The sequence below is a fragment of the Natrarchaeobius versutus genome (genome assembly GCF_041205745.1).
GTDB lineage: Archaea > Halobacteriota > Halobacteria > Halobacteriales > Natrialbaceae > Natrarchaeobius > Natrarchaeobius versutus.
Map to the genome: position 1 here is coordinate 57,262 of NZ_JBGFCC010000004.1, position 57,671 is coordinate 114,932.

General features: G+C 64.9%; 32 protein-coding genes (2 of these 32 only partly in view). 21 read left to right on the top strand and 11 right to left on the bottom strand.

The window, feature by feature from the left end; translation table 11 throughout:
* The 3 genes from AB7C87_RS10430 to AB7C87_RS10440 all read left to right on the top strand — a co-directional run.
* Positions 1–63, top strand: the 3' portion of a protein-coding gene (locus tag AB7C87_RS10430) for a hydantoinase B/oxoprolinase family protein (protein ID WP_369729383.1). 1,722 nt of this gene lie to the left of the window's left edge; only the last 63 of its 1,785 coding nucleotides appear in the window; its start codon lies off the left edge, out of view; the stop codon is at positions 61–63.
* A 195-nt stretch (positions 64–258) separates the two neighbouring features.
* Entirely contained in the window at positions 259–1,647 is a 1,389-nt protein-coding gene (locus AB7C87_RS10435; RefSeq protein ID WP_369729384.1) for an aspartate aminotransferase family protein, read from the top strand.
* Between the two features lie 225 nt (positions 1,648–1,872).
* Positions 1,873–2,121, top strand: coding sequence for an acetyl-CoA carboxylase (locus AB7C87_RS10440; protein WP_369729385.1), 249 nt, complete (start codon positions 1,873–1,875; stop codon positions 2,119–2,121).
* Positions 2,122–2,314: 193 nt separating this feature from the next.
* On the opposite strand, the gene AB7C87_RS10445 is transcribed toward AB7C87_RS10440, so the two are convergent.
* The gene (locus AB7C87_RS10445; RefSeq protein WP_369729386.1) at positions 2,315–3,415 is read right to left on the bottom strand and encodes an amidohydrolase family protein; all 1,101 of its coding nucleotides are present in this window, start codon (positions 3,413–3,415) and stop codon (positions 2,315–2,317) included.
* A gap of 223 nt (positions 3,416–3,638) precedes the next feature.
* Between AB7C87_RS10445 and AB7C87_RS10450 the strand changes: the two genes are divergently transcribed.
* The 14 genes from AB7C87_RS10450 (at position 3,639) to AB7C87_RS10515 (ending at position 38,049) form a co-directional block, all read left to right on the top strand.
* Positions 3,639–4,400: a LamB/YcsF family protein gene (locus AB7C87_RS10450; protein WP_369729387.1), complete on the top strand. Its 762-nt coding sequence runs from the start codon at positions 3,639–3,641 to the stop codon at positions 4,398–4,400.
* Between the two features lie 904 nt (positions 4,401–5,304).
* A complete protein-coding gene (locus AB7C87_RS10455) occupies positions 5,305–8,427 on the top strand; it encodes a hypothetical protein (RefSeq protein WP_369729388.1) in 3,123 nt (1,040 codons plus the stop codon).
* 70 nt (positions 8,428–8,497) lie between these two features.
* Positions 8,498–12,133, top strand: coding sequence for a DUF6603 domain-containing protein (locus AB7C87_RS10460; RefSeq protein ID WP_369729389.1), 3,636 nt, complete (start codon positions 8,498–8,500; stop codon positions 12,131–12,133).
* The gene (locus AB7C87_RS10465) at positions 12,130–16,677 is read left to right on the top strand and encodes a hypothetical protein (protein ID WP_369729390.1); all 4,548 of its coding nucleotides are present in this window, start codon (positions 12,130–12,132) and stop codon (positions 16,675–16,677) included. The genes AB7C87_RS10460 and AB7C87_RS10465 overlap by 4 nt, the downstream gene beginning before the upstream one ends.
* Positions 16,674–24,398, top strand: a complete 7,725-nt coding sequence (locus AB7C87_RS10470) for a hypothetical protein (RefSeq protein WP_369729391.1) — start codon at positions 16,674–16,676, stop codon at positions 24,396–24,398. The genes AB7C87_RS10465 and AB7C87_RS10470 overlap by 4 nt, the downstream gene beginning before the upstream one ends.
* Positions 24,395–26,674, top strand: a complete 2,280-nt coding sequence (locus tag AB7C87_RS10475; RefSeq protein ID WP_369729392.1) for a lamin tail domain-containing protein — start codon at positions 24,395–24,397, stop codon at positions 26,672–26,674. The genes AB7C87_RS10470 and AB7C87_RS10475 overlap by 4 nt, the downstream gene beginning before the upstream one ends.
* Positions 26,675–26,755: 81 nt before the next feature.
* Positions 26,756–28,516, top strand: a complete 1,761-nt coding sequence (locus AB7C87_RS10480; RefSeq protein ID WP_369729393.1) for a histidine kinase N-terminal 7TM domain-containing protein — start codon at positions 26,756–26,758, stop codon at positions 28,514–28,516.
* A gap of 317 nt (positions 28,517–28,833) precedes the next feature.
* The gene (locus AB7C87_RS10485) at positions 28,834–30,231 is read left to right on the top strand and encodes a sulfatase (protein WP_369729395.1); all 1,398 of its coding nucleotides are present in this window, start codon (positions 28,834–28,836) and stop codon (positions 30,229–30,231) included.
* Positions 30,232–30,350: 119 nt separating this feature from the next.
* A complete protein-coding gene (locus tag AB7C87_RS10490; RefSeq protein WP_369729396.1) occupies positions 30,351–31,283 on the top strand; it encodes a hypothetical protein in 933 nt (310 codons plus the stop codon).
* A gap of 222 nt (positions 31,284–31,505) precedes the next feature.
* Positions 31,506–33,191 (top strand): alkaline phosphatase family protein, encoded by a 1,686-nt coding sequence (locus AB7C87_RS10495; protein ID WP_369729397.1) that lies wholly within the window; start codon positions 31,506–31,508, stop codon positions 33,189–33,191.
* A complete protein-coding gene (locus tag AB7C87_RS10500; protein WP_369729398.1) occupies positions 33,191–34,711 on the top strand; it encodes a flippase in 1,521 nt (506 codons plus the stop codon). The genes AB7C87_RS10495 and AB7C87_RS10500 overlap by 1 nt, the downstream gene beginning before the upstream one ends.
* A gap of 125 nt (positions 34,712–34,836) precedes the next feature.
* On the top strand, positions 34,837–35,805 hold the full coding sequence (locus tag AB7C87_RS10505; protein WP_369729399.1) for a nucleotidyltransferase family protein: 969 nt from the start codon (positions 34,837–34,839) through the stop codon (positions 35,803–35,805).
* Positions 35,802–36,797: an NAD-dependent epimerase/dehydratase family protein gene (locus tag AB7C87_RS10510; RefSeq protein WP_369729400.1), complete on the top strand. Its 996-nt coding sequence runs from the start codon at positions 35,802–35,804 to the stop codon at positions 36,795–36,797. The genes AB7C87_RS10505 and AB7C87_RS10510 overlap by 4 nt, the downstream gene beginning before the upstream one ends.
* A 142-nt stretch (positions 36,798–36,939) precedes the next feature.
* On the top strand, positions 36,940–38,049 hold the full coding sequence (locus AB7C87_RS10515; RefSeq protein ID WP_369729401.1) for a glycosyltransferase family 4 protein: 1,110 nt from the start codon (positions 36,940–36,942) through the stop codon (positions 38,047–38,049).
* Between the two features lie 94 nt (positions 38,050–38,143).
* Here the strand turns inward: AB7C87_RS10515 and AB7C87_RS10520 are convergent, their stop codons facing one another.
* Complete coding sequence (locus AB7C87_RS10520) at positions 38,144–40,378, bottom strand: right-handed parallel beta-helix repeat-containing protein (protein ID WP_369729402.1); 2,235 nt, start codon at positions 40,376–40,378, stop codon at positions 38,144–38,146.
* A gap of 388 nt (positions 40,379–40,766) precedes the next feature.
* Between AB7C87_RS10520 and AB7C87_RS10525 the strand changes: the two genes are divergently transcribed.
* Complete coding sequence (locus AB7C87_RS10525; protein WP_369729403.1) at positions 40,767–41,918, top strand: beta propeller repeat protein; 1,152 nt, start codon at positions 40,767–40,769, stop codon at positions 41,916–41,918.
* 179 nt (positions 41,919–42,097) lie between these two features.
* Here the strand turns inward: AB7C87_RS10525 and AB7C87_RS10530 are convergent, their stop codons facing one another.
* The gene (locus AB7C87_RS10530; protein WP_369729404.1) at positions 42,098–43,915 is read right to left on the bottom strand and encodes an MFS transporter; all 1,818 of its coding nucleotides are present in this window, start codon (positions 43,913–43,915) and stop codon (positions 42,098–42,100) included.
* Positions 43,916–44,375: 460 nt separating this feature from the next.
* Positions 44,376–45,404: a DUF8471 domain-containing protein gene (locus AB7C87_RS10535; RefSeq protein WP_369729405.1), complete on the bottom strand. Its 1,029-nt coding sequence runs from the start codon at positions 45,402–45,404 to the stop codon at positions 44,376–44,378.
* A gap of 431 nt (positions 45,405–45,835) precedes the next feature.
* Here AB7C87_RS10535 and AB7C87_RS10540 point away from each other — a divergent pair, with 431 nt between their 5' ends.
* Entirely contained in the window at positions 45,836–46,846 is a 1,011-nt protein-coding gene (locus tag AB7C87_RS10540; protein WP_369729406.1) for a lipid II:glycine glycyltransferase FemX, read from the top strand.
* 6 nt (positions 46,847–46,852) lie between these two features.
* Here the strand turns inward: AB7C87_RS10540 and AB7C87_RS10545 are convergent, their stop codons facing one another.
* A complete protein-coding gene (locus AB7C87_RS10545) occupies positions 46,853–47,212 on the bottom strand; it encodes a DUF7344 domain-containing protein (RefSeq protein WP_369729407.1) in 360 nt (119 codons plus the stop codon).
* A gap of 81 nt (positions 47,213–47,293) precedes the next feature.
* The gene (locus tag AB7C87_RS10550; RefSeq protein WP_369729408.1) at positions 47,294–47,965 is read right to left on the bottom strand and encodes a helix-turn-helix domain-containing protein; all 672 of its coding nucleotides are present in this window, start codon (positions 47,963–47,965) and stop codon (positions 47,294–47,296) included.
* Positions 47,966–48,237: 272 nt separating this feature from the next.
* Between AB7C87_RS10550 and AB7C87_RS10555 the strand changes: the two genes are divergently transcribed.
* Both AB7C87_RS10555 and AB7C87_RS10560 read left to right on the top strand, forming a co-directional pair.
* On the top strand, positions 48,238–49,851 hold the full coding sequence (locus AB7C87_RS10555) for an alkaline phosphatase family protein (RefSeq protein WP_369729409.1): 1,614 nt from the start codon (positions 48,238–48,240) through the stop codon (positions 49,849–49,851).
* Positions 49,852–50,024: 173 nt separating this feature from the next.
* A complete protein-coding gene (locus tag AB7C87_RS10560; protein ID WP_369729410.1) occupies positions 50,025–51,164 on the top strand; it encodes a tyrosine-type recombinase/integrase in 1,140 nt (379 codons plus the stop codon).
* Positions 51,165–51,468: 304 nt separating this feature from the next.
* Here AB7C87_RS10560 and AB7C87_RS10565 read toward each other — a convergent pair whose 3' ends face one another.
* The 5 genes in view from AB7C87_RS10565 to AB7C87_RS10585 are tightly spaced (each overlapping or abutting the next) and all read right to left on the bottom strand, a layout consistent with a single transcriptional unit that may run on beyond the window.
* Entirely contained in the window at positions 51,469–53,301 is a 1,833-nt protein-coding gene (locus AB7C87_RS10565; protein WP_369729411.1) for a Na(+)/H(+) antiporter subunit D, read from the bottom strand.
* Positions 53,298–55,400 (bottom strand): proton-conducting transporter transmembrane domain-containing protein, encoded by a 2,103-nt coding sequence (locus AB7C87_RS10570; protein WP_369729412.1) that lies wholly within the window; start codon positions 55,398–55,400, stop codon positions 53,298–53,300. Before AB7C87_RS10570 ends, AB7C87_RS10565 begins: the two co-directional genes overlap by 4 nt.
* Positions 55,400–57,031, bottom strand: coding sequence for a proton-conducting transporter transmembrane domain-containing protein (locus AB7C87_RS10575; RefSeq protein WP_369729413.1), 1,632 nt, complete (start codon positions 57,029–57,031; stop codon positions 55,400–55,402). The genes AB7C87_RS10570 and AB7C87_RS10575 overlap by 1 nt, the downstream gene beginning before the upstream one ends.
* Positions 57,024–57,395 carry a cation:proton antiporter subunit C gene (locus tag AB7C87_RS10580; RefSeq protein WP_369729414.1) on the bottom strand — a complete coding sequence of 124 codons (372 nt, stop codon included), beginning with the start codon at positions 57,393–57,395 and terminating at the stop codon, positions 57,024–57,026. Before AB7C87_RS10580 ends, AB7C87_RS10575 begins: the two co-directional genes overlap by 8 nt.
* Positions 57,388–57,671: the 3' portion of an MnhB domain-containing protein gene (locus tag AB7C87_RS10585; protein WP_369729415.1), read on the bottom strand. It continues 214 nt past the right edge of the window; only the last 284 of its 498 coding nucleotides appear in the window; its start codon lies off the right edge, out of view — the gene reads right to left on this strand; its stop codon occupies positions 57,388–57,390. The genes AB7C87_RS10580 and AB7C87_RS10585 overlap by 8 nt, the downstream gene beginning before the upstream one ends.

The window sequence follows — 57,671 nt, forward strand, 5'->3', positions numbered from 1 at the left end:
GCGGCCGAGGAGTACGGCCTCGCACTCGAGGGCTCCCCATCAGAACCGTCCGAGGCCGAGTAGCCGTGTCTCCCGTTACCGAAAGACATATGATTGGTTCGGATAGACCTGAACTGACCGCTCAGTATCCGAGCCCGGTGGGTCGCTCGTTCGAACGAGAGACGACCACCGGAAGCCACAGACCACGAAATCGGATAGAAACCAGACGAAAACTGAGCACACCCGACACAATGACATTGGAGAACGCAGGTAGTCCCGATGAGTGACATACCACCGATCGAAGACGTCCACTTCGCGATGGAACCGAGCGTTGACGCGGTCCCCGGACCGCGGTCGAAACAGTTGCTACAGCGCCAGCGAGAGATCGATACGAGCGCCGTCGCCTATCCGAAGACGATTCCGATCGCCCTGGATTCCGCCCGCGGTGCGACGATCCGGGACGTAGACGGTAACGTCTTTCTCGATTTCTTCGCGGGCATCGGCGTCCTGAACGTCGGCCACGGAAATCCGTACGTAAAAGAGGCCGTCGACGAACAGATGGACTCGCTGGTCCACAGCATCGACTTCCCGACGGAGGCACGCCTCGATCTCATCGAGAAACTCGACGAGATCGCACCCGGCAACCTCTCTGGATCGAACAGGGTGGTGTTCGGCGGCCCCACCGGAAGCGACGCCATCGAGGGATCGATCAAACTGGCGAAGTACAACACCGGCGGTCGGGGATTGATCGCCTTTCGCGGCGGCTATCACGGCTCGACGTCCGGTGCGCTGACGCTCACCGCGAACAACGACTTCAAGTCGGATTACTCGCCGCTGTTATCGGATGCAGTTCACCTCCCGTATCCCTACCCGTTCCGTCAGGACAAAAGCGAACAGGCGGCGGTCGAGGACGCACTCGCCGAGGCCAGGGCGACGCTCGAGGATCCCTACAGCGGGCTCTCGAATCCGGCCGGCATCTGGGTGGAACCGATTCAGGGCGAGGGAGGCGTGGTCGACCCGCCGGAGGGATTCTTACCGGGTCTGAAAGAGATCGCCGAGGACAACGGGATTCCGTTGATCGTCGACGAGATTCAAACCGGGTTCGGTCGGACGGGCCAGTGGTTCGCAAGCGACTGGTACGACGTCACGCCGGATGCGATGACGATGGCGAAAGCGCTCGGCGGTATCGGCCTCCCGCTGTCGGGAACGATGTACCACGAGGACCTCGATACGTGGGACGCGGGCGGCCACGTCGGGACGTATCGTGGTCACGCGCCGGCGATGCGAGCGGGAACGGCCGCAATCGAGTACATCCAAGAACAGGACCTCCTCGCCCACGCCCGGGAACTCGGGGAGTACATTCGCTCGAGGTTCCGCGAGGTCGCCGAGGAGAATCCCCTGATCGGCGAGGTCCGCGGAAAGGGGTTGTTCATCGGCGTGGAGTTCGTCGAACCGGATGGCAACGGACCGAACGGGGACGCCGTCTCGGACGTCCAGACGTACTGTTACGAACACGGCGTTCTCGTCTGGAAGGCCGGACGAGAGAACTGCGTTCTCCGCCTGATCCCGCCGCTGGTTCTCACCCGCCAGCAGGCGGAAGTCGGGATGGACGTCATCGTCGACGGAATCGAGCAAACGACCGCGACACAGTTGAAACGGCCCACGTAGTCGACGGCGGTCGTTTCGGACGAATCGATCGCACGGATAGGCGGTCCGGGATCCATACTGCTCGGATTCCGCATCGCTTCGTCGTGGTTTCGGCAAACTGACTGACAGCAGTCCGTCTCTCGTCTTCGTTCGTCTCATGACGTCCGACAGCCCACTGGTACGAGCGGACGCCGAATCGCGGTCGCGCTGGTGAACAGTTAAGTGGTTCGATGCCCCACTCGAGGTATGGTAACGGAATACGTGACTGCACCCATGCCTGGCGTGTTCTACCGACGTCCCGATCCCGAGGAGCCCCGGTTCGTCGAGGTCGGTGACGACGTCAGCGACGGGGAGGTACTCGGCCTCGTCGGTGCAATGAAGAACTTCCACGAACTGACCGCACCGGGGCCCGGGACCGTAACCGACGTGCTGGTCGACAACGAGTCCGAAATCGCGGCTGGCCAGGAACTCATCGAACTGACGACGGACGAGTGATGCGGACTGCTCCGAGTCGTTACCGGTCGATCGCAGACCGTCTGCGTTGGCGACCGGCAATCAATCGCAACAGACCGTGTGAGCGGGGAATCGATCGGCTATCAGTCGTAACAGTCCGTGTGAACGGGCGACGGGTCCGATCGATACCCGTCTGTCGCGTCGAATCACCACCAGATCGTCCGTCCGCGTACTCTCACAGCCGGTAGACCCGTCGGGCGTTCTCGCGAAGCACGTTCCGAGCGATCGTTTCGGCGTACGCTTCGCGGAGAAATCCTGCCTCGATCAGGTTCTCGAGGACGTCGGCCAGGTCGGCACGGATCCGTTTGGCGGCGAGGTAGTGCCACTCGGGGACGTAGAAGCCGTCGCTGCTGTAGAGAAGCTTCGTCGACGGAGCGAGCTCGAGGACCTGTCTGATCACTCCGTGGGTTCCGTGCTGGACGAACGGGATCGTCATCCCCAGGTCGAGGTAGACGTTCTCGAGGACGGAGACGATGTAGCCCGCCGTTCGGGTGTAGGGATAGCTCGCGTGGAGGAGGACGATGTCGGTCTCGGGGTGGCGGTTCATGAACGCCCACATGTAGCCGGGGTCGACGTACCGGGGGTGTGCGTCGGCGTCGCCGAACCCGCTGTGAAACTGGATCGGGACGTCGTTTTTCCCCGCGATCTCTGCCGCGAGATGTGCCGTATAATCGAGTAACACCGGGTGTTCGATGCGCCCCGTCCAGTCGGCTTTCACTTCGTCGAAGGCAGTCGCCGCTTCGGCCCGCGACGGCTCGGAGATGTTCAGCCCAGTCCGATAGGCGACGATCGACTTCAGGCCGACACACGGACCCTGAACCGCGTCGACGAGCAGATCCCGGAGTTCGGAGACGAACGTCGAAAAGTCGTCGCTCGCCTCGATCAGCGGCTCCATCTCCGTTTCGACCCGCAGAATGGGACTGACCTCGGCGTCCGTATACCGGCGAAACGAATCCGGGGAACTGTCCGGTGGCGTCCCAGTATCTTGGAGGATGTGACTCACGTTCGCCCGCTCGAACAGGTCCCGCGAGAACGCCTCGAAGTCGACGTCGGCCCGTCGGTCGAGGACTTCTTGCTCGGAGTTGACGCCGAAGTACTCGGAGAGAACGTCGATTGCGTTTCGATAGTGGATGGTATGTCTCGCATGATACGACTCCGGCCCCTCGGTGAAGTAGCTCGCGAATCGCTCGGGTGTGAGGTCTTCGGAGAACGGCCGCACCTCGTGTGCGTGGTTGTCGACGAGTTGGATCGACTCGACGGTCTCTCGGACGGACATGCGAAAACCGTCGGACGCCGATTTATTAGTTCTTCGCCTCGAGATCCCCCATTTTGCCGCAGTCGGCCCACTCTACGCGATGGTTCGGACGACTCCACGCGATGGGGTAGTCGGCTCTCCGTGATGATGTGGTCGACCCGACGTGAGTGGTCGGTCGCTCGAGCGATGAGGGCGCGAGTCGGGACACAAACCTATATTCGATCGTGTGATAGTAGTACCCACGATGGCGACGATCGACATCAACTGCGACATGGGAGAGAGCTTCGGGAACTGGCGGATGGGAAACGACGCGGACGTCATGCCGTACGTTACGTCGGTCAACGTCGCCGGTGGCTACCACGCCGGCGATCCACACGTCATGCGCGAGACGGTGGCGCTGGCCGCAGAACACGACGTCGGAATCGGCGTTCATCCCGGATTTCCCGACAAGATGGGATTCGGGCGTCGCGGCATGGACGTAAGTCCGGACGAAGTACGCGATTACGTCGTCTACCAGCTCGGCGCGCTCACGGCGTTCGCTCGCCGCCACGGAACGACCGTCCAGCACGTCAAACCCCACGGCGCGATGTACTCGATGCTTTCCGAGAGCCCCGAACACGCACGGGCGGTCATGGACGCCCTCCTCGAGGTCGACGACGATCTCATCTACGTCGCGACCGACACGAACATCTACGACGTCGCAAAGGAGGTCGACGGATTGCGGGCCGTCTTCGAGGGGTACGTCGACCTCGACTATCGTGCCGATCGCTCGCTCATCGTCGAACAGGAGTTATCGGACCGCGATCCGGAGCTCGTCGCCGACCGCTTCGTTTCGATCGCCACAGAGGGCGTCGTCGAGGCGGCGACCGGCGAAGAGATCTCGATCCCCGCCGAAACCATCTGCATTCACGGCGACAACCCCAACGCCGTCGAGATCCTCGAGGCGATCCACGATCGAATCGAAGAACACGACGTTCGACTCGCCTCGCTATCCGACGTTGTTTGAACAGATATAGTAGCCACTGCAACTCATCGCACACCTGATCACCAGACGGTTCGGCGATCAGTGTGTACATCGTTGCAGTTGTTGCTATAGCATAGCTACCGCGAGACCACGGTCGTCAGACGGAGTAGCGTGCAAACATATAATCAAAAGTTATAGTTATTTTGCTAGTGGTATTTCGGTTTCAAGCCGTAATGGCCGCATCCGAATCCGACGCGGCGGTGATTTCTCTCGGTGAATCTCTGAATGTTGAGTAACGTGTACAGAATGGTGTCCTTGTGGCCCACACTGCTGGTATATGTCGATTCGTGACGACCGACCCACCGCTGTCGATAATCTCGAGAGTCGTCGGATCGGGACCGCTCCCTGTGGATATCGATGGAGTGCTGTAGATGGGTTGTAGACGGCCAAATGCCGACATAATTGGGGAGAAAAGAAACCGATGATAGATCCGAGACGGATGACGATCGGTATGACGCTCTCGAGTCCAACGGTGAGCGCTGACAAATGGTTCTTCTACCTATCATATTTATTGTTGGATTGGAAAATTATATTATTATTGATTGGATGGTTCGAGTCTACACGTCGCTATATTGACCACAACACCGCAAACATCGTGGAACCCGTTCGATCGGTTGTACAGCGGCAACGACGAATCGTTCGACTTGAGGACGAATGGCGTACGTTTCGCCCTTGTACAACGACGGACCGAACTCGAATTTTCGGTTCAGTTACCTTGACGTAATCTAATCAGTCACCTTCGAGTAAGAGACCATTATTAGTACTCCCAATTTCTCGTGGTAGGTGTCATGAGCCAAACGAATCAGGCGAATCGAAGGCTCGCAGTTCGGGTGAACCGTCGATCGCAAAACGGTGATATCGAGCGGATGGTACCGGTGAGAGTTCGATGAGCATTGCCAAAGCACAACGACTCCACCACAGCGGTTCGGACGCGCGTCTATTGTGGGGACCCGATGCAACCCCAGCAGGGTCGGGATACACCGAACGGCTCGGCCAGCTTCACGAGTGGCAGGCCGACCACGAACACGACGTTCGTCTGTGGAAGTTCATCCAGACGGTAATCGACGAGGTCGAGGGATCCGAAGACCACGATGCACAACCCCTTCGTGACGCCCTCGAGCTTCCGGAGCTTCCGGTCGGCGATATGACCGAGATGGCGATGGCCGCGGAAACGAACCCAGGCAAGCTCTCGACGTTCGAGTTCGACGGTGTCGACGCCATCGACGAGGATGCTGGCGAGGGACTCGAGAGCCAGGTTCGAGATTTCGTGAGCGGAAACGAGTTTCTGGACTTCCATCGGCGGATGCACCACAAGAAAGCCAACGTCGAGCAAACTGGGCGCGAGGTCGTCTCGACGATGGTACCGGACGTCCTGTTAGAGGAAACGCTTCCGGAGCCGGATGAGGTATCCATGACGACGTTTCAGAAGCAGTTCGAGCAGTACGGCTACCGGGGACAGTTACGATTCGCCGAGCAACTCACACGCGGCCTGAGCGAATCCGAAGCTGGCATGCGGTTTCTCGGACTCATTGTTCACCCCGCATATCTCGACTACGAGTTCTTTCACGCGCTTCCGTTGCTCGCGCCGCAACTGTATCAGAACCAGGAGACGATCGTCGCGACGGACGACGCCGACGACGTGATCGATACGAGCGACGAGTACGTCGTCATCACCGATCCTGAGATACAAGATCTCCACGAAAACTTGCTGTTCAACCTCCTTCCGGGACTAATCGGCTTAGCAGAGGACGACGTCCTGCCGAACTTCCAGGACGAGTGGGAGAACGGAGGGGAGACGCCGACGATGAACGCGATTCTCGAGGAGATGTTCGCGTGCTACGAGTACGCCGTCGATCCGAGTATGTTCTCGGACGTCGAGATGTCGGACATCAACGAGGAAGAGAAGATGGCCGATTTTTTGCTCGGTTCCGACGACGAGGATGGGTTCTTCCAACCGTTACTCGACGAGATCGACGACCTAGACGCGGAGATGGAGTCTTTCGACGATATGCGGGGATTTACCGTCGACGGGACCTCGTTCTACGAGGACGAGACGGTCGACCAACTCGAGCAAAACGCTCTCTCGGTCGAGGATCTGTTCAGCCCCATGATGCGGACGGCGAAAGCCGGTGCGGACTTCTCGCTGGCGACGATCTTTACGACACTCGGAAAACTCCAGCAACAACAGGCGGCGAGCAACGCCGTGCTCAGGTCGGCGACTAACGGCTACAGCATGATGGCAGCGGTCGCGACGAAGAGCAAGCTTCTCTTCCTGTTCGAGAGTGCCGTTCGCGTCGCCACGATCACTCGGCAAGCACTGGATCTGTTCGTCAACGGTTCCGTCGCGAGTACGATCGCGATCGGCAACCGCCTTCTCGGACTGACCGCACAGACCGGCAATCTGTTCGTCGCCTCGAGTAAATCGGTGGATATCCACCGGTGGATGGCTGGAAACATGAGCGGGACACCGCCCACGATCGAACCGGGCGGCAGTTGGTGGGAGAGCGGATACAACAGCCCACACCAGGGTGCCCGCCGGGTGCTCGCGTACAACGTAACGAACGTTCTGTCGTTCGCCGTCGATCTGGTCGAAGCGGCGATCAACATTCATCACGGCGTCGTCTACGGCGACACTCGAGTGTTGGTCGCCAGTAGTATCGGCGGTATCATGGTCGGTATCGCCACGTTCGCTTCGATCGGGTTCGTACCGGGGCTCATCGTCGGGCTGATCGGCGGAATTCTGATCGCCCTCTCGAGTATCTGGAAGAATCCGCCCCAAATCGAAAAACTCGTCGACTGGCTCGAGCACACGATGTTCGGACCGACCCCGCCGGAAGAACACGACGAGGAACTGATAGCCGACTACTTCGGCTTCGGCGGGATGAAAACTGGGACGATCGAATCGATCGTCCCCACGATTCGGGGTGAGACCCCGGGGGCGAACAGACAGATGGCACGAGGATATCAGCTCGTCCAGGGGCTCGAACTCGACCTCGAGTTTGCGAAACTCATCGCGCCATCGCCGACCGGGTCGGATTCCGATCGGACGACTGGTGCGTCGATCTGGTTCAAATTCGACGCCGAGAACGTCACGACGGGATCGACGTTCATCTTTCGAATCGTCCACGACGGTCTGAAGACGGGTCATTTTACTATCGATCCGGCGGACGAACCCGGGTTAGACAGTCGTGTCGCGAGTCACCTCGTATCGGAACCGCCACAGTACGCGCTCGGACCCGCGCCACGTCCCGAGGATCGTCCGGATAGTTCGATGATGACTCTGCAAACAGAGGAGATGACGAGGTTGGATCGGACGATCCACTCCAACACCTTCTCCCACTGGACTGACGACGGGACTGTCGACGCGGAGAACCCGAGTCAGTTGACGGTAGTCGGTAATCTGTACGTCGATATGTCCGACCGCGGCTCGCTCCGGACCGGGTCGTTGTCGGGGTTCGATTTCGACGAACTCGATCAGAGCATACAGGATGGAACGATCACGCCGCCGTACGCGAACAACCAGTCTTCGAGCGCGATGGGACCGTACCGAACGCACCACAACGCCTACTGGGGGTTCCACGAGGACGCGGGGACGTCACCCCGAGACGTCGAGATGGAGACGCTATACGAACCGAAACACGACGGCACACAGGCCCTGTTCGGAATCCCCTTCTCGGCAGACGACTATCGGCCGGGGCCACTACACTGGACGGACGAAGAGCACAGTCGCGTCTGGCTCGAGGTGATGCACGTAACGCCCGAAGCCGGAGAGGATATGGGCTGGATCGTCGAGGATGCCAACGATCTTCGAGTCCCGCGAACTGGAACGGCTCACGAGGAAGTGCCGTTTCCCAGGGCAGTCTGTGAGGTCGAACTCGTCTCCGAGGACGACGAGTTGTTCGACGTCTCCGAGGCCGAACAAGGAGAGACGTTCACGAGTCGAGCAGAGATCGAGGACGACCTCGAGGGACTGTCCGTCCCCGAGTGGTACGATCAGAATATTGTATGAATAATGACCTTAGTCAGAACGGTAACCGACACACGACGAACGAACCGACCAGCACCGAAGAGGGCCGACGATGAGCGGTGATGAACCCCCGGGACCGTCGACGACCGACCGGCTCCTGATCGAACTCACCCGCACGTTCGAGCCGCTGTTCGAGGTCGCCGAGGCGACCGCCGCGGGCGATCGCGTCCCGCTCTACCGGCTCTGTGAATCGCTCGGGATCGACGTCGACGACGACGCCATCGAGGACGACCTCGAGTCGATCGAAACCGCGATCGAGGCACTCGAGGACACGTACGCGACGCTCGAGGGTGTAACGAGTGCGATCGACGACGGACTCGACGACGAGTTGGACCTCGACCTGGACGACTTCGCCGCGCTCTCGGACGGAATCACCGACGTCCTCGACGCGTTTCGCGACCTCGAGGACGTGTCGGTTCCGACGCCGGCGGGGGAGATCGAGTCGATCGGGACCGCGCTGTTCGACTACTTGCTCACGGAGTATCTCGATCGACACCATCCCGAAATCGCGGACGGCCTGGAGATACTGGGCGTGCTCGAGCGCACCGATCCGGTTCCGACGGTCGACTTCTCGCGGCTTCCCGAAGCGCTCGAGGATCCCCAGGAGGCCATCGCCGCGGCCGTCCAGTGGGGGGCCGAGGAAGGGGAGCTGTTCGAACCGATGGTCTTGTTGTACTACCTGCGCTCTGTCGCCTGGGAGTTCGACCGTCCCTCACAGTTCGTCACGACCGACGACGACGTCGTCGACGTGCTGGACGACGACGATACCGGCGTCGAAGACTACGCACGGGACGACCGGTCGTCGATGCTCGACGTTCGATTGTTGACGCTGGTACTCGACGGCGGCGTTCGAACGGACGCGGGCGTCCAGTTCGTTCCGGTCCCGCGGGGAGACGACCGACTCCCCGGTATCGCGGCCCTTCCGTACGGGAATCTCGAGGCGGGGTTCGACCAGGACCTCGGGGAGGGATGGCAGTTCGGCTACGACAGTAGCGGCGCGTTCGACGAGTGGGGGGCGGTCGCGTTCCCGGACGAGGCCCCGAGAGCGATCGGCGACTCGTCCGGCGACTTCCACGGTGAGGTGGGCGTCACCCGACAGGGGGCGGATTCCGGCGACGAACTGACTCTGCTCGGCGACGACGGCGGCTCGCGGGTCGGGCTCACCTCGATCGAGGTGACGGCGCTCGTCCACTACGACGGCGACGAGATCAGCGTCGGCGTGGAGTTGCCCGTCACGGGCACGATCGCGGTCGATCCCGACGGGTTCGATGGTTTCGTCTCCTCGATCCTGCCGAGCGACGGCATCCAGTACGACTTCGCGCTCGTCGTCGGCTGGTCCTCGACGACCGGTTTTTACTTCGAGAACGGGGGCACCCTCGAGGCGGCGATTCCGCAGAACGCCGACGTCGGTCCGGTTTCGATGGACGAAATCTACGTCTCGGCGCTTCCCGAGGGCGTCACGGACGGGGACGAGGATCCGGGTGTGACGCTGTCGGCGGCGGCCTCGGCCTCCGTCGAACTCGGACCGCTCGTGGGGTCCGTCCAGCGGATGGGAATTCAGGCACAACTCTCGTTTCCGGAGGATGGCGACGGGGCGTTCGGTCCGGTCGACCTCGAGTTGGGCGTCGATCCGCCGGACGGGATCGGGCTGGCGATCGACGCCGAGGGAGTCTCCGGCGGCGGCTTCCTCGAACTCGACCACGAGAACGACCGGTACGCCGGCGCGGTGCAACTGCACGTCGGCGAGCTGACGTTCAACGCGGTCGGGCTCCTGACGACCCAGCTTCCCAACGGCGAGGACGGCTTCTCGCTTTTGATCCTGGTCACCGCCGAGTTCCCGCCGATCGAACTCGGACTCGGATTCACGCTCGAGGGCCTGGGCGGGCTCGTCGGGATCCACCGACGACAACGAACCGACCCGCTGAAGCGAGCGGTTCGGGACGGCTCGCTCGACTCGGTGTTGTTCCCCGAAGACGTCGTCGAGAACGCCCCGCGGATCGTCAGCGATCTCCGGGAGACGTTTCCGGCGACGGCCGACTACCACGTCTTCGGGCCGATGGCCCGTCTCGGCTGGGGTACCCCGACGCTGATCACGGCCGATCTCGGCGTCCTCCTCGAGTTCCCCTCCCTGCGAATCTCACTCCTCGGGCGGATCGGTGCGCTCTTGCCCGACGAGGCCGCGCCGCTCGTGGAGATCAACGCCGGCGTCTTCGGCCTGATCGATCCCGCCGTGCCCGAACTCGAGTTACACGCCTCGCTGTACGACTCGCGGGTGCTCGCGTGGGACATTTCGGGGGACTTCGGCCTCCTGATCCGGGGCGGCGACGACCCCGACTTCCTGCTCTCGGCCGGCGGCTTCCACCCGCAGTACGAGCCGCCGGGATCGTTCGCGGACATGCGACGGCTCAGGGCGTCCCTCGGGCCGCCGGGCGGGAATCCGGCACTCGAGTTGAAGGGCTATTTCGCAGTCACCTCGAACACCGTGCAGGCGGGTGCCAACTGTAGCCTGTTCGGCGAGTTCGGTCCCGCGTCGGTCGACGGCGAACTCGGTTTCGACGCGCTGGTCCAGTTCGACCCGTTCGAGTTTATCGTCGATATCATCGCCTCGCTGACGGTGAAGGCGCTCGGCACCTCGTTTTCGGTCTCCCTCGAGGGATCGCTCGCCGGCCCCGCGCCGTGGCACGTCGACGGCGAACTCGAGGTCAGCGTGGCGTTCGTCTCCGTCTCGGTTCACGTCGACGCCACGTTCGGGGAGGAAGACGACCGCGACGCGCTCCCGCCGGCCGACGTCATGTCGGAACTGACCCAGGCGCTCTCCCGTCCCGGAAACTGGCGGGCGAGCAATCCGGTCGGCGGCGAGTCACCCGTTACCCTCCGCGAACGCGAGGGAGGTGACGACGATCCGGAGGACGCGCCTGTTTCCATCCACCCGATGGGCGAGCTCGCCGTCCGCCAGACCGTCGTCCCGCTCGGCGTCGAGATCGACGCGTTCGGCAACGCCACGCCGAAGGATTCGACCAGGTTCGACGTTCTCGAGACGGCCGAGACGAACGCCGGATCGACGCTCGCCCGCGGGGACGGGACTGAAGAGCAGTTCGCCCCCGCCGAGTACTTCGACCTCTCGGACGACGACAGCCTCGACAGCCCGGCGTTCGAGCCGATGGTCGCCGGCTACCGGTTCGGCCCCGACGGGGCGTTCGCCGGCGGCGATCCCGACGGTGATCCGACCGAAGACGAGAACGCGCTCGCGGCCAACGCCCGGCGGACGGATCTCGGCTACGAGACGTCGATCCGCGACGAACTGTGTGACAACTACGGCCTCGAGCTGGCCGAGGTCGCCGGCATCGAGGTCGCCGTCGGCGCCGTTCCCGCGGGAGTGGCCCAGCAGACGACCCGCGCCGCCGTCGGTCGGGACGTCCTCGGCTGTGAGGACGGACCTGCGCCCGACGAACTCGTCGACGAGGGGACGACCCCGAGCGAGTCCTCACTCGAGGGCGCGTTCGGTGGCGCTTCGACGACGCGACGGTATCGGATCGTCCGCTCGGATACGTTCGAGCCGGTCGATCTGGCAGGGGAGGGACGAACGGAGTACACGAAGGCGGAGGCGAAACGCACGATAGACAGACACGCAGACCCGGCAACGGCGGACCGCTACCAGGTCGTCGCGGCCGAGGAGGTACACGCATGAGTCCACAGACGACGAACGAAGACGAGGCGGCAACGTACGCGTTCTACCCGATCGTTCGGACGGGTCCCCGACCCGACGCAGACGATCGATTCGACCTCGAGACGACACCCGATGCGGCAGACGTCGCCGCGGGAGGGTTCGAACTCACTCTCGAGGTGGACGGAAACGAGATCGACGACCCCGAAGCGGTCGACGTCGAGATGGAGCTGTTCGGCCCGGGCGACGTGACCGCCCTCGACGAGCGCTCGATCGTCCGCGAGGAGCCGACGCCCGGAACCGGCGCGCACCCGCCGACGCAGTTTCCGGTCCTCGAGTTCGGTCCGGCGGCGCTCCCATGGCTGTTCAGCCCACGGCGGACCGACGAGCAGGGAAGGACGTACCCGTGGCTCGCGCTGGTCGCCGTCGACCGCGATCACCGGGACGTCGGCTACGATCCGGTCGGTCCGGCGTCGCTTCCGGTGCTCGAGGCGCCGGTCGGCGAACTGCCGGACCCCGCCGACTCGTGGGCCTGGGCCCACGCACAGGTCGTCGGAAGCAAAGCGGAAACGCTCACACCCGAGGATTTCGAGGAGTCGTCTTCGCGGACGCGCTCCCGGCTGGTCTGTTCGCGAAATCTCGAGGCGAACACCCGCTATCGGGTCTGTGCGTTGCCAACGTTCGAGGCGGGCCGACGCGTCGGCCTCGATCGCGATCCGGGCGAGGCGGATCGGGCGTTCGCCTGGGATCCGGAAGACGGCGGGACGGTTCGGCTTCCGGTCTATCACTCCTGGACGTTTACCGCCGCCGAGGAGGGCGATTTCAGGACGCTCGCCGACGCGCTGGATCCGATGCCGGCGTCGGGGAGCCTCGGCGTCAGCCGGGTCGACGTGAGCGAACCGGGGCCAGCGTCGCTGTCGCGCGGGTACGATCCCGACGAGGACGTCGGCGTCGCTACCGTTTCCGGCGCGCTCAGGTCGCCGACGGCGACGACCGTCGAGTACGACGATCTGGGCGGCAAGCGACTCAGGGAGCTGTTGAACCGCGAACGAGAGATCGACCGACGGACGGATCTCGGCGTCGTCGCACCGCCGCTGTACGGCCGGTGGTACGCGGGGGCTGACGGCGTCGCGACCGACCCGAACGCGGATCCCCTCGAGGCGGATCTTCCCGCGTGGTACGACGGGCTCAACGCGACGCCTCGAAATCGCGCCGTCGCCGGACTCGGGACGGAGGTCGTCGGTGCGCTCCAAGAGGAACTGATGGACGAAGCCTGGAACCAGTTCGACGGTCTCGCCGAAGTGAACGAGTACCTCGCGCGTGCAACGCTGTTTCGGGACGCCAACGAGACGCGATTCGAACACCTCGCGGAACTCGAGGCGGACGAACTGCTCGGGCTGACGGAGTCGATCCACGGCCACGCACGCCTCGGGCGAGCCGGAACGGTGCTCGACCGCGTCGAAACCGACGCGGCCGTCAGGGGACGAACTCGGCCGTCGTTTCGCGCGATCACGAATCCGAACGGACCGATCGGCCGCCGATCCGGTCTCGACCTCGAACGGCCGTCGACGCTCTCCGAAGCCACAGACGGCGTCGGAAGCGATCGCCTCGGCGCGGCCTGGCGACCCGGGTCGGGAACCTACTGGGAGGGCGTCTACGCCGACGCGGACGAATCGCGCGAGCGCGGGCTCGAGGCCGATCCGGCGTTTCTCGGAAGCGGCGACGAGGCCTGGACGTGTTTCGCGGAGGCCGACGTCGACTTCGACGCTCGCGGTGGAACGGGCGGCGGGTCCCACGGCGACGGCGACCGGAGTGACGGTGACGGAAAAACGGATGATCGCGGGTCGGGCGGCGACCGCTTGCCGCGAGAGCTCCAGGCCATCCTCGAGCGCCTCGAGGCGATCGACGGGGACGTCGAGGAGATTCGCGACTGGGCGAGGAGGATCTCCCGAGAACTCTCCCGATCGGGACGGATCGATCCCGAGGAGGTGGAATCGACCGGTCGGAACCGTCTCGAGGACGCGGCCGGCCTCACCGAACACGCTCGTGAACTCGCGGATGCGCTCGCGAAGCTTCTCGACGAGCCGCCGGCGGCGGTCGATCCGTCGCTGACTGGAGAGCAAGCCCGCGAGTCCTGCGAGAGGATCGCCAACGGCGGCGATCGGCTGGTCGAACTGATCCGGCGTGCCGTCGACGCCACGGTTCGCGGAAATAGGGAGGCAACAGCAGTTCTCGACGAACTGCGTCGCGAGGCGGCGTCGGTTCTGGACGTCGTGAACCGTCTTCGTGAGGCACTGACGGCGGGGATCGAGGATGTTGGACCCGCCTCGAAAGCGATCGGTGAGCCCCTCGAACACCTCGAGCGACTCGAGGGCGACGTCGAAGCGGTCGCCGAGTGGACCGCGAGTATCGAAAGGGCGATCCGCGAGCGGGAACCGCTGGACGCTGGGGAGGTCCACGACCGCGGTCGGGAGCTGTTCGACGCCGCGAACGAGTTCGACGAACGAGCGAAGGAACTCGCCCAAGGGTTGTCGACGCTCCTCGGGGAGTCGCCGTCGTCGGTCGATTCGCTGACCGTCGACGAGGCCCACGAAGCCTGCGAGCGGATCGCGGCGGGGGGCAGTCGGCTCGCCGAACTGATCCGGCGTGCCGTCTTGGCCGTCGACCGAGCCGATCGCGAGACGACGATCGAAGCCCTCTCGGAACTCGACCGCCAGTCCGAAAAACTCCTCGACGTGATCGATCGACTGCGAACGGCGCTCGTCGGCGACGGGACCGGTTACGGGCCGGGCGAGGAGATCGGCACCGAGACGACGGACGAGGAACAGTCGGCCGACGACGTGACCGAGGAACGAACGGCGAACGACGACCTCGAGGACCATCCCGCTCGCGAGGAGGCGCTTTCGGCGCTCGATCGCATCGAACGCGACGTGACGCCGTCGTCGAACTACGCGGCGGCGATTCTCGAGGCGGATGCACGGAACGACGCCGAAGCCGTCGAGGACCTGGTTCTCGCCGCGATGGACGCGATCGAGCGCCTCGAGGGAATTCAGACGCATCTCAGGGAACTCTCCGGAGCGCTCGAGGCGCTGTTCGATAGAAACGGGGCGCCCGTCGTTCCGACGGTCCATCCCGCGTTGACGCTGTCGCGAGCGATGGCGAAACGAGACCGGATCGGCGACGAGAGCCACCGATTGGAGACGGAGATCCGTGAGGGTGTGTTCGGGATGGCAGACGGGTCGTACGGTCACGGAGAGCGGACTCACCTCCGCCGTGCGGTCGATCACGCGGACGAAACCGCCCGAACTATCGAACGGCTTCGATCGGCGCTCTCGGCGACGCGTCCGCGAACCGATTCGGACGACACCGCAGACTGGCTCGAGGTCGTCGAGGGAACGCTGTCGGCCGGCGCCGACTGTGGAACGATTTCGGGCGCGAGCGTCGATCCCGAACGGCTCCGGAAGGAATTGCTCGCGGAACTCGATCCTGACGAGGCGTTTACTGATCTGGCGGCGGACCGACTCGGCGTCGATCGACAGGTTCTAGAGGCCCGGCGCAAGGAGGGAGTTCGCGAGGACGACCCCCTCGAGTCCGTGCTGGCGTCGCCGACGATCACGCGACCGATGTACGAGCCCCTGGCCGAGCGCGAACCCGAGTGGTTCCTGCCGGGGCTCGACGAGATCGACCGCGACAGCGCGGTCTTGCTCGAGACGAACCCCGAGTTCGTCGAGTCGTATCTGACGGGGACGAACCACGCGTTCGCCCGCGAACTGCGCTGGCGGCAGTTCCCGACAGACCGGAAGGGGACGTACTTCCGGCGCTTCTGGGACCGGAGTGCGAACCCCGAACTCGATCCGGACGATCCCGAGGAGATGGCCGACATCGCGCCGATCCACGAGTGGCGAGCCGACTCCCCGCTGGGGGAGAACCCGCCGGCAGGAAGCGACAGCGAGGCGTCGATCGTCCTCCTCGTCCGCGGCGAACTGTTCCAGCGCTACCCCAACACGACGGTGTACGCGACGGACGCACGCGACTCGAGTGACTTGTTCGAGGATCCGGACGACGTCGGTGACGAGGCCGAGCGAATCCCCGGACTGCCGGAGACGAGCGTCGACGCGGGCGACGGCGAGGAGGGCGTCCTCGAGGGAGAAAGCGAGATTCTGTTCCCCGAGTTCCAGGGCTCGATCGGCGAGGACGTCCGATTCTTCGGCTTCGACCTCACGCTCGAGGAGGCGCTATCGGCGCCCTACCACGAGATCGAGGTCGACGACCCCAACGAACTCGAGGAGGGATGGTTCTTCGTCCTCGAGGAGGCCGCCGCCGAGCCGCGGTTCGGCCTGGTCGATCCCGAGGACGAGGACGGCCGGCTCGCCGACCCCGGAGGGTACGTCCCGGTCGAGGAGGTGGATCCGCCGTCCGATCCGGTCCACGTCGTCGAGGGCGACGAGGAACGCGACGTGAACACCGAGTGGGGGCGAAACGCGGCCCACGTCGCGGAGTACACCTGGCAACGACCGTACCGCGTGGCGATCCACGCGAGCACCATGCTCGAAGGGGGTGAACAATGACGGACCAGCAGGTGGCGACGGCGGTCGCCGACCGCGAACGTGTGAGCGACGAGATCGCTCAGGCGAGAGCGCTCGCAGACCGGTTTCGCGAACTCGCTCGTACTGCCGAACGCGGCGGCGATCTCGAGTCGGAGACGATCGCCGTCCACGAGGAGTTCGACCGATTCGGCGCGCGGACGATCGAGTACGCCGCCGAACTCGACCCCGACGACGACGGCCCCGCCGTCGTCGACGAGGAGCCCCGGCGCGAGGAACTCTCGTATCTCGATCCGTCCGTCAACGAGTTCACGGCGGCGCTCCTCGTCGATCCGAAGGCGGACAATCGCACCGACGACGTCGCGACGCTCGCGACTCTCGCCGAGACGACGTCGTTCCTGCGAGCCGTGATCGCGCTCGCTCACGGGATCGACGACGTCGGAATCGCGGCCGACCCGCTCGGAACCGACGCCGAATCGGTGCTCGAGGAGCTCGGCCAGTACGCCGCTGGAAATCGGGTCTGGGAGGACGTCCGTGAGACGCTCGCGGACGCAATCGGTGACGGGGATGGCGAAAACGGCGGAGCGCCGGAACCGTCGATGATCGCGGAGACGGCCACAAGGCTGGCTACGGCGTTCGATCTGGTAACGAAGACCTGCGTCGTCACACGGGATTACCATGCCGACCGACTCGCGACCGCGATCGACGACGCGTACGGAGCGACCGACGACGTCGAGAGCCTGTCGGCGGAGCCCGCCTGCCTGTTGCCGGTCAGACTCGAGACGCGGTTCGTCGATTCCGGCGACCTCGCGGGCTCCGGCGAGCCGGACGAGCTCCGGCTCCGGATCTACCCCGACCAGCTCCACGTCGACAGCCACGAGCCCGAACTGACCGAGGCGGAGGTCGACGCCGGAACGAAGTTCTGGGCGCGGCTGTACCTCGGCTGTTGGGGAGAGAACCTGCTCGCGGACATCGACGTCCCCGCGCTGGTCGACCCCGAGCTTCAGGAGTACGTCGAGGGGATCGACCTCGAGGCCTACGGCGACGACGAGGACGAACGGTACGAAGCGCTCAAAGAGAGCGGCTGGGACCGCCTCGTCGAACGCTTCGGCACCGGGAGAGCGGCCCACGTCGTCGACGCCGTCGTCCCGCTCGACGCCGAGGCGATTCGAAATCTCGGATCCGACGAGTTCGACGTCGACGACCTCCGGGTCGACGAGGCGTTGCTCACGCCGGGGACCGACGGCGTCCCGAGTCGGCTGACGTTCGACGGCGCGGATCGACACACGACAACCTGGGAGCGGCGGGCGACTGCCGAACTGCTTCCGGATCGGTGGGTGGCGATCCTCGAGTGGAACGACGGGGCGAGCCGTCGGCGTTTCTCGGGCGAGGTCGTCCCGCGGGGGCTCGCGCTCGATCCCGCGGTCGAACCCGGCGCGACCGGCGACGAGATGGAGTGGCTGTTCGACTACGACCGGGCGCTCGAGGTCGGGATGGCGATCTCGATCCCGCTCGCCGAACTGCCGGGCTTCGACCCGGAAACCGACGCGATCGACTCGGTGATGGCCCTCGGCGTTCGAGAATCCACCGACCCGGCGGAGACGCCGGCCGCACTCGCCGAGGTGTTCGACGACCACCGCTACACCGACGGGCTCTCGCTTGTCGAACCGGGAACGGCGACGAACCTCGAGGCCGCCCCCGACGAGCGGTCACCGCCGGCACCGACGCCGGCAGATCTCGAGGCGACGGCCGACGGCGCGTTACTCGGGAGCGCGTTCGGAATTGGCGATGGACGCGAAAATCCCTTCGCGGACCTTCGCGGGGCGGATGGGCGACGGTACGATCGTTCCGGTGTGATAAACGACGTCCTCTGGCCGGCGACGCTCGGCTACTACCTGCGACAGCTGGCCGTCCCGAACGCCATCACCGGCCCGAGTTCGCCGGTCGCTGGCGGGGTGGGCCCCTCGACGACCGTCGAGTGGCTCGAGGAGATCGAGTCGGTTCGCGATCACTTCGTCGACTACGTGCGTGCGAGCGGGCCGTTCCCGTCGATCCGTGTGGGGGAGATTCCCTACGGCGTGGTCGCGACGACGACCATCGGGTCGCTCGACGAACCGAAACCGGCGCCGGCCAACGGGGACCCGCTCGCGGAGCGGATCGCCGAAACCATTCGTCGGTTCGAACCCATCTGGTCCCACGCACTCGAGACGAGCGCCGGATCGATCGATCCGTCCCACGACGAGTGGGACGTCCTCGACGTCCTCGAGCGGTCGGGGATCAGCCACGGGGCTCGAACCGGCGACCGGCTGACGAACGCCACCGAGACGACCCAGTTCTGGGCGGATTCGTTCACCTCCGGTACGCTACCCGATACCGCAGACGAGGCGACTGCCAACGCACTCGGGCGTCTGGAGAGCCTCGAGGCGACGTTCGAAACGCCCCTCGAGGAGTTCGCGTACTCGCGAGCGGGCTATCTCGAAGCAGAAGACGCCGACGAGGTGTCGATCGCCCCTCACCAGTTCGTCGACGAGGAGTTCGGTTCGTTCGTCGACGTCCTCTGTGAGGTGCCCGTCGACGTGATCGTCGCGCTATCGGAAGTCGTCTCGCTCACTGCGGGCGAGGACTTCCTGCTCGTCGAGGAGATCCTCGAGTGGGCCGGCTTCGACCTCGAGTTTCTGGCGGAGGCGGACGAGGAGGATCGTCGCGCCGTTCTCGAAACGTTCTGGGACGGGCGGGTTCCCGACGGCATCAGACACGGGATCGTCCTCCGTGCGATCGAGAACTGGGTGGCGGCGACGGACGAGCACCCGAATCCAGCCGACTTCTTCGACGACGAGGCTGGCGTCCACGACGAGGATGCGTTTCTCGACGCGCTCACGAACGACCGATTGCGGCTCGCGGTGGACCTCGCCGAGGAGTACGGTGATACGGGTGGAGAGACGTCGCTCCTGCGGTCGCTTTCCCGCTACGCCACACTCCAGGAGTACGTCTACGGCCGCGTTCGTCTCGGCGCCGCGTTCGAGGACGCTCCGGCGAGCTACCCGGAGCAGGATCCGTCCGTTTCGGTCTCGTCCGTAGAGACGCTCTCGGACGAACTTCCGGAGCCGATCCTCGGCGCTCTCCACGGACAGGGGATCGATCCAGGCGGCACTCGGTATGCCGACCTGCTCGATGCAAGCCTGCGCGGTGAAGCCCAGGCCGGCGAGTTCGAAACCGACGCCGGTTCGGAGCTCTTCGCACTCGAGACGACGCGCCGATTCGGCGACCACCTGCGCGACCTCGGCGACCTCGAGCGGTCGACGCTCGCCGCGTTGACGGCCGAGTCGCTCGATACGACGAGTCACCGTCTCGACGCCTGGTGGACGTCGCTGGCGACGCGAGGGTTGTTCGAACGTCGGGAAATCGGCGAGGACGGCGGCGAGACCGATCTCGTCGTGGGTGGCTACGGGTACGTCGAGAACCTGCGACCCGGCACCCAACTCGACGATCGGGCGGAGCCGGAGTTCGTCCACGTTCCCTCCGGGGAACACGCGAACACCGCGGCGTTGCTCCGCGGGGGCTACCTGGCCGCCGACGACGAGGAACTCGAGAGCGCGCTCTCGGTCGACCTCTCGGCCGAGCGGGTGCGAGATGCACAGTGGTTGCTCGAGGGCGTCCGTCGGGGCACCGACGTCGGTGAACTGCTCGGTGCCCGCTTCGAGCGTCGGCTCCACGAGGTGACGATGGAGCGCGAGGACGTCAACCTGCTCCGGTGGAAACACCCGCTCAGAGAGGAGTATCCGGGAGTCAAAGATCAGATGGACGACGAGAACGACGGTGCGGACGGTACCGGTGACGGCGGAGACGACGACGGTGCCGTGGGGCCGGATGCTGGCAGTTCGGAGATCGCTCGAAGCGACGTCCTCGACGGCTACGCGCTCGTCCGGGCCCACGAGGCCGACTCGTTCGATTTCGAGGAGCTGTCGCCGACGGCCGAGGGCGCGAACCTCGATTCGCCGTCCGACGCGGAGATCGACGCGTTCGAGCGGCTGATCGCGGAACTCGCCGACGACGTCGACGCGGTAAGCGACCTGTTGCTCGCGGAGACGACCCACCAGATCGCTCGCGGCGATCCCGATCGCGGCGGCGCCTCGATCGAGGCGCTCGAGCGCGGCGAGGGCGTTCCAGAGCCCGACGTCACCACCGTCCCGAGATCCGAGACGGGCGTCACCCACCGACACCTGTTACTGTTCGATCCCGCTGACGAACCCGAGACGGAGACGCCTCGGGGGCTCGCAGAGCCGACCCTCGAGTCGTGGCTGGCGTCGGTGTTACCCGATCCGGCCGACGTCGAGTGCGTCGCGAGCTGGTGGGTTCCGATCGACGATCCGGAGGAGGAATCCGGAACCGACGGCCAGGACGACGATTCCGACGGCGAGACGCAGATAATCGACGGCGTCGCGAGCGAGCGCGCTCGGGAACCGATTTCGCTCGCGGAACTCTCGCTGTCGGCGCTGGACCTGCTTGCGCTCTCCGGCGAACACCGCCAGGGTCGGGCGGAACTCGACGCGCGAGTGCGCTATCACCTGATGCGACGCGTCGACGATCCACCGGCGGGCGACGAGACGATCGAACTCGAGTACCGCGAGACGGACGCCGACGACGCCGTCTCGTTCGCGACGGCCCTCGAGGTCGCCCGGAGTTTCTCCGCGCTCCTCGACGAGACCCGGTCGGCGAGCGGCGAGGACCTCTCGCATCCGAGCGAACCCGCCCCCGCCGGCTACACCGACGAGACCGCATCGATGCTGTCCGACCGCGCCGACGACGCCGTCGAGGCGCTCGAGTCGATCGACGACGACCTCTCGGACCCGCTCGAGTGGCTCGGAGTCGACACCGACGACGAAAGCGATGGCACGGTCGACGACGGCGAATCGCTCCCTCGTCGGATCGATTCCGCGATCGAGGCAGCGGAGACACTGGTCGAAACCGATCTCCTCGCGGAGATAGACGCCGCTCTCGAGTCGGTCGCCGCGGACGGCGACGTCGATTCGACGCTCTCCGGGATGACCGAGTCGCTGTTCGTCCTGTCGCCACCCGGCGATCCCGAGACGACCCTGGCGGAGACGCCGGAGGAGACGACCATCTCCATCGAGCCGGAGTCGCTGACGGACCGGGAGGTCCTGTATGAACTGCCCGAGCGGGACGAGGATCTCGAGGGCGAGCCGATTCAGGCGGAACCGATCCCGGAACCGCCGGAGATCCCCTGGTATCTTCCATTCTTGCGAACCTTCCAGACCGCCTACGAACGTCTCGGCGAGTTGCAATCGGCGATCGGGGCGGCGGCCGACGCGCTCGCCGAACCGGAGACGCTCGCCAACTACGAGGACGCTGCGGCGGCACTCGGAGAGGCCAGGATGACGTTTCTCGAGGCGCTCGATCACTACGAGATGGGTCTCGAGTACGTAGAGGGCGGCGCCTACGCCAACGCGGCCGCCTACGCCGAGCAGGCGACGGCGCTGACCGGTCGGGCCGATGAGGCACTCGAGGCGGTGGCCGACCACGCCGAGGAAACCGTCGACCCGATCTCCGTGGACGATCTCCTCGAGCAGGAACTCCCCGACGGCGGCCCCGAGGTGACGGTGTGGGCCACCGACGGCGACGCGTGGGTCGAAGACGACGACGCGCTCGTCGAGGCCGCGGTGAGCGAGTCCGCGACGTACGACGTGTCGGTCGATCTCGAGGGTGTCGCCGAGGGGTCGTGGACCACGGTCGTCGTCGAGGACGACGACCGGCTACTCGCGCAGGCGAGCGGCTACGTCGGTCGACCGGGGACGGCCGTCGGCGACGATCTCCGGAAACTCGCGTGGCTCGCGTGGGCCCGCGACTGGTCGACCGAAGGCGAGGGCGCTGACCTCTTCGAGACGGTCGGCGTCGCGCACTGGGACGAGGTCGCCGATCTCGCCGAGACGTGGCAAGATCGGGATTTCGACGCTGACACGGAGTTCGGCCAGGACGACCTCGAGACGCTCGAGACCGCCGCGGGACTGACCGACGAACCCGGTCTCGAGGCGTTCGCCGATGAGCCGATCGGGCAGAAACTCGAGTCGGTCGCGGCGGTCTGGGATCGATCGGTCGGCCGGGACGCAGTCGACGTCAGTGAGCCGGAAGTCGGCCCCGACGAGGCGACGTACGAACCCGATGCGAATCGACCGTCGGTCGCCGTCGCCGCCGCCGAGACGCTCGCCGACTGTACGGACGACGTCGATCTCGCCGTCGAGACGCTCGAGGCGCTGTGCTCGATCACCGGCGAGACGAGCCGAGAGATTCGCCGCGAGGAACGCGAGTGGACGCCCGACGGCGTCGATCCGAACGATCCGGCCCACCGCTTCTCGACTACCCAGCGACGACTCCTCCGGTGGCTCTACGAGCCCGGATCCGTCGACGCCTCGAAGCTGGCGACCGGCCTCGAGAGCCTCGAGAAACGACTCGATCCCGGTGGCGACGATCCGGAGACGAACGTCGACGACCTCGTCGACGAGGCGGTGCCGTCGGCGGCGACGCTCGAGTTCATCGGCGACGTACTCGACGCGCTGGCGGACGAGCTTTCCGACCCGAATTCGGGCGTTCCGACGCCTGGGGCGGAACTGGCGACCGACGCCGAGTCGGCTCGATCGACCCTGGAGACGGCACTCGACGCGCTCGCGATCGCCGAGGAGGAGTCAGTCGACGAGACGGTTCGGCTGGCGACGCTCGAACTCGCTCGTGAGCCGCTGTTCGATGCGGGTGGATTCGGGATTTACGGCGCGATTCCGGAGTCGGCTCTCGGGGCGACCGTAGCGGACGAGGAGGATCTCGCCACACAGGCGGCATCGCTCGCCTCGAAGCTCGAGAATTGCCTCGACGCGATCCCGGCGGCCTCGAACGTCGACGACCCACCGGCGGATCGCGTCGAGATCGAGCGCGAGCGCCTCGAGGTCGCGTTCGATGGCTCCGTTCCGGTGTTGGCGTCGTTCGTTCCGGCGACAGGGGCGGAACTACGAGAGACGTTCGCCGCGCAGGCGGCGGCCCTCGAGGACGACCCGCTCGCGGTCGAGACCTGGTTCCAGCGGTCGGCACAGGTCGTCGAGCGCATCGCGGACGAACGCGAGGCGCTGTCGTACGCCGAGGCGCTGTCCGGGGAGTCGATCCGGGAGTTCGGCGTCGGACAGCTTCCGTATAGACCCGACGACGAGTGGATCGGCCTCGACGGGGTCGAGCCGACGCCGGGAACGGTCTCGATCGTCGCCGGGTTCGGCCCCGCCCTCGAGCCGGAGGACGTGGACGTGACGACCCAACTCGCCGGCGTCTTCGTCGACGAGTGGGTCGAGGGCGTCGCGAGCGAGACCGAGGATACGGCGGTCGCGCTCAACTACGACGCACCGGGCTCGCGAGCGCCCCAGTCGGTGTTGCTCGCGGTTCCGCCCCAGGGCGGTGAGTGGTCACTCGAGACGCTCGCCGAGACCGTCGAACAGACGATCTCGTATGCGAAGCTCCGAACGGTCGATCCGGACGATCTCGAGGCGTTCACCGGGGACGCCACGCCGTCGCCGTGGCCGCCGTTGCCCGGCGCGTACTACGCGGAGCACGACGAGTACGGTGGATTCGATTCGGACACCGATCCGTCGATGTGGCCCGAACGGGTCGCGTGGCACGACCATCGGTCGATGGCCGCCACCCGATTGCACCTGTTTCGAGCGGCCTACGGAACGGGGGTGTGGTTGCCATGACGTGGATCGACGGCGACGGACGCTGGCGGCGACTGCGCCCCGAGACCAGAGACGACGACCTCGCGGACGGCCTCGCGGCGACGATTCACGACCCGCTGTGGACGCTCGCCCGCCAGTGGCACGTCGGCGAGTTCCGGGGTGAGGACGCCGGAACCCCGGTCGACGTCGACCTGACGATCGAGCACGATCCGATCACTCGATTCGAACGGCGGGGCGACGGCGGCGGCGAGGTCGTTGCCTACGAGGGTGGACCCCTCGAGTCCGCGATCGAACGCGAGCGCGTGCTGACGGCCGACCCGCCGGCGCGGGTCACCGTAGAGGCCGGTCGGGCGTTCCTCGAGACGCTGGCCGAGGAGGAAATCGCGCCGAACGACGGCGACGCGTACGCCGCGTCCGACTTCCCGTCGGCGTACCTGCTCGCCGAACCCGACGAGGCGATGCCCGATGCCGACAGGCGCTACTACCGGGTGATGGCCGGTCGAGCGCTCGACGGCCACGCGGTCTTCGAGGCGCTCGAGGCCGCAGGCGAGGATTGGTCGGCGGCCGCGGACGAGGACCTCCCGATCCCGGAGGGCGCGTCGGTGATCGAAGACGGCGAGGTCGACGACACGTATCGCGACGCGGCCGAACGCTACTGTTCGTGGTACGTCGACCTCTTCGACGAACCCGACGGGACGGGCGACGCCTGGCGGCCGACGCGACTCGAGTACGAGGCGGCCGTCGTCACTGGCGACGGCGACGACGAGAACGCCTTCGGAGTCGAGGGTTACCGCGGCGGCCGCCTCGAGTGGCACGACTTCTCGCCGACGGACGACGAGATCGGTGACGTTACGGCGGACGACGACGAAGGCGAGGGCGAAAGCCAACGCGACGAAGACGGTCGCGACGACGGCGACACCGGCGGCGGCGCGACACCGGTGGGCGAACTCGAGGGTATCGATCGGACCGTTCCGACGCGGGTGTCGGTTCCGGGAATGCCGTCGCCGCGGTGGTGGGAGCGCGAGGACGCCGGATTGCTGTTCGGCGACGTCGCGGTCGACGGACTCTCGCTCGTCAGGCCGCTGGTTCACGAGTTCGCGCTCACCGCGGGCACCGACTGGTTCCGACTGCCGATCGAGGACGTGCCGATCGGCTCGCTGACGCGAATTCCCGACGTCACGGTCACCGACTCCTTCGGCGTCACGGACGACGTCGACTCCGCGGAGGACGACGACTGGCGGCTGTTCTCCCACGATCTTCCGAACGACGATCACCACCAGGGGCTGTTCTTGGCGCCGACCGTCTCGGACGCCCTCGAGAGCGACCCGGTCGAGGAGGTCTTGTTCGGCAGGGATCCGATTGCGAACCTGGTTTTCTCGCTCGAGGGTCTCGTCGAGGGGACGACCGGTGATCCCGTGGACAGAACGGAGTTCACGCGTCCGCGTGCGGAGATCGTCGGCGCCGATCCACACGACGATCCCGACGAGGAGTCCCTCGAGCTATCGAATCCGGGCGACGACACGCTCGATCTCGACGGCTTCTCGCTCGCCGCGGAAGCCGACGGCGACCTCGAGAGCTACGGAACGCTCGAGTCAGTATTGCTCGGACCCGGCGAGCGACGGACCGTCTACACCGGCGTCGGCGGGGAGCGCGACGGTGTCGACCTCGAGGTGGGCGAGAGCGCCCTCGTCGATGCCGACGCGGTCGCGCTCGTCCGGCCGGCTCCCGACGCGAACGGCACCAATGGAGCGAGCGAGGAGCCCGGCGACGGTGACGATTCAGACGTCGGCGACGATCCCGACGGCGACGATTCAGACGATTCCGACGAATTGACTCCGACGCGAATCGTCGCGAAACGGCCGCTCTCGAGCGTCGACGACGCGGACGCGGCCTACCAGCTTTCGACGGTGGTTCCCGACCACTGGTTCCCGTTCACGGTCGAACGCGACGGTGCGGACGAGGACGGAATCGACGTGGAAGACGCCGCGGAGTGGGAGTACCGACTCAAACTGTCGGTGTTGCTCGACGCCGAGTCGCTCGACCGCCCGCTCGAGGAGATTCCCACGCCCGACGGCCGGATTCTCGATCCCGATCCGGCGACGCTCCCGGACGACGAGGACGCCCTGTCGCTTTACGAGGAGACGATCACGCGAAGCGGTCGTGCGGCCGATCGACGCTACCAGTACGTCCACTGGGCGGACGGCACCGTCCGATGTTGGTCCGGCCGAACGGTGCGGCCGGGCTACGGCGAACTCTCGAGTCGACTCGGATTCGACGCACTCGAGGATCGCGACTAACGACGTCTCCCTTCTTTGGCGGTCGATCGAGGCCAGACGTCTACAAACAGTTATTGCTCAGGATCACCGACAGTCGGATCGATGAGCCTGGGTCTCCCCGGAGTCGGAGTCGCCTATCTCGGGACCGGGCTCGGCATTCTCGCGTTCGCGTACAAACCGTTCGTCCGGCCGGATACGCCCGGGAGCAAAGCGTTTGCAGTCACTGTTTTCGGCTGTGCGCTGTGGCCGATCAGCCTCGGTCTCGGTATCCTCGTCGGCGGCGAAACGGCTTCTGCACTCGCCTGGAGCGGACGACTCGTTGCGCCAACCGTGCTCTCGGTCGGCTGGTTCGTCCTCGCGTTGCGAATCGGCAACGGGCGGACGCCGCCGCGGTGGCTGGTCGGCGCGCTCGCGGGATACGTCGCCGTCGAAGTGCTCTTGCTCACGACGAACCCCGTTCACTCGTTCGCGTTCGATCCCGCGGCGGTCACCACGAGCGACGGAATGGGGTCGGATCGGAACGGCTGGTTCTGGATCCAGGCGGCCGCGAACTACGCACTCATGACGACCGCGACGTCGCTTCTCGTGGTCGAAGCGATTCGATCCGTCGGCCTTCGACGTCGACAGAGTGCACTCCTGGCCGGTGCCGTCGTCCCGGCGGCGATCGCGAACGTGGTCACGATCGGCGACATCGTCTCGATCGGCCACGACCTGACGCCGTTCGGATTGGTCGGGAGCGCCGCGATCATGTCGATCGCACTCTATCGAGCCGAGTTTCTCGACGTCGTCCCGATCGCTCGCCAGACTGCCCTCGAGGAGCTTCCTCACGCGGTCGTCATCCTCGACGGCGACGGCCGCGTCGCCGACTACAACGAGGTCGCCAGTCGATACTTCGACGTCGGAGCCGGTGTCGGTGCACCGGCCCGAGAGTTCTTTACGAACGTGCCCGGGGAGGCGGTAACGGCCCTCGAGACCGGCACGGCCGGCCACGTTCAGTTCGCCCTGCGGACCGGCGACGGCGAGCGCCACTTCGACTGTACCTCCTCGAGCGTCGATCGTCGCGACGAACACACCGGGCGAGTGATCGTCCTCCGGGACGTTACCGAGCGAATCCGACGCGAGCGCCAGCTTCTCGAGCAAAACGAGACGCTCTCGGAGTTCGCCGACGTCGTCTCTCACGACATCCAGGGCCCGTTGATGGAGATTCGCGGATCGGCGAACAGGGCCGTCCGCACGGGCGAGACCGCGTACGTCGAGGACGTCCTCGACGCGGCGGATCGAATGGACCACCTCGTCGACGGCCTCCTCGATCTGGCCCGGACCGGGAGACGGATCGAAGATCCCTCACGCGTCTCCCTCGAGGCGGTCGCCGAAGGCGCTTGGCGGAGCGTGTGGGCACCCGACGTCGACCTCCGCGTCGACGGGGACGCGACGGTCGAAGCCGATCCCGACCGCCTCCAGCAACTGCTCGAAAACTGCATCCGAAACGCGGCCGAACACGGTCGGACGGACGACGTCGGTGTGGTTCGGAACCGAGAGCCGGTGGGGAGTCGAGCGACCACACCGGTCGCCGGTGGCGAGGTCCTCGTCGGCCCAGGAGGCGAGTCGACGTCGGTGACGATTCGCACGATCCCGGGCGGCTTTGCCGTCGACGACGACGGTACGGGGATTCCGCCCGAGCGCCGGGACAGGGTGTTCGATCGGGGATACACGTCCGCCGAGAACGGAACCGGTCTCGGCCTCGCGATCGTCGACCAGATCGCGACGGCCCACGGCTGGTCCGCGCGCGTCGAGGAGTCCCCGGACGGCGGCGCTCGATTCGCGTTCACCAACGTCACCGTCCTCGAGGAGCCCACAGAGTGAGCCGAACCGAGGGTCGGCGCTTCTCGTCCGCTCACTCGAGTTAGGCGTCCGCCGTCGCGGCAGTTCATCAGATCGCTCGAACCGGCCGATCGACGTTCGATAGGCGGTTGGTTCGGCAACCAACTGATTCAGCAGGTGGCTGGTTCAGTTAAAAACTGATTCGCCAAGCCAGAGGTTGGCAGGCGACTATTTCGACGGACGGTTGATTCGGTAGGTGGCGGGAAACCTGCTGACGTCCTCGAGCGGACGGGGACGGCACCGCGGGCCGACGTGGGTAGCCGGGCGGTAACAAAGTCAGTATTCTCGAAGGTACAGGTATGTCGAACAGTCCGGACGTCCTGTTTCTAGTACTGGATTCGCTTCGCATGGATCGCGTTTCGACGTACGACCACGACCGGGAGACGACCCCCGCGCTCTCGACGCTTGCGACGTACGCGACGACCTACGAGAACGCGTTTACGCCCGCGCCGTGGACGCTCCCCTCTCACGCGTCGATGTTCACGGGATCGTTTCCGTCCGAACACGGGGTGACTAACGGCTTTTCCGACGGGATGAGCCGACTCGAGCCCTCGCAGTCGACGCTCGCCGAGGAGCTCACAGCGGGCGGCTATCGAACCGCCGGCTTCTCGAACAACCCGTGGGTCGGCCAGCTGTCGGGACTCAACCGCGGCTTCGAGGAGTTCGTCGAGTGGGACCTCGAGATTTCGTCGTCGACCGACGACGGGATCCACACGCGACGCGACGAGCGTCACTCGCGGTTTCACTCGGCGCTCGGGAAGGCGGCCCGACAGCCGGCGTTCCTGTTGAAACGGCGATTCTTCACCGATAGTCTCGTCGATCGAGCGAAACGCTGGCTCACCCGACGCGCTGACGAGGACGAACCGACGTTTACGTTCCTCAACCTGATGGAGGCACACAGCCCCTACTTCCCGCCGAAGCAGGCGTTTGCGGATCTCGGACTCGAGACGCCGAACCCGATCGAACCACGGATACTCAACACGAAACTGCTCGCGTACGTGATGGGGAAGGCGAATCTCGATCCGGAGACGCGAGAGCGGGTGATGGAGTACTACGACGCGAGCGCGCGCTACCAGGATTCGAAGGTCGAGGAACTGTTCGGACTGCTCCAGACCGAGGGGCTGTTCGACGACACGCTCGTGATCGTCTGTGCCGACCACGGCAAGACCCTGGGGGACTACCCGCGCGACGAGCACCCGCCTCACTACCTCCGGGACATCAACCTCAACGTGCCGCTGTGGATCAAACGACCGGGACAGCAGGCGGGCGAGACGGTCGACGAGCCGTTCGAACTCGTCTCGCTGTACGACGTGGTCTGCGACGGCAACCCGTCGGCGGGAACGTACACCCGCGAGACGGCGATCGCCGAGGACTTCGTCCCACACGCCGGTCGGTCGACGCCCGAGGAGATCGCCCGCTGGCGCGTCGTAGCCGACCGCGAGTACAAGTACGTCCGGAACGACGCCGGCGAGGAACACCTCTACGACCGATCGACCGACGTCAGACAGTCGAGACCCGATCCGGATCGACTCGAGGCCTACGGCGACGCACTCTCCGATCGGACTCGACGGTTCGGAGCGGACGACGCCGAGGCGACTGCCGATGAGGGCGACGGCGACCGGACCGGTGACGAATCGCGGACGAACGAGATCGACTCGAGCGTCGAGGCGCAACTCAAGGATCTCGGCTACATGTAAGCGTCTCACGCTGTATGCTCTCCGATCGCTCGGTAGCGACCGATGCCGACCGCGTACGATCGACGTGCGTTGGTCTATCCAGGTATTAACAATGGATCAGGCGACACGAGTACCGTTCGATGTACTCGCCCGCACAACTCAGACGCGGCGTTCGGCGTGGGCTCTCCGATCCCTCCTTTTTCGCCCGGGAACTCAACCGCCTCTACCATCGACGACTGTACCGACGGGAGTACAACACCGACGGGGTGGATCTCCTGGCCGAAGACTGGGACACTGCGCTCGTTCTCGACGCCTGCCGTTTCGATATGTTCGAAGAGCAACACTCCCTTCCCGGCCGACTCGAGCGCCGGCGGTCGCGGTCCTCTCATACGACCGAGTTTCTCCGAGCGAACTTCGACGGCAGGACGGCGACCGACACGGTCTACGTCACCGCGAGCCCCCAGCTGTATCGGTGGGACGACGAGATCGACGTCGAGTTTCACGACGTGATCAACGTCTGGTACGAGGCGGGATGGGACGAGACACACGGAACCGTGATGCCGGAGACGATGGCAGAATACGTTCGTGAAGCAGTCGAGACGTATCCCAGAAAGCGGATCATCGGTCACTTCCTCCAGCCACACTACCCCTTCGTCGGCGCGGACGACCTGAACACGACGGCGTTCGGGAACGACGAGAACGCGCCGGACGTCTGGAACGCGCTTCGAACCGGCGACCTCGAGGCGTCATCCGACGAGGTGTGGGCGGCCTACCGGGAGAACTTGGAGATCGTCCTCCCGGTCGTTCGGTCGCTTCTCGAGGACCTCGAGGGTCGAACCGTCGTCACCTCCGATCACGGAAACATGATCGGCGAGCGCGGCTTTCCGCTTCCGATCCGTGAGTGGGGGCACCCGCCCGGGATCTACACCGACGAACTGGTCGAGGTCCCCTGGCTCGTCTCCGAGAACGGGCCGCGGCGAGACGTCGTCAGCGGTGCTGTAGAGTCGGCCGACGACCGGATCGCCGACGGGGTCGTCGAGGACCGGCTTCGTCAGCTGGGATACGCCGACTAAGACAATCTACGCTCCGTCATTTTCGGTGCAACTGCAACCTCTCCTGTGGTCGTACTGGGATATCGGTACGGCATTTCGTATGCGCAGGTCGCTCGCGCATCTCCCGAACGAGGAGTTCTCCGTTCGACCGCAATCGCCGTCGGCGAAACGGGTAAGCGGGGGATAACAATGGCCGTCATCGGGGAGACACCGGTAGGACTGTCGGTTTCAGGTGACTGTTCAATGGATACGGATACTGCCCCCACCGTTGTCATCGGACTCGACGCACTGTCGTTCGACTACCTCGATCGGTTCGACACCCCGCACATGCAGTCGATCCGTGAGGAGGGGGTCGAAACCGAACTCGAGTCGACGTTTCCGCCCTGGACCGGAAGCGCGTGGCCCTCCGTCTACACCGGCGTCGACCCGTCACACCACGGCGTCTACTCCTTTTTCGACTTCCGCGAGACGTACCCGGACGACGCGACGGTGATCTCTCGAGAGAACGTTCGAGCACCGGCGATCTGGAACTACCTCACCGCTCGAGACGTTCCCGCGGCCGTTCTCAACGTGCCGGTTACACACCCCGCCGACTCGATTCGGGGATCGCTCATTCCCGGCTACCTCGCCCCGGAATCCGTCGAGGGATCGCCTGCCGGGATCAGAGACGACCTCGCGGACGAACTCGGCGAACCCTACCGGATCTACGGCGAGAACGAGGCCGACGGCGAACCGTCGGTCGACGACCTGGTCTCGCTGATCGACCACCGCCGACGCGCCGCTCGAGCGCTCCTCGAACTCACCGACTGGGAGTTCGCGTTCCTCCAGGTCCAAAAGACCGACACCGTCTTCCACACCTTCGACGAGGAGGATGCGTTTCGTCGCGCCTACGAGGCCGCCGACGAGTTCGTGGGAACGGTCCTCGAGACAGTTCCGGACGACACGAACGTGATCGTCTGTTCGGATCACGGCATCGGTCGGACCGACGGCTACAACATCTACGTCAACGAGGTGCTCCGCCGTGAGGGGTTCGTCGAAACCTGTTCGGACGGACGAACGCCGACGCTCGGCGAGAGCAAGGGCGAACTCGGCGGCGACGAGACGGGTGGCGGAGACGCCGGAAGCGACGGGGCTGGAGAAAGCGTTCCAGTGCGGATGGTCTCGACGGCAGAATCCGCCCTCCGGGCCGTTGGGATGTCGGCAGGCGACGCCTACCGACTGGTCCAGCGCGTCGGCGCCGACGCGGTCGTCGAACGACTCCTGCCGAAGGGAACCCAGGCCGCACTCGGCGAAAACGTCGACTGGCGCCAATCGATGGCCTACTGTCGGAGTGGCCCGGAACTCGGCGTCAGGATCAACCTCGAGGGTCGGGACGAGGAGGGCGTCGTCCCCCCCGAGGAGTACGAGCATGTCCGCAACGAGATCGTCCGGATCCTCGAGGGGCTCCGGACGCCCGACGGCGAGCCGGCGTTCGAGTGGGTCGAGCCACGGGAGGCGGTTTACGACGGCCCGTACGCCGAGGAATCCTGTGACGTGTTGTTCATGCCGGCGGAGATGAACCACCTCGTAGCGACGAGCCTGCTCGGCTCCGCGTTCGTTCCGATCGACAAACACAATCACAAGCGAACGGGCGTCTTCCTCGGTGCAGGCCCCGGTTTCGATGCCGCCGCCGGGGCCGAACTCGACTCGCTCTCGCTTCCGGACGTCGCGCCGATCGCGATGACGGTGCTCGGCCAGCCCGTTCCGGAACGGATGGGCGGACGCGTTCCCTCCGGCCTCCTCGTCGACGATCCGGTCTTCGAGGAGTACGGCTCCCTCGAGGACGACGGCACGTACGGCGGAGAACGCGACGGCGGTCGCGGTGTGGGAGACGAGCCGTCCGAGGACGGGGACGTCGTCGACCGACTCGAGAATCTCGGTTATCTCTGATGGTGGACGAAGGCGACGTCTCGAAACTCCTCTCGAGTGCGGTGCTCATCGGCGCCGGACAGGTGTTTTACTCAGCGTCGCAGCTGATCGAGCGCGTCGTCGTCGCCAGGTTGCTGACGACCGACGCCTACGGCGAGGTGAGCATCGGACTCGCGATACTGACGTTCGTGACGACGCTCGGGTTGGTTGGCGTGAGAGACGGCGTTCCGCGGTTCATGTCGCGGTACGACGACGACGCGAACGAACGCGGCGCGTGGATCACGGGCGTGCTCATCGCGACCGTCGCGACCGTCCTGTTGACGATCGTATTGCTGTTCGAAACGGGACTCGTCTCGGATCTCCTCTTCGATCGACCGGACTCCCAGCGACTCGTCTTCCTGTTCGTGCTCTGTATCCCCTTTACCGTCGGCCTCGAGCTTGCGGTCGCAGGAATCCGTGGACGCGAGAACACGCTGTATCGGACGTACACGCGGGACTTGCTCTATCCGACGGCCCGGTTGCTCTTCCTGGTGGGGTTTCTACTCGCCGGCTTCGGCATCCACGCCGCGGCAATGGCGTACTTGGTCGGGGCGGCGGTCTCCTGTCTGGTGGCGGTCGTGCTCTTGAACCGGCTCGTCTCGATCGTCGGCGAGTACCGTCTGCACGTTCGGGAACTGCTGATATTCTCGGCGCCGCTGGTGTTCGCGACGGTGCTCTCGAACATGCTCACACGGACCGACACGCTGATGCTCGGCTTCTTCCGTTCTTCCCACGAGGTCGGTCTCTACGGTGCCGCGTTCCCCCTCGCGAGCGGGATGTTGCTCGTCCTCTCCTCGTTTGGATTCATGTACCTCCCGCTGGCCTCCCGTCTCGACGCCGACGACGAACGCGCCGAGGTCGAATCGGTGTACGAACTGACGACGAAGTGGGTGTTCATCATCACGTTCCCGCTGTTTCTCACGTTCGTCGTCTTCCCCGGAGACGTCCTCAGCATCGTCTTCGGCGAGGACTACCGGGAGGGCGGACTCGCGCTCGCGATCCTCGCCGTCGGCTTCTTTACGAGTGCGATGTTCGGCCGAAATCGCGAAACGCTCTCCGCGCTCGGGTTTACCGCCGCGATTATGGCCGCAAACGGGGTCGCCTTCGGACTCAACATCGCTCTCAATCTGGTCCTTATCCCCCGGTACGGCTACATGGGCGCCGCCGTAACCTCGATGCTCTCGTTCGTCACGCTCAACCTGACCGTCTACGCCGTGCTCAAACTGAAATACGGCATCACCCCCTTCTCCCGGTGGTCCGCACGGACGTTCGTCGTCCTTCCAGTTGTGCTGTTTCCGATCGCGTTCGCCCTCAGCGGGTGGATCTCGCTGTCCATCCTCACGCTCCCGCTCTTTCTCGTCGTCGTCGGACTCTGTTCGGTCGCGGTCGTCTCGACGACCGGCTGTCTCCAGCCCGAAGACCGGATTCCGATCTCGCTTCTCGAGCAGCGACTCGACGTCACGATTCCGCTGGTTCGGCGCTACCTTCCGGACCCGAGTTGACACAGGGCGCCACGAGCCAGCGTCCCGGTCCGACGCGGACGCGATCCGTTCGCGACAGTCGGCGGATACGATTCGTTACCAGATTCATAACAATGGCTGAACGTGGGGGGGATTCGAACAGGGATATGAAAGCAATCGTCCTCGCTGGCGGCTACGCGACCCGGCTGTGGCCGATCACGAGACACAGACCGAAGATGTTCCTCCCGGTCGGCGATTCGACGGTCATCGATCGAATCTTCACCGAACTCGAGGCGGACGACCGCATCTCCGAGGTGTTCGTGAGCACGAACCGACGCTTCGCCGATCACTTTCGCGAACACCTCTCGACGAGTCGATACGAGAAGCCGACGCTCACCGTCGAGGAGACGACGGCCGAAACCGAGAAACTCGGCGTCGTCGGCGCGCTGGCCCAGCTCGTCGAGCGTGAGGGGATCGACGAGGATACCGTCGTGATCGCCGGCGACAACCTGTTGAGCTTCGCCGTCTCGGAGTTCGTCGACGCCTTCCAGGATGGCTCGGGCCCGACGATCGCCACCTACGACGTCGGCTCCCTCGAGCGAGCGAGTTCCTACGGCGTCGTCGACGTGAAAGACGGCGAAGTCGTCGATTTCGCGGAAAAGCCCGCCAACCCGACGAGTTCGCTCGTCTCGATCGCCTGCTACGGCTTTCCCGCCGAGTCGCTCCCGTTACTCTCGACGTACCTAGAGGACGGGAACAACCCCGACGAGCCGGGCTGGTTCGTCCAGTGGCTCTTAGCGCGCGAGTCGATCACGGCGTTTCCGTTCGAGGAGGCCTGGTTCGACATCGGCACGCCGGAGAGCTACCTCGATGCGGTGGCCTGGGATCTGGAAGGGGACGTCCACGTCGCCGAGACCGCCTCGGTCGAGCGGACCACGCTCGGGGAGAACGTTCACGTGATGGACGGCGCGGAGGTGACCGACGCACACCTCTCGAACTCGATCGTCTTCCCGAACGCGACGATCCGGGACTGCGAGGTTCGATCGTCGATCATCGACCGGGACACCGCCCTCGACGGGCTCCAGTTCAACGGCGCGCTCGTCGGCGCTCACACGCGGATCGTCAACGGAGAATGAACGGATCAGAGTCCCTCTCCGAGAAGCGGATCGTCGTGACCGGCGGCGCCGGCTTCGTCGGCTCACACCTCGCCGAACGACTCGCCGAACGCGCCTCGGTCGTCGTCGCGGACGACCTCTCGAACGGTCGCCGGGAGTGGGTTCCCGACGACGCGACGTTCGTCCGGGCGGACCTAACAGACCGCGACGACGTCGCCGAGGCGATTACGTCCGACGTCGACCTCGTCTGTCACCTCGCGGCGAGCAAGTCCGTCGACACCGATCGGCCGCGCGAGCAGTTCGAGTCGAACGCGGCGATGACCCACAACGTCACAGAGCGAATGCGCGCGGTCGGCGTTCCCGAGATCCTCTTTACGTCCTCTTCGACGGTCTACGGTGAGGCGCCGCGACCGACGCCGGAAGATTACGCCCCCCTCGAGCCGATCAGCGCCTACGGGGCGAGCAAGCTCTCCGACGAAGCCCTACTGTCGGTGTATGCGAACTCCTACGATCTGACCGCGCGTATCGTCCGGTTCGCGAACGTGGTCGGTCCCCGGCTCCGGGGTGCGGTCATCCCCGACTTCATCGACAAACTCCGCGAGGACCCCGACTCGCTTCGCATCCTCGGCGACGGCCGCCAGGAGAAGTCCTACCTCCACGTCGACGACTGCGTCGACGCGATCTGTCACGTCCTCGCCGCGGCCGACAGCCCGGTGGCGACGTTCAACCTCGGCACGCGGACGACGACGTCCGTCACGCGGATCGCCGACGTCGTCAGCGAGACGATGGGACTCGAGCCGGCGTACGAGTACACCGGCGGCGAGCGTGGCTGGACGGGTGACGTCCCGAAGATGCGTCTCTCGATCGAGAAACTCGCCGCACTCGGCTGGGTGCCCGAACGCTCGAGTGAGGCCGCAGTCGAGGCGGCGACCGAACAGTTACTCGCCGAAATGTCCGACATAGACGGGCGGTCGCGCTCGGGCTCGACTGAACGGAAGACGGCGTCTCAGTAACGCCCTACCGTCGGTTCGAACGCGATTGTAGCGGGGCAATCTCGGTCGGTATCGACACAACCGGTCACAAAATCGGCACAGTCGACGCCGAACACGGGGCAGTCGTCGCATAACAATCACGACGGCGTGCGTCGAAACGGCTATGTCAGCGGACTCTACACGGGTCCTCATCGTCGGGACCTACGGCGGCGGGGGCGTCCACCAGTACGTCGAGGAACAACACCGGCGGCTCCGCGAGCGGGTGTCGGTCTCGAGTTACGACATGAACATGCCGCCGGCGGGAAGCGGTGCGGGCTGGTTCGTCTACTCCGTGTTGCTCGGCCTCTGGGCGGCGGTCCTGTTTCCGTTCCGTCGGCGGCCGGATATCGTCCACGTCCACACCTCCCATCGGTTTTCGTTCTACCGATCGTCGTTTTACGTGCTGTTCGCGGCGTCCGTCTGGAACCGACCCGTCGTCGTCCACGTCCACGGCTCGTCATTCGACGAGTTCGTCGCGACCGACTCGAGACTCCTCGCGCGGTACCAGTCGATCGTCTTCGACGCGAGCGATCGGGTGGTCGTGCTCTCGCCGTACTGGCGGGAGGTCGTCGCGACCCGAACCGACGAGGCGTCGATTCACGTCCTCCCGAACGCGGTCGAACCCTCGCTGTACGACCCCGAGTTCGGCGGATCGGTCCCGCGGCTGGTGTTCGTCTCCAACATGATCGACCGCAAGGGCGTCGCGGAACTCGTCGCGGCCGCCGACCGCCTCGCCTCGAGCACGGATCGGTCGTACGAGTTACACTTCGCCGGAAAGGGGCCGCTCTCGTCGTCCGTCGAGGCGCTCGCAGAGAGCCACGAGAACGTCACCTACCACGGCTACGTCTCCGAAGCGAGAAAGCGAGAGCTGTTGAGCGAGGGCTCGATCTACGTCCTCCCGACGTACGCGGAGGGATTACCGATCGCGATGCTCGAGGGGATGGCCGGCGGGAACGCGATCGTCTCGACGACCGTCGGGAGCATTCCCGAAGTCGTCGGCGACGAAAACGGAATCTTGGTCGAGCCGGGCGACGTCGACGACCTCCACGACGCACTCGAGACGCTGATCGCCTCCCCGGAGCGAGTCGAATCGATGGGGCGACAGAACCGACGCCGGATCGAGGAACGCTACTCCTGGGAGGAGATCACCGAGGAGCTACTCGAGATCTACAGCCGAGAGGTGCCGGCGCTCGAGGGTCGCGGAGCCGGTTCCTCCTCGGACGCCGCCGTCTGAGGGCGGACCGACGCCATCTGCGGGCAGATCGACGCCATCTACAGACGGACCAACGCCGTCTGCGGACAGCGTGTCGCCTCCGGGCTGGGGACGTCTAGCCGAACAGCTGGTCGGGGTCGACCTCGGTACCGTTGACGCGGACGATCGGTCCGTCCTCGACCTCGAGCGACGTCAACCGGCCGGAAAACCGGAACCCGTCGATCCCGCCGCGGACGAATCCGGCGACGGAGCCGCCGTCGATCTCACCGCCAGTACCGTATTCGGAGTGGTACTCGCTGTGGTCGACCTCGCCGTCGACGGTGAACTGGTAATCCGCGCGCTCGGAACTCCCGTCGCCGTCGATGACGAGCACGTTCGACAGTTCACGCTCGTCTTCGTCGTCATCGTCGCCGAACTCCGAGGAATCGATCTCCTCACCGTCGAGACGAACGATCGCGTCGCCATCGATCTCGAGGGCAACGAGTTCGCCGTCGAAGCGGAAACCGTCGATTCCGCCGCGGACGAAGCCGGAGACGGTGCCGTCGTCGATCTCGCCACCCGCTCCGTACGTCGAGAGTTCCTCGCTACGCTCGATCTCGTCGCTGACCTCGAACTGGTACTCCGTACGGTCTGCGCTTCCGTCGCCGTCGATCTCGAGTGCGCGCTCGAGACCGTCGTCTTCATTTCCCGAATCGTCCTCCTCGTCCCCGATGTCGTCGGGGTCGACTTCGATGCCGTTGACGCGGACGCTCGGCCCGTCCTCGACCCGGAGATCGACGAGTTCACCGTCGAAGCGGAAACCGTCGATTCCGCCGCGGACGAAGCCGGTAACGGAGCCGCCGTCGATCTCGCCGCCGGTGCCGTACTCGGAGTGGTACTCGCTGTGGTCGACGTCGCCGTCGACGACGAACTGGTAGTCGGATCGCTCGGAACTTCCCTCGCCGTCGATGACGAGCGTGTTTCCGAGCTCAGGCTCCTCGTTCCCGTTTCCCGAATCGTCCTCCTCGCGGTCTTCGAACTCCGGGTTCGGGTAGTCGTGGGCCTTCTCCCAGTCGAAGCTGTGATCTCCGGAGTTAGTGGTGATCGCGCCGTCGGAGAGATCCGAACTGGCACGGACGTTCTCGACGGTCCGGTAGTTTCCGCCCGATGACGCCACGGTCGCGCCGGATCCGTTCTCGGTGTCGAACGTGAGATTCCGGAGGTGAACCGATCCCCGGTTGTTCCAGCCGACGCCGGGGACGCCGCGTTGGTCGAGCAGGAACTGACAGTCCTCGACTTCGATCCAGTTGTTGTCGAGGAACCGGATGGCTCCGCTCGAATTTCTGATGTCTCGAACGACAAACGAGCAGTTGCGAACGTAGCCGCCGTTCGAAGCGCGTCCGCGATTGTCGGCGGTAATCGCGCCTGCGTTGGCGTTTCCGCGCCTCGAGGAAATCGTATCGTCACGCGAGAGATCGAGGTAGAACGTACAGTTCTCGACGACCTCGTTGCTCCCGCCGAGACGGATGCTGCCGACGTTGTTGTTTGCGAACACGCAGTTGTTGATCTCCATCGCCCCGGGCATTCGCGTGTAGATGCCGTTGTTGGGAAACCCGGAAATCACGGAGTTTCTGACCGTCAGCTTGCCCGAACGGGAACTCCAGATCCCGATTCGGGACTGGCCGCCGTTGTACTGCGAGATGTTCCCGTTGTTGTAAGCGACGAGCCCGTCGAACAGCACCTCGCCGCTCGACGATTCGGCGCCGACGTTGAACATGTTCGTCTGGGACTGGTTCCACGTGCGCGGGCCGTCGCTCGCGACCGTAATGTCTCGAAACTCCGCACGCTGGTTGACGATACAGCGAAATCCGGTCGCCGGCCGGCCGTCCGAGTCGAACGTCAAGTTCGCGACGAAGACGTTGTCGCCGGAGGTGTTGAGGACGTAGTCGTTTTTCGTCCCGTGTCCTCGTCTTCCGGGGACCATGATCGTCACGTCGCCGTCTCCGACGATCCCCCAGTTACGCCGGGAGAACGACAGCGTCCGATTCCACTCGTACGTTCCCTCGGGAACGATCAGCAGTTCGCCGCCACTCGCGTTCGCAACGTACCTCGAGAGGTCCTCGCCCTCGGAGATCGAGAGCTCGCGCTCGGACATTCGACTCAGGTTCGCAACCTCGGCGGCGCCCGCCACGTCCGCTCCGCTCGAGGCGGCGGCCGATGCGCTCGTGGCGAGTGCCGCGCCGGCGGCCGTCCCCGCCCACTTCAGATAGGATCGTCTGCGTAGTATGGTCGAATCGTCGTTTCGATCGGTCTGCTCGGCATCTGTAACGACAGGCTTGTCGTCATCTCGTACCGGTTGATCGCGTGCCATGCTTTCGGGTAATTCAAGCATACCGGTATAAACTTTCTGTTAAAACGCGTTCAATAATTCCAGAATGTAATGATTTCGTGCCAATATAGACAGGTTATTTTTCCTTATTCAATAGAAAGATAGAATCTCACGAAAAATTGAATATCGGTCGTATCGTCGCCGTCTGCCGATTCTCGGCCGTCGAATCGATCGTCCGGTTCTCAGATACCGATTTCCTGTACGTCAGGTTAAATTATCTATCGGAAAATCGTATTCAGGAGATAGATTACAATGATCGGTCTAGACGTCAGCCGAAACTGACTCTCCATCCCAGTAGAGATTCAGAGACCGGGTTACAAAACCCGTTCTCCCTCTGCGGAAGAGACGAGCCGACGGTTCGATTTCACTCATGAAACTCCAGACGATCCACGACGGCCGACTCCTCGCGACGGTCGGGCGCTCGATATACCTCGATAGCACAGACGGCGTGACGAAAATCGGTCGATTGCCCGTCCCACCGGGCGGAGGTTCGGGATTCCGATTGAAGACGACGCCCCCGTTTCGATCGTTCGTTACCGCCGTTACCGGCCGGTTTCCGACGGTCAACGTCTGGTCGATCGACGACGAGTTCTTACTCGCGAGCGCCGACCGGTGGCTGTATCGATCGACTGACGACGGGCGATCCTGGGAGATCGTCCGAACGCTCCCAGCGTCGTCGGCGCCAATGGGCGTCCTCCCGAGCGCCGTTTGTTCGAGCGACGGAACGATCTACCTCGGCGAGTATCCTCTCGACGGCGAGACGACGCCTCGAGTTCTGTCCTCCGAGGACGGTCGAACGTGGTCGACGGTCGCGGCCTTAGAGGACGTCCGTCACGTCCACGCGGTACAGGAAGATCCCTACACGGGCGATGTGTGGGTGACGACGGGCGACGCGGATCCCGAGTGTCGAATCGGGCGCCTCCGGGACGGTCGTCTCGAGCCCGTCGGTGGCGGCGATCAGACTTGGCGGGCGGTCGAACTCGCGTTCACGCCGTCGGCCGTCCTCTGGGGCGTCGACAGCGTCTACAGCGAACGAAAGCCGATCCGAAAGCTGGCGCGCGACCGTCTCGGCGACGACCCGCGACCGGAGACGGTCCACGAGGTCTCGAGTTCGGTCTACTACGCGGAGACGCTCCGGGTCGGCGACGACCTGTGGGTGCTGTTCTCGACGTCGATGGAAGCGGGAACGGACAGTACGGGACCGGATTCACAGTCGGTCCACTCGGATCGGGCCGCCGTGATCGGCGCCTCCTCGGCGTCCGGGTTCACCGACTGGCACGAACTCGTCGCCTACCAAAAACGGGCGACACCCGCCGATCGCGTGAATCCGGGCCACGTCGTTCCGATGGCCAACGCATACGTCTTCCTCGCGAGCGATCCGTCTCGAGGCGCGTTCGTCAACCCGTACAACACCGATCGGGACGATGGACGGATACGCGCGATTCCCAACCGGATGCTCGCTGAGTTGTCCACGAAACGAGCGGGTTCGCGCGATCGGGAATACACCCAGAAATCGGTGTAAAGAGCCGCTTCCGGGCATAATTTGCGAATCGAACAATCGGCGGCTGTTGTGAAACGGCTCTCGAGCGGCTGTTACGGAACGACTCTGAAGCGGACGTCGCTGAACGACTCCGAAGCAGGCATCATTGAACGAGTGTTGGATCGACAATTTGCCTCGAGTTCCGGACCGCAGCGACCGCGTTAGGCGTCGGGATTCACGCGGTAGGTGGTGACCTCGCCGTTGGCGTGAACGCGGTCGAGGTCGCGACGCTCGTCGAGTGACTCGAAGTCGGACTCGGAGTAGAGCAGTCCTTGGTAGGAGATCAACTCGCGTTCCTGGTCGACCTGTGAGACGACCAGATGACGTTCGATGCCGTAGTACTCTCCGGGCCCCTGTTCGAACGTCTCCGGGGAAACGCTCGCGTGCGCGTTCGTTCGCGTCTCGGCGGCGAAGATGGCGTCGGCGAAGCGATTCGGCGACCCCCTGAACCCTGCTAGCTCGACTTCATCGCCCGCGTTCTCGAACGACGTCTCGAACCCGTGCATCTGCGCCTCTGAGACGTGGTGGGTCTGACCGTACGTGTAGGGTGACGCGTAGACGGCGGCAAGCGAGGTGATCAACAGAATAGCAAAGATCCCGACGGCGACCGTCCGAACCGTGGTCGGCGAGAGACGAGCGGAGAGCGACCGAACGGTTTCGTGGAACGCGATCGACGCGAGGATTACGGCGAACACCATCATCAACCCGAACACCCGGAAGTACATCTCGCTCGTGACGCTCACGAAGTAGACGACGAACAGGGCTGAAAGCCCCGCCAACCCGGTCGCCAGATAGATCGTCGTCGCCGGAACGTCCGGAAAGCGTGCCGGCCGGCCGGCGAGGAAAGTAGTACCGATGATCGCCGCGGCCAGTACAGTCACGACCAGATGGGCGAAAAAGAGCTTGAGAAAGACCTCCGTCAGACTCCCGCCGATCGACAGGAGTGAGCCTCCTTGCGCGACGATCGACGTGCCGGCCTCGCCGGAACCCGTGAGGATGTACTCGAGCGCGGAGGTGATCGCCCGTCCGGCGAACCCGGAGAAGAAGCCGTGATTCGCAGACCAAAGCAAGAAGACGGCGAGAACGAACAGCGTCAGTCCGTAGAGGCGCTGATGGCCGGAAATCTGGCGGACGGTTGCCGTCCGCGAGGCCAATGGAATCCGCGGAAAGAGAAACTGAACGACGCAGATCCCGATCATGACGACGAGCATGTGCGCGACGTACTGTGGGTGGTAGACGACGGCGGCGAGCGCGATGACTGCGGCGAGCGCTGGGACCCCCGCCGACCGCCGCTCGTCCGCGGTCACGTACTTCAGGAGGACGAAGACGAACATCGCGAACAGCAGGATCGTCTGCGTCATCGCGTGTGGGTGCATGAACGTCGAGATCGTCGTCACCGGCAAGAGCAAGAACGCACCGAAGGTGGCGATCGCCACCGCAAGCGAGTCGGGAACGATCGCGCCGACGCTCAACGGGACGAAGACCGCGAACGCGATCGTCGAGAACAAGCCGACCAGCAACAGTGCCCTGGTGATCGGAATGCCCACGACCGAGTTGACGAACACCGATACGGTGTGGATCCCGGGATAGAGGAGGTCGAACGGCGAGATCGATCCGGCCGCGATTCCTCGCGCCCATCCGAGATGGGTCATCGCGTCGTGGTGTCCGTAGAAGTGATACCCCCGGACGATCGGTAATCCAGCGAAGACGGCCATCACGAGGCCGCCGAGGACGAGTGCGATCGAACGGGTTCTCGAGCCATCCCCGGGTGAGGGGGCGAACGCGACGGCGAGCGAGACGATCATCGCCGCCGCCAGCCCGAACCAGACCGCGGTGGGCGTACTCGCGTAGATCGAGAGTTCGTATCCGGTCGCCGGCGACGTGTGCGCGACGAACGCGCCGAGTGCGACGGCGAAGAATCCACTCGCGAGGAGCAGTTTGCGAATCGGTTCGTCGGAAGCCGCAGCGTGTGAGGACATTCGAGGCTATCCGTCCGTTGTCCGATAGCCGCCCTTGTTATACGCCAGTTGTCGACGGGAAGCATCCTAATACCGACCGGCGGATCCGTGCGTACAGTCCTCGAGTCGCCCGTTTCGACCACTCGACCCGAGTGTGGTCGATTCCGACACTCTCGAATGGGTTCACACCCTCATACAGATTACTGTCCCGATGTCCCGGCGGTGAGTCGAACCGTGTGAGACGAGTCTCGGTGGAGGAGTGCAGCGAGTCCACCGTCGTAACAGCCGCCCGGGTCGCGGGTGCGCCGGAACTGATTGACAGTAAACCGTATCACATCCCGGAACTGCGATCGGCCGTCGTTTCGCACGCTCGAGTCGTGATCCGGATGGAACTCGTCTCGTGGCAGATCACCGATCGAGTTGCGACGACGAGAAGAACAATCGGGCGTGCTCGACGATTGCCAGACGTGGTCGAGGATTATCAGACGTCGTCGACGACTTCGGTCCAGAAGTAGCCGTATCGGTAGGCGTTGTCGGTGGTCGGCGTCTCCGGAACGTCGTCGGCTTCGTACAGTAACACGGCGATTCTGACGTCGCCGCCTGTCGCCTCCGTCGTGATCTCTCGGTCTCCGTAGGCGGTTCCGCCGTTGCTCACCTGTGCGTCGATCCGGTCCCGTTCGTGTCGATCGATAACCTCGCCGTCCGAGACCCACTGCTCTTGAACGATCACCGTATACTCCATCTCCTCACCCTCTCGGTTTTCGATACCGATCACGAACGAGAGCTCCTCGCCGGAGTCGACCTCCGAGGGTGGATCGGCGACCAGTTCGCCGTCGTCGTTCTCCGAGAGCACCTCGAGGCTCGTGTAGCGCTCGCCATCCTGTGGGGAGACCAGCGCATAGCCGACGGACGTCAGCGCGACCAGCATGGCGACGACGAGCACGATGTTGATCGCGGTGTGCACCGTGGATTTCGTCCCGAAAACGGCCGCGTGAAGCGCGCTCGCTTTGTGTGTGAGATCGAACCGATACCGTCGTTCGGCCGGAACACGAAGCCGTCGGATCGCCGCGATCCAGATCGCAGAGAGTGTGTACACGCAGACCACACCGACGACGATCGGCGTCGAGTAGCTCCAGGACAGCGCGGCGATCACCAGCCCGAGCAACGGGAGCACCGCGAGACTCAGCCCGAACGCGAGCGCCACGCGCTCTCCGTCCGTAACCTCCAGCCGATCGACCAACGGACTCGAGTCCGCCTCGCGTTCGACCGTCGCCGCACGAGGAAACAGCGCGGCGACGGTCGCGTAACCCGGGACGAAAAGCAAGAGCGGGAACCCGACCGCGATCCGAAGAAACGCCGACCCGGTGTCGACGACCCCGAGGAGGACGGCCGCGACGGCGACGAATCCGGCGACGCCGACCAGATCGGTCGGTAGGCGTGCGGCGAGCTGTTTACTACCCTGTCTGACGGCGGTGAACGATTGGAACTGTGGTGTCGAGCGGTCTTTCATCTATTCGGTCGGTATCGGTTACTCGAGCGATCCGGGCATAGTTACTCGTCGCATAACCCAGCTGACCGGTTTGAGATCGGGACGATCGCGAAAATTCGGCCACACGTCGGTGAAACGTCGATTCGGGCGAGCCTGAAAGCAGTTCGGAATGCTGTGGCCGGACGGTAAGCGAGCGAGGGGCGTGCGATGTACCGGATGGCGGGCGATCGAGGTGCGTACGATGTACTGAATGGAAGACGAGCGAGGGCCGCTCGGGTTCGCCGCGACCCGGTCCATACCTGGTGCTCAAGGCGGTCTTGAGGCGGTGGAAACTGGACGCTTACAAAGTGGACACAGCGCGACCCCACGAGTATGAGACGCCGAGCGACCGATATCTTCGACTGCTGGAACGGCTGGAACGACCGGAGCCGAATCGCCGACGGGAGGGACCGATGAGCGTCGACGTTCGACGCGCGACCGAGGACGACCTCGCGGAGTGGAACGAGTACGTTCGACGATCGCCTCAGGGGACGATCTGTCACGAACTCGAGGCGCTTCGGGTGCAGGCAGACCACGCCGACGCGAGGTTGCACCCGCTGATCGGCTTCAAAGGCCAGGAGCCGGTCGGCGTCTTTCCGATCTTCGAGATCAGAAAGCGATTCGTGACGACGGTGTTTTCGCCACCGCCCCATCTCCGCATCCCGTATCTCGGCCCGGCGTTGCTCGAGTGTGCGTCACCGAAACGGCGCAAGCGCGAACGGCGGCGACAGCGCTTCATGGACGGCTGTTTCGAGTGGATCGACGAACACCTGAATCCGAACTACGGCCACGTCCGGACGGCGACGGGGTTCGACGACGTGCGTCCGTTCACGTGGCGAGGGTACGACGCGAATCCGGAGTATACGTACGCGGTCGATCTCACCCGTTCGAAAGACGACCTCCTGATGACGTTCAGTAGCGACGCCCGGAGCAACGTTCGGAACACCGACGACGACGCCTACACGGTCGAGGTCGGCGACACCGAGGAGATTCGACTCATCTACGACCAGGTCAGACGCCGCTACGAGTCACAGGGGATCAGTTTCGACGTCCCGCTCGAGTTCGTCACGGATCTCGCCGAGCGCTCGGAGAACGGTCACGTCCGCCCGTACACGCTACGGGTCGACGACGAGTTCGTCGGCGGCATTCTGACCCTCGAGTACGGCCCGCGAACGGGGCGGTGGATGGGCGGCGTCAGAACCGACGCCGATGTCGACGTCCCGACGAACGACCTGCTCGACTGGGCGATCATGGAAGACGGGATCGACTCCGGACTCGAGACGTACGACCTCGTCGGCGCCGACACGCGCCGGATCAACCGGTACAAGTCCAAGTTCAACCCCGACCTCGAGACGTACTACAGCCTCGAGTACGGCTCATGGGGAATGCGGACGGCGGCGTCGGTCTACGACAGCGTCAAGTAAATCCGGTCAGTGATCGTGGTCCGGAACCGCGTCGAGGTACGGCTTGACCTCCTCGAGTCGGTCCGTCGGTTCGATCAGGTGCCGATTCTCGTCGTAGGTGACGACGCCAACGTCGACCAGCCTGGGGATGTGTGCGTGATGTAACGCGGCTGAAATCGCGGCCAGTTCGTCCCCCGAAATCTCCGTGATCGGTTCGTCACGGTCCCACATTGCGATGATTTTCGTGAGATCGTTCAGCGTGAGCGCCCGTTCGTCACTGACGACCGTCGCGAGTATCGTCCGCCGGTGTGAATGTCTCAAAAGATCGAACGCAGCGTCGGGTGGGATTCGGTCGGTGGAGTAGCCTCGCTCGCGGGGTTTTGTCATTACGATACGTACGTCCCCGAACGGCAAACGGGCGATGCGGTGAACTCGAGTGTATTTATATACCCGGGTGTTCACCGACTGTCATCCATCGTTCGAGGCGACCTTCCGTGGCGAAGTCCTGAGGGTGTTACGCGTGAGGTTGGCAGTCCCACGACGCAGCCGTTGTGAAACCGCGTTCGTCGATATATCGAGTTCTTCGGCCAGCTCGGAAATCTGGGTCTCTCGGGGAACGGCGAAGTAGCCGAGTTCGAGGGCGGCCACCATCGCTTCTTGTTGTTGAGCCGTCAGATCGTACTCACGCTCTTTGGGCGCCGTGGTGTCGTACAGTCGCTGGAGCTCGAACGAGTACCCCCGACCCTGAAAGTACGACTGGAACTCCGTGAGCGCCGACTGGTCGACGAACTTCAGCTTCAGAAACCACGTTCCGTCGACCGCTTCAGCTTCCTGAATGATCCCGTGTTGGTCTACCATCTCGTCGACGAACGTCTGGACCTCCTCCGCCCACGTGACGGTGAAGTAGGCGACGCCGGCTTCGAAATCGAGTGTCCGCACCTTCTCGATGGACAAGTCTCCGCGCTGTGCGGTTTCCGCCGACTCGAGGTCGTCGGCAGTTATCCACATGAAGGGCATGACCCACTCACGGCTGTGGGTCGCGAGACGTTCGATCTCGACCGTCGCGTCGGCACACTCCTCGAAAAACTCCTCGAGAGCGAAGCCACTCGCTGGGAGCGTGAATTCGGCGACGATGCTCATATCCGCAAAACGCCCCGAACGCGGAAAACGCGTGTGCCTGTAAAGAAATGGGGCGGAAAACGCTATCAAGTGATCAAAAAAAACCGTCGAGATGCCGGTATGGGCGGATTTATCGACGGCTCGGCGGTCGTGGCGGCGACTCGAGTACTACTCCCGCCAGCTCGATTCGAACCCGACTACCTGTGACACTCGAGAGGCCGATAGCGACTACTCGAGTCGTTCGAGAGTAACTACGTACATAACCAAGGGAAGATGTAACGGAGCATTCGACAATGGACGACGGATCTTCCCTCCGGACGTTACTCGTCGGGATCGACGCGGCCTGCGATCGGGTGCTCGCGCCGCTGTTCGAGGACGACGAGGTCCCGACGCTCGAATCGATCTACCGCGACGGGACGAGTGGGTCACTCGAGTCCCAGATACCGCCGTGGACGGCCTCGGCGTGGCCGTCGTTATACACCGGCATGAACCCCGGAAAACACGGCGTCTTCGGCTTCCTCGAGTTCGACGGCTACGAGTGGGACGTCGTCAACGCGACCGACGTCCGAGAGCGGACGGTCTGGGAACACCTCGATCGCCACGGCCTCTCGAGCGTCGTCGTCAACGTTCCGGTCACCCACCCGCCGCGGTCGTTCGACGGAGCGGTGATCCCCGGCTACACCGCCCCGGAAAACCCCGATTGTCACCCCGACGGTCTGCTCGCCGACGTCCGGGAGGCGACCGGCGAGTATCGCGTCTATCCGGACGAGAACGCGGACGACCTCGGCGAGGCTTACAGCGATTGCGTGCGCATGCGCGGGGAGGCTTTTCGCTACCTCGCCGACCGGTTCGATCCCGACTTCGGCTTCCTCGAGTTTCAGGCGACCGACTCCATCTTCCACGAGGCACCCGACGACGAAGCGGCGATCCGCGCGATCTACCGCGAACTCGACCGACAGCTCGGCGCGACCCTCGAGGCTACCGATCCTGCAAACGTCGTCGTCGTCAGTGACCACGGCATGGGTCCGTACGACGGCGTGGAGTTTCGCGTCAACGAGTTCCTCCGCGAGGAGGGCCACGTCGAGACCAGACGCGGCGGCGAGGGGATGCCGACGTGGGCGACGGTCCGGGACGACAGTCTCAAACGCGGCGCGGACGCCGACGAGTACGAACCCGGCCTCGCTGAACGCGCGATGGCGTCCGCCGCCGGGCTCGGCCTCACCAGCCAGCGAATCGGAACCGTCCTCGGCTGGGTTGGACTCGCCGACGCGGTCGCATCCCGCGCGCCAGCGAGTCTCGTCAACGCCGGTGCGGACCAGGTCGACTTCCCGGCGTCGTCGGCGTACGTCCGATCCCGGATCGAACTCGGCGTCCGGATCAACCTCGAGGGACGGGATCCGGAGGGCGTTGTCCCACCCGAGGAGTACGAAGCCGTCCGAATGCAACTCATCGACGCGCTCAGGTCGGTCACGACCGCCGACGGCGAGGCGATATTCGAGGAGGTTCGCCCGCGCGAAGAGTACTTTCACGGCCCGGAGAGCGAGCGCGCCGTCGACGTCGTGACCGTTCCCGCCGACTTCGAACACTTCCTGTCGGCGACGCTTCACGGCGAGCAGTTCGGTCCGCCATCGGAGCCCTGGAACCACAAGCTTCAGGGGACGTTCGCCGCCCGTGGCGCGGACATCGATCACGCGGGCGGCCTCGGCGACGCCCACATCTTCGACGTCGCGCCGACCGTCCTCGCGACGTTCGACGTTCCGGCCGACGAGCGAATGGACGGATCGGCGCTCCCGTGTGTCGACTCTCCCGGCGTCGACTCCTATCCGCGATACGAGCGCGACGCCTCGGTCGAGACGGCGGACGAGGGCGTCGAACGTCGACTCGCAGACCTCGGCTACCTCGAGTGACCGCGGCGACCGTCCGATCGTCGTGAGCAAATTCCCGTCCGATCGCCACGGGTTGGCGCCAGTCGTACACCCGGGGTGTGAGACCGAAACACAAATTTAGATCCGGCCGTCAGTACCGGACGACCAATGGCATCGTCGAGCGATCGGTGGTCGGCCGACGGGGTGACCGCGCCGTGACCGACGTCACCGTCGAGGACGCGATCGACGCCTACCTCCAGCGTAAGGCCGTCGCCGACACCGACGGGCCGGGAGCCGGCGCGTACGCGGTCAACGCCGAGTCGATCCTCCGACGGTTCGCCGACTGGCTTGCATGCGATTACGAGGTCGACTCGATCGGCGCCCTCGAGACCACCCACCTCCAGTCGTACGCTCGAACGCTTCGCGAGCGCACAGACCGCGGCGATTTCACGGCCTCGAGCGCCCGGACCTACTTCGCCGTGGTCCGGGCGTTTCTCTCGTGGTGTGTCGGCGGCGCCATCATTCCGGAGAACCCGGCGGCGACGGAGGCGGCCACGTCGGCGCTTCCGTCCGACGACGACACGGATAACATCGGCGACAGTGACGACGATTCCTGGTCGGTCGACCACCGGCGTCGTCTCGAGCGATTCGTTCGGGCTCGGGCGCTCGAGGCGACGGCGGACGCGTTCGATTCCGAGGAACGACTGACGCGACTGCGCGAGTACGCGCTCGTCGCCGTACTCGCTTACTCGGGTGCCCGCGGGGCGGAACTGTTTCGCGTTCCCGAAGACGATCGGCGGACCGGTGCGACCTGGGAGGACGTCGACTTTTACACCGGGACGATCCGGGTGCTCGGTCGAACCCAGCGAGCGGAAGAAGTCACGATACTCGCGCGGGCCCGAACGCCGCTTCGGCGCTACCGTGTCGTCCTCGATCCACCGACGAACGACTGGCCGCTGTTTCCCACCCGTCACGCACCGTCGATCGCTCGCCACGTCCGTGAGTGCCTGCGAGAGCGCGGTCACGACGCCGAGGAGATCGAGGCGCTGTTTGCCGACCGGACGGCGATCGAACTCGCCCGCGAACGAGCGATCGCGCCACCGGCGATCACGACCGAGGGAGCCAGGTCAGTACTGAAGCGTCTCTGTACCGACGCGGGCGTCGACGGCGACGATGTCCACCTCACGCCACGGCGGGTCCGAAGCGAACTCGGCGAGGATGACTCTCGCCGAGAGGCAACGGGATCGAAGCCCGCGTTACGCACCCCGACCGCGGACCGGACGATCGCCGTTCCCGCCGACTGGCGGCCAGTTATCGACGTCGAGTCTGTTCTCGAGGACGAGGCCACGAAGTGATCTATCGTAGCCATTGTACGTCTTGTACACCTGATCGCCAGACTGAACGCGGTTCGAGTGACGGGAGAATCGCTGATAGGCGAACGGAGAGACGTCCCGTGAGCAGTGCGATCGGTATCCAAACCGGTTCGGGTGTTACGAGAGGAGTCGGCGCCGTCGATGGCGGTCTGAACGCGTAGCTCGTGGTTTGTACACACCGATAGGACAGGACGCGGAAACGGTCTGTCGTACTTTCCCACGACGGTCGAAGGGCGCTCGAGGCCCCGGAATCGACGGACAGCGCGTACCAGACAACACCTGGCGCTCAGGTGACGAGCACCCAGAGGATCGCTGTCAGGACGATCGTCAACAGCAAGACGGTGGTGCCGATACTCGCCCGCAGGTGGATCGTCGACGGCTTCCCGCCGTCGGCGGGTTGACGTTCCTCGACCTCGAGACCGGGGAGCCGACGGGCGGCTTCGTCGACCGCCAGCGCCGGGTTGTTGCCGATCCAGTAACAGCGTTTGACGAAGTCGACGACGGCGGCGTCGACGGCCGCGTAGAGGTCGGTGACCCCGAGCATCGTGTAGCGCCCGGTGTAGTACGTCGCCGGGTTGACGATCAACGCGGGGTCGGCGTAGTCGATCTTCGAGAGCGGTTTGCGGATGAGCTTGAAGCCGACGGCGGAGACGGCGATCAGGATCGCGGCGTCGGTGAGGTGGCCCGCACTGTAGGGGTTGAGCGCCGTATCCAGTTGCGTCACGGTGACTCCGTCCACCAGCGGCAACAGACCGGTAAACACTGGCCACCCGATAACGGGAAGTCCAAGGATCACGCAGGCGCCACCGACGGAGAACATCGCGACCGTCTGGCCGGTCGTCGCGTCCTCGACGGTGTATTCGGCGGGACCGTGTAAGAACACGTAGTAGCCGAGTTTGATGAACGAGAGGAACGTCCCGATCGCGCCGATGAACAACAGCCAGTACAGCGCCTGGTACTCGGGTGCGCCGTAGTAGTGTGGATCGGCCGCGTCTAACACCATCCCTTTGCTGATGAAGCCGCTGAAGCCGGGAACGGCGGTAATCGAGAGTGCGCCGATCAGGAACGCAATCGCGGTGATCGGCATCTCGCGCCAGAGGCCGCCGAGCTTGTAGAGGTCGTTCTCGCCGGTCCGGTAGATGACGACCCCGACGGCCATGAACAGCAAGCTCTTGTACAACACGTTGTTGAACAGGTGGCCCATCGCGCCGGCGACGCCGATCGCCGTCCCGATCCCGATTCCGGCGACCATGTAGCCGAGCTGGGCCTGGATATGATACGACAACAGCGCGCGCATGTCGTGTTGGAGCAACGCGAAGACGACGCCGTAGACGGCCATCGCGCCGCCCATGTACGCGAGTAGGAGACTCCCCTCGGGAATCGCGCGGTAGAGCACGTACGCGCTCGTCTTCGTCGTGAAGGCCGCGAGGAACACCGACGCCGCGAAGTGCGGGCGCGGGTAGGTGTCCGGAAGCCAGGTGTGGAAGCCGACGAACGCGACGTTGACGCCGATGCCGAGCACCGCGAGCAACAGCGGGAGGCCGTCGGCCATCCCCACCGTCTCGCCGGCGGAATCGACCATCGCGAACGAGCCCGTGATGGCGTACTGGGCGATCACGGCGAACAGCACCAGACTCCCGCCGATGCCGTGAGCGATGGCGTAGCGGTAGCCCGCCCGGACCGCGTCGCCGCCGTGGTGCCAGACGAGCAGCGTGCTCGTGATGGCCATGATCTCCCACATGAACACGAGGACGAGCCAGTCGCCCGCGAACGCCGCGCCGAGCGCCGACGCGACGTAGGCCAGCGCGAACGCGGCCATCACCCGCGGCGCGTCGCTCGAGTAGGCGTAGATCACGGCGAACGCGCCGAGGAACCCGAGGCCACCGCCGACCATTCGGGTAAACTCGTCGATGTAGAACGGCTGGATGTCGGCGAAGCCGAGAAACGTCGTCGTCAGGTGTGCACCCTCCGGCGCGAAGAAGGCGACCGCGACGGTGGCCGCGAGGCTGAGCGCCGCGAGGGCAAAGCCGAGCGCTCGCGGGAGGACGAGGACGAGCAACGCCGCCGCGAAGACGAGTAGCGGCGGATACGCCATCGTCAGTAGGTCGGATTCGATCATTCGCGGCTCACCTCCATCGCGTCAGCCAGCGAAAGACCCCCGAGCTCGTCGAAGCTTTCGACCCCGAAGACGCTCTCGACGATGTACGTCGCCAACTCGAGGAAAACGGCGTAGTCGGGGACGATCCCGAGCATGATCGCGCCGGCCGCGATGACGCTGATCGGCGCGATCATGAGCCACGTACTCTCGGAGAACGGCGAGTGCCGTTTCCAGCCGCCGGCCGGCGGCCCGCCGTGGTGGTGATCGCCGTGGTCGTGGTGGTCGTCGGCGTGGTCCTCGTGGGTGTCGGCGTGACTCGCTTCCGTCCCGTGACCGCCGGGAACGTCCGCGTCGCTCGGATACTGGTCGACGGCGTACTCGTAGTCGTCAGCGTCGTCGGATTCTTCGTCTGACTCGAGTGGCGTACCGACTCCTTTTGCTTCCGTTTCGCCCTCGACCTCGTCGACCGGGCGAGGTTGACCGCTCGGTGCGTGTTGGTCGTCGGTGTCGTCATCTTCGCCGTCTGCATCGTCGGTACCGGTCTCTTCGCCGTCTGCACCATCAGCGTCGGTATCAGTGACGTCATCGTCGTCATCGTCGTCGATTCGACTCCCGCCGTCGGTCGCCACGGTGTCGTCCGCCGCGAAGTACGACTCGCGCTTGCCACCGGGTGGGAACTCGAGGAGCGGTTTGGCGTCGTGGCGGTCCTCGCTCTCGAAGAAGGCCGTGTAGACGACCGGCCAGAGGTAAGCGATGTTCAAGACACCGGAGACGATCAGCGCGGTCGAGAAGATCCAGTAGCCGCCGCCGACGGTGCCGGAGCCGATCAGCATGTAGAACTTGCTGACGAAACCGGCGATCAGCGGCATGCCGGCCATCCCGGCCGCACCGATGGCGAACGCGGACATCGTCAGCGGCATTCGCTTGCCGATGCCGGCCATCTCGCTGACGTAGTCGGTGTGGGTCTCGACGTGGACCGCGCCCGCACAGAAGAACAGTGTGAGCTTCCCGAACGCGTGGGCGGGGATGTGAAACAGCGCCCCGAGGATCGCGAACGGATGGAGTATCGACAGCCCCAACACGATGTAGGAAAGCTGTGCGGTCGTCGAGAACGCGAGCCGCCGCTTGAGGTGGTCTTTCCGGAGTGCGATGATACTCGCCGCCGTCAGCGTGAACGCGGCGAGGATGGCGACCGGGACGTTCAGCCCGACCTCCCCCACGCCGGGTACCGACAGCGGGAGGTCGTGGATGAGCCCCGGCCCGAAGACGTCTAAGATGACTCGAGCCACCCCGAACGCGCCGGATTTGACGACTGCCACTGCGTGAAGGAGCCCGGAGACGGGCGTCGGCGCGACCATCGCGTCCGCGAGCCAGGAGTGAAGCGGCATTACGGCGGCCTTGACCCCGAAGCCGGCGATTAGGAGGAAGAAGGCGGCCTGTGCGAAGACGGGTTCGGCCGCCGCGGCGTCGGCGAGCAGTTCGATGCCGCCGGTTTCGAACGCCAGGGTTCCCTCGCCGGCGGGGTCGATCCCGCTGGTGAGCCAGTAGGTCAGGACGGTCCCGGCGAGCAAGAAGACCCCGCCGCCGAAGAACGTGTACGCGAGGTACTTCCGGCCGGCGATGCGGGCCTCGTCGTCCTCGTTGTGGGCGACCAGCGGGTAGGTGACCAGCGACAGCAACTCATAGAAGAGGAAGATCGTCACCAGGTTGCCGGCGAAGGCGATCCCTAACGCCGTCGAGAGGCTGGCCGCGAAGGAGGCGAAAAACCGCGTCTGGGCGTGTTCGTCCAGCCCGCGCATGTAGCCCGCGGCGTAAAACGACGTAAAAATCCAGAGGAAACTCGCGAGCAACGCGAACAACATCCCGAGCGGGTCCGCACGCAGGACGAAGTCGATCCCAGCGAGGAACTCGACGCCGAGGGCGTTCGAGAGACTCCACTCGTAGACCGTCCCCTCCATCACGCCGGGGAGCATGCTCACGACGATGCCGAACTTCACGAGCGCCGCGAGGACCGACCAGCCCTCGCGGACGTTCGGATAGCGATACGACGCGACGATCAGGAACACCGCGAGAGCCGAGACGAGAACCGCGGCCAGCGGCAGGATTGATTCTTCAGCCATCAGTTAAACACCTCCGAGACGAACGGATCGAGCAGTTCCGCGAACGCACCACCGGCGAAGCCGAGGACGACCGCGAGCACCGCCGTACTCACGAGCAACGCGAGCATACCGAACGAGACCGCGTCGGGCGATCCCCGGCGACTCGAGCCCGCCAGCACCCCGCCGTCCGCGGCGACGCCGGCCCCGTCCGAACCGTTGTCGGATCTTCGATCCGACGAGGATCGCGAACCTTCGGTTCGCTCACCGCCGTCGGTCGCGACGGCTCCCGGGCCGTGGGGCGACTCGAGGGCCGACGCCGGCGTGAAGTACATTTTCTCGAGCAGCCGGGCGGCGTAGGCGAGCGTGAGCATGGTGCTCAGGAAGACGACGGCCGCGACGGGCCACATCTCCGCTTGAATGGAGCCGACGGCGATGTACCACTTGCCGATGAAGCCGATCGAAGGCGGAATACCGATCAACGCGATCAGCAGGACGGCCGTCGCGGCGGCGGGAAGGGGCCGTCGATCCGCGAGGCCCGCGTACTCGTCGACCGTTCGCGCGCCGTAGCTGATCGCGATCACGCCGGCGGCGACGAAGAGGCCGGCTTTCATCAGCCCGTGGCCGACGAGGTGGACGATCGCGCCTAAAAGCGCCGTCTCGGTGACGAGCCCGTAGGCGGCGACGACGAGCCCGAACTGCGAGACCGACGAGTACGCGAACATGCGTTTGACGTCGGTCTGGATCACCGCGAGCGTACTCCCTGCGAGGACGCTTACCGAGCCGACCGCGACGACGACCTCCGTGAGGTAAGGCGTTGCAAGCAGGAAGTCGACGCCGAAGACGGTGAACATCACGCGGCCGAGGGCGTATGCAGAGACCGTCGAGACCAGCGCGGCGATCACCGGCGTCACGCCATCCGGGGCGTGCTGGTAGGCGTCGGGTTGCCAGGTGTGAAGCGGCCACTGGGCGACTTTGAGCGCGAAGCCGACGAAGATGAACGCGAACGCCGCGTGAAGCAGGGTCAGATCGCCCCCGCCGGCCTCGGCGACCAGCGGGACCGCCTCGCCGAGGACCTCCATGTTCAACGCGCCGGTCGCCATGAAGAGGAAGCCGACGCCGATCAGGTACAGCGAGGCGCCGACGGTTCCCAAAATGAGGTACTTCAGGGCCGCCACCGCGGATTCGGGGCCGTCGCCGCTCGAGATCATGGCGTACGTCGCCAGGCCGACGATCTCGAGGAAGACGAACATGTTGAAGACGTCGCCGGTCATCGAGAGCCCGAGCAGGCCGCCGACGAGCAGGAGGTAGCCGGCGTAGAACGTGTTCCCGCGCGGGCCGCCGATGCGCGTGTACGCGAGGACGGCCGCAGAGGTGACGGTCACGAGCAGGGCGATCAGCGTCGAGAACTCGTCGGCGACGAGTTCGATGCCGATCCCCTGTGGTTCGCCCCAGCCGCCCAGCACGTGGACGACCTGGCCGTCCGCGTAGACGGCGCTCGCGAGGTAGACGGTCGCGGCCGCCAGGCCGAGCGTCGTCACCGCGGCGACCGACCAGCCGGTCCGGTCGTATCGTAGCCCGAGGACGATCGGGACGGCCGCGAGCAGGATCGGAATCGCGACCAGCAAGGCCGGAAGCAGTTCGACGCTACTCATCGGCACGCACCTCCCGGAGGGTGTCCTCGCGAAGCGTCCCGTACTCGGTGTGGATGCGGACGATGAGTGCGAGGCCGACGGCGGTCAGGGCGATCCCGACGACGATGGCGGTCAGCACGATCACGTGCGGGAGCGGGCTGGCCATCGCCAGTTCGCCGGGCGTCGGATCGTCGGGAACGATCGGCGCGACCCCGCCCTGAACGTAGGCGACCGAGACGAAAAAGAGGAAGATCGCCGTCTGGAAGAGGTTGACCCCGATCAGCTTCTTCACGAGGTTCTCGTTGGCGATCATCATGTAGAGGCCGACCCCAAGCAGGACGAACATCAGCGCGTAGGCGTAACGACTCGCGAGGATCTCAATCATCTCGACCCACCTCCCGGTCGATCCCGTCATCGCGACGAGTGGGCGTAAAGCCCGCCGCCGTCGCGAAAAAGAGGGTGATGACGACGCCGGCGACGATCAACGCGACGCCGCCGACTTCGATCGCCTCCATCCCCCAGTAGTGGGCGATGCCGAACGTCTCGACGAACGCGTCGTACTCGAGGAAGTTCCCCCCGAGTGCAATCGTCGCGAGGCCGGTCGCGATGAAGATGGCGACGCCGCCGGTGACGAGGCCGACGACGACGGAATTTTTCAGCC

Coding starts and splice junctions, on each gene's coding strand:
- AB7C87_RS10435 (WP_369729384.1), top strand. CDS start 259: ATGAGTGACATACCACCGATCGAAGACGTCCACTTCGCGATGGAACCG.
- AB7C87_RS10440 (WP_369729385.1), top strand. CDS start 1,873: ATGGTAACGGAATACGTGACTGCACCCATGCCTGGCGTGTTCTACCGA.
- AB7C87_RS10445 (WP_369729386.1), bottom strand. CDS start 3,415: ATGTCCGTCCGAGAGACCGTCGAGTCGATCCAACTCGTCGACAACCAC.
- AB7C87_RS10450 (WP_369729387.1), top strand. CDS start 3,639: ATGGCGACGATCGACATCAACTGCGACATGGGAGAGAGCTTCGGGAAC.
- AB7C87_RS10455 (WP_369729388.1), top strand. CDS start 5,305: ATGAGCATTGCCAAAGCACAACGACTCCACCACAGCGGTTCGGACGCG.
- AB7C87_RS10460 (WP_369729389.1), top strand. CDS start 8,498: ATGAGCGGTGATGAACCCCCGGGACCGTCGACGACCGACCGGCTCCTG.
- AB7C87_RS10465 (WP_369729390.1), top strand. CDS start 12,130: ATGAGTCCACAGACGACGAACGAAGACGAGGCGGCAACGTACGCGTTC.
- AB7C87_RS10470 (WP_369729391.1), top strand. CDS start 16,674: ATGACGGACCAGCAGGTGGCGACGGCGGTCGCCGACCGCGAACGTGTG.
- AB7C87_RS10475 (WP_369729392.1), top strand. CDS start 24,395: ATGACGTGGATCGACGGCGACGGACGCTGGCGGCGACTGCGCCCCGAG.
- AB7C87_RS10480 (WP_369729393.1), top strand. CDS start 26,756: ATGAGCCTGGGTCTCCCCGGAGTCGGAGTCGCCTATCTCGGGACCGGG.
- AB7C87_RS10485 (WP_369729395.1), top strand. CDS start 28,834: ATGTCGAACAGTCCGGACGTCCTGTTTCTAGTACTGGATTCGCTTCGC.
- AB7C87_RS10490 (WP_369729396.1), top strand. CDS start 30,351: ATGTACTCGCCCGCACAACTCAGACGCGGCGTTCGGCGTGGGCTCTCC.
- AB7C87_RS10495 (WP_369729397.1), top strand. CDS start 31,506: ATGGATACGGATACTGCCCCCACCGTTGTCATCGGACTCGACGCACTG.
- AB7C87_RS10500 (WP_369729398.1), top strand. CDS start 33,191: ATGGTGGACGAAGGCGACGTCTCGAAACTCCTCTCGAGTGCGGTGCTC.
- AB7C87_RS10505 (WP_369729399.1), top strand. CDS start 34,837: ATGAAAGCAATCGTCCTCGCTGGCGGCTACGCGACCCGGCTGTGGCCG.
- AB7C87_RS10510 (WP_369729400.1), top strand. CDS start 35,802: ATGAACGGATCAGAGTCCCTCTCCGAGAAGCGGATCGTCGTGACCGGC.
- AB7C87_RS10515 (WP_369729401.1), top strand. CDS start 36,940: ATGTCAGCGGACTCTACACGGGTCCTCATCGTCGGGACCTACGGCGGC.
- AB7C87_RS10520 (WP_369729402.1), bottom strand. CDS start 40,378: ATGGCACGCGATCAACCGGTACGAGATGACGACAAGCCTGTCGTTACA.
- AB7C87_RS10525 (WP_369729403.1), top strand. CDS start 40,767: ATGAAACTCCAGACGATCCACGACGGCCGACTCCTCGCGACGGTCGGG.
- AB7C87_RS10530 (WP_369729404.1), bottom strand. CDS start 43,915: ATGTCCTCACACGCTGCGGCTTCCGACGAACCGATTCGCAAACTGCTC.
- AB7C87_RS10535 (WP_369729405.1), bottom strand. CDS start 45,404: ATGAAAGACCGCTCGACACCACAGTTCCAATCGTTCACCGCCGTCAGA.
- AB7C87_RS10540 (WP_369729406.1), top strand. CDS start 45,836: ATGAGCGTCGACGTTCGACGCGCGACCGAGGACGACCTCGCGGAGTGG.
- AB7C87_RS10545 (WP_369729407.1), bottom strand. CDS start 47,212: ATGACAAAACCCCGCGAGCGAGGCTACTCCACCGACCGAATCCCACCC.
- AB7C87_RS10550 (WP_369729408.1), bottom strand. CDS start 47,965: ATGAGCATCGTCGCCGAATTCACGCTCCCAGCGAGTGGCTTCGCTCTC.
- AB7C87_RS10555 (WP_369729409.1), top strand. CDS start 48,238: ATGGACGACGGATCTTCCCTCCGGACGTTACTCGTCGGGATCGACGCG.
- AB7C87_RS10565 (WP_369729411.1), bottom strand. CDS start 53,301: ATGATCGAATCCGACCTACTGACGATGGCGTATCCGCCGCTACTCGTC.
- AB7C87_RS10570 (WP_369729412.1), bottom strand. CDS start 55,400: ATGGCTGAAGAATCAATCCTGCCGCTGGCCGCGGTTCTCGTCTCGGCT.
- AB7C87_RS10575 (WP_369729413.1), bottom strand. CDS start 57,031: ATGAGTAGCGTCGAACTGCTTCCGGCCTTGCTGGTCGCGATTCCGATC.
- AB7C87_RS10580 (WP_369729414.1), bottom strand. CDS start 57,395: ATGATTGAGATCCTCGCGAGTCGTTACGCCTACGCGCTGATGTTCGTC.